A 57,671-nucleotide genomic window follows, 5' to 3' on the forward strand; every position below is an offset into this window, starting at 1 on the left:
GTCACCATTAACGGTACTGATGATAAATCCGTGATTGCGGGCACTTCAACAGCAACACTCACTGAAGATAAAGACGTTCACTCGGGATTATTAAGGGTCGATGGTGCATTGACTGTGACCGATGTTGATAGTGGTCAAAATCAATTCCAAGCGGCATCACTGCAAGGCCAGTTTGGTCAACTGAGTATCAATGAGTTGGGTCATTGGATTTATACTGCTGATAACTCCCAACTGGCTGTTCAAAGTCTTAATTCTGGTGAGTCACTCACCGATACCTTAATCGTTCACAGTATTGATGGTACATCACAACAAGTCACCGTCACCATTAACGGTACTGACGATAAAGCCGTGATTGCGGGCACTTCAACTGCAACACTCACTGAAGATAAAGACGTTCACTCAGGTTTATTAAGGGTCGATGGTGCGTTAACCATTACTGATATCGATAACGGCCAAAACCAATTTGTTGCCGATAGCTATCAAGGTAATTACGGCTACTTATCGATTAATCAGCTTGGCCATTGGGTCTACACTGCTAATAATAACAGCGCCGCCATTCAAGGCTTAAAAGCTGGAGCCACGCTAACTGAAACACTATATGTGCATGCGATTGATGGCACAGAGAAAGTTCTCAAGATAAATATTAATGGAACCGAAGATAAAGCCATCATCAGCGGTATATCAATCGTTTCGCTAGTTGAAGATAAAAACCTACACGCTGGCTTTTTACATGCAGACGGTATGTTGGCAGTAAAAGATGCTGATATTGGAGATAATCAGTTTCAGGCCAATGCTTCACAAGGTTTATTTGGCGAATTAACCATCAATAATAATGGTCACTGGACTTATACCGCTGATAATAATCAACCTGCAATTAATCAACTCAAAACAGGTGAGTCGTTAATTGATACGATAGTTGTTAAATCTATCGATGGCAGCGAACATCAAATAAGAGTCATCATCAATGGTCAAGATGATAAAGCAGTTATCTCAGGTTCTTCCACATTAGATGTCACTGAAGATAAAAACCTTTTCCAAGGACAGTTGAGAGCAGATGGTCAGCTCAATGTTTCAGATCCCGACTTAGGTGAAGCCCAATTTATCGCTGGAACTCTCACTGGTCAGTATGGCCATTTTACTATCGACCCTTCTGGCGCTTGGACATACACCTCAGACAACAAACAAACTGCAATACAATCTCTTAATGCAGGGCATGAAATTACCGATACGGTGATAATCAAAACTGCTGATGGCACTGAACAAACTCTTTGTGTTCATATTCATGGCACCAATGATAATGCTGTTATTTCAGGCATAAATAATGGAGTGATTTCAAATGCTTATGGCGCGCCAAATATTTTGTACGCTAATGGTCAACTTCACATCACTGATGTTGATACAGGAGAAGCGCATTTTCAATCACAAGTAATAGCAGGTGCTTATGGGAGCTTTTTAACGATTAAGCCAAATGGTGAATGGCAATATGCAGTCGATCATTACAATGCTAATGTGATCAAGTTACCCCATGGGCAGCAGCTAACCGAAAGCTTTACCATAAAATCCATTGACGGTACCGAGCATACTATCTCAACCACCATTGTCGGTGATAACACGCCTGCGATCATCACAGGTACTGATGTCGCGCTATTTAAAGAAGACGGCACTAAACAAACAGCGACAGGACAATTGAACATTCTCGACCCTAATACTGGCGATGAGCATTTCAAGCCTGAAACGCTACAAGGCAAATATGGCGAATTACACATCGACGACAAAGGGCTATGGCATTATGCACTCAATAATCAAGGTGTAGCAGTTCAAAGTCTTAAAAGTGGCGAAACCGTTGATGACTTGTTCTTTATTAAAGGTCACGATGGCACTCCACATGGTATTCAAATACAAATACTTGGGACCAATGACTTAGCCAATATAAATGGGGTAGATGCGGGTGTTGTCGTTGAGGACAAACTGAGTTCAGGCCTACTGATAACCAAAGGTCAATTGACCATTACCGATATAGATAGCGGCCAAGATTTATTCCCTTCAGGACTACAACAAGGGCAGTACGGTCAACTTGTTATCAGTAATAATGGCCAATGGCAGTACATTGCTAACAACAATCAACCTCAGATACAGCAACTGTCTCAAACTGAAGCGATTAAAGAAGTATTTGTAGTCCACTCAATTGATGGCACCGACCACAAAATTGAAGTCAATATACATGGCAGTAATGACATCGCTAAGATCACCGGCGATACCTCTGCAGTGCTTGAAGAAGACATTCATAGCCACCAAGGAAATCTAGTTGCACAAGGCCAGCTAGTCGCCACTGATATCGATCACGGTGAATCCCAATTTATTGTGGATGTTAATCACGCAACTTACGGTCAATTTTCAATAAATAATGACGGCCATTGGCAATACGTTGTTGATAATAATAGCCCTAATATTCAGGCGCTCACCAGCAAAGATACGCTCAAAGATACCATCATCGTCCGCACTGTAGATGGCACAGAAAAATCCATAACAGTTACTATTAATGGCAGTGATGATAAAGCGATTATTGGTGGCGTTGATACTGGTGATGTCACCGAGGGAACTGCTGGACAAGATATGTCGCCAGACTATGCTCAGCCAGGCATGAGCCTTCTCGGACGCAGTCCGCTTTATGTCAGTGGTGCACTGACCATTACCGATCTTGATGCAGGTGAAGCAACCTTTGACTCTCGCGGCCTAGGATTTAATTATACCGGTAAATTCGGTGACTTAATGCTGCGAGAAGATGGAACATGGTCATATTATGCAGATGCTGGCAACATCCGAATTAAAGGTGGACATACGACTAATAGAGGCACAGCAATTGATCAACTTGGTAAAGGAGAAGCACTCACCGACACTGTAACCATCTATTCAAAAGATGGTACAGCTCACGACATAGTGATCACCATTCATGGCAGTAATGATCGTCCTTACTGTTCATCAGAGGTGACTCTCAATGCTGGCACTGAAGACACTCGCCAAACCATCACTGCAGCGCAACTCCTGTCCAATACAATCGATGTCGATAATAATGACGCAGGACTACTGACCATTGAGAATCTGCATGCAGATCATGGCTCAATTAAACACAATAAAGACGGTAGCTTTTCATTCACACCAGAAAAAGACTATAACGGCCAAGTTCATTTCACCTATGACGTAAAAGATGGACATGGCGGCGTTACGCATACAAGCGCATCGACCACGCTTTCTGCGGTTAATGATAATCCAGACGTAACACCCATTACAGATACCCTCACTGAAGACACGGATAAGCAGTACCAAGTTAATCTACTCGGCAGTGCCACCGATGTTGATGGCGATGCGTTATCGATTAGCCAGATACTGGCTTCATTTGAAGGCAGTAGCGGAGCACTACCGCAAGGTGTAACTGTAGCCAACGATGGCCATTCGCTTATCATTGATAGTCATGCCCAAGTATTTCAGCACCTCGGCGTTGGTGAGAAGGCCGATATCGTGGTGCATTACATGATTGACGATAATCATGGTGGACAAACGCCCGCTGTCGCAACCATCACTATGGTCGGCGCAGATGATAAAGCCACGCTTGCAGCTAACGTTATTCAAATGACTGAAACACAAGCGCTTGATAGCGCGCAACACGGCTATGGTGGCAAGTTACAGTTAGTGGACCCAGATACTGGTGACAACACCCAGTTTGCATTTAGTGGGCAATATATAGGACAAGGGTATGCCCCAGGTAATCTAACTGTTTGGCCTGATGGTTCATACCAATTTAGATTAGAAGGCGCATTAAATCGTCACGCTGATGACCTTGTTGCGAGTTTACATGCTGGTGAGTCGAAACAATTTCCTTATGAGATAAAAACCAGTGACGGTCAAACACTGACCATTATGGTCAAAGTGACCGGTGAAGATAATAATGCGCAAATCCATGTGTCGATGCCGAATATGTTACCTGCCTCGCAACATATAACGGAAGAAAATTTTGTACCTGCTAGTGTGACCAATCTCTATGCTGGCGGGCGTTTGCAAGTTGTAGACCCAGACCACGACCAATCTTATCTGCAAGCTGAAACTATCAATACTGCACACCACGGCCAGTTCAAAATCAGTGCTGATGGAGGCTGGAACTACACCATTGATAATTCCATCGATGAAGTACAAAAGCTAGGCGCAGGGGAATCGTTCACAGAGACCCACACAGTCCATTCTCTCGATGGCACCGCCAGTCAATTACTTACCGTCACAGTTCACGGTACCAACGATGCACCAGTGGTTTCTGCTGCCGTTAAACTTGCCCCCGGCATTGAAGATACAGATATTCAATTAAATAAGTCTGAACTACTGGCTAATACGACAGATGTTGATCATAACGATATCGGTCAATTGGATGTTGCCAATTTAGTGGCTGATCATGGAACGGTTATCGATAATAAAGATGGAACATTCAGCTTCGTGCCGGAAAAAGACTATAACGGTGCCGTGCAATTTAACTATGACATCAAAGATGCCCATGGTGGTGTCACCCATACTCAGGCTGGGCTGACCTTAACAGCCTCACAAGATGCCGCAACATTTAGCGGTGATAGCACTGGCGATGTGCATGAAGGGCATAGTTTTACTGCTGCCGATGGAACAGTCACTAATGGTTCAGTGGGGGATCGCTCGCCCGATCATCAACATGGCAATATTGGTAAGCTTTGGAATGATCAGATCCATACCGACGGTCACCTAAATATCAACGATGCAGATAGCGGCGAAGCCCACGCTCAAACTGGCATTTACCATGGTAATTATGGCCAGATAATATTAAAAACCAATGGCGATTGGAGCTATTACGCATCAATAGGGCAAGATTCAACGGGCAGAACAATTGATAAACTCGGTCAAGGGCAAAGCTTAACCGATACTGTCACAATAAAGTCAGCAGACGGCACAACTCATGACATTGTAGTAACTATTCATGGCGATAATGACCGTCCTTACTGCTCCTCTGCGGTAACACTTCACTCAGGGACAGAAGATAACAAAATCACTCTAACCGCTACAGATTTACTGGCTAACACTATTGATGTCGATACTAATGATGCAGGCAAACTTAGCATTGAAAACCTGCAGGCTGATCATGGGGTTATAGCAATCAATGCCGATGGCGATTTTGTATTTACACCAGAGCAAGATTACAACGGCCAAGTGCAGTTTACTTATGACGTTAAAGATGGTCACGGCGGCATCACTCATACAGGTGCTACAACAACCCTCGCAGCAGTCGGCGATGCCGCCACATTCAGCGGCACTGACAGCGGCGCGATTAAAGAAGATCGACATGTGCAAGGAGATGCAGACCAGAGTGTGGCTGTGTCTGGAGTACTCAATGTCAAAGACCCTGATGCTAATGAGAGCGAGTTTGTTGCAAGCAGAAATGTACATGCAGTCAGCGATCCTTTGCATGGCCATTTAAGTATCGGCCGCGCGGGCGATTGGACCTACTCGGTGCCTAATGCCAACTTAAATCATCTTGCTGAAGGTGAAACAGTGCAAGTCACTTACCAAGTGCACTCAAGAGGTGGCGATACCCATAATATTACCGTTGATGTGGTCGGCACTAACGATGCTCCCTCCATAAATGTTCACACACTTGTTCACGGCAGTGAAGATATCAGCTATCAAATGCAAGCTAGCCAGTTTGGTTTCACTGATGTAGATAACAAAGATGCGCTACATTCAGTTTCCATAACGGACTTACCCGACCCGTTGCAGGGTAAATTTATGCTGGATGGCCAAGCGATTAGCGCCAATCAGGTGATTGCGGCAGGCGATATAAGCAAACTACAGTTTGTGCCAACACATAACTTTAATGGTGATGTGAATTTCTCTTACACCGTTAACGACGGCCATGCAGATTCAACCAAAGCAACAAACACTTTGCATATTAGCCCTGTCAATGATGCAGCCACTATTGATGGACAGACACAATCAAGCACTAGCGCTTCAATTACTGAAGATTCGGCTACCAGCGTGATATCAGGTCAGTTGACCTTGGCTGATCCCGATGCAGGCGAAGATAAATTTGCCAGTAATACTCAAATATCCGGTCAATATGGTCAGCTCACTGTCGATCAAGATGGCAGTTGGCATTATGCGCTTAATAACGCCTCGCCCCTGGTTAATATGTTGAACGCTGGGCAGCAATTAACAGACACTATAACGGTGACTTCACCCGATGGCACTGCTAGCCAAACCATAGCAATTACCATACATGGGCACAGCGATACCCCTAGTTTGCAACTGCAAGAAGCAGGAGCGACACAAGGCCTAGATCTCTTCGCTGGTATTCAAGGTAACGGCATTATTCAGCTGCAATATTCTACCGATGGCGTCACTTTTAGCAGCCAAGTTCCTGCTGGATTTAGCCTTGCCGCAGATGGGCATACTCTAGAGGTTGATCCTGCTAATGCAGCATATGATCACCTCACCAATGGTGCTCAACACAAGATTTGGGTCAACTATCAACTGCAAGAAGGTGCTGGTAGTTCTGCTCACCAGTCAAGCCAGCAAGCTGAAGTAGTTATAGTCGGAACCAGCGATAAACCCATAATTCATGGCTTTAATGCCAATTCAGCGCAGTTTAGTGGACCCGTAACGGGTAACTTACTGCAAGGTGCTACCGACGTGGATGACGGTGCGCAGTTAGTATTACAAGATCTGCAGTTTAAAGATCCAACGACCCATCAATATGTGACCGTTCATGTAGGAAAAGGGGAAGATATCAAAGGTGTTGGTCATATTTCTATAGCCAGTAATGGTGACTATACCTTTACACCCGATCCAAACTTCAGTGGCGACGCGCCGGGGTTTATCTATCGTGTTGTTGATACCCATGGCGACTATCAAGACAATAGTCAAAATATGCTAGATATCCATATCAATGCCAACCACCAGCCAAGGGTGCAAACATTCACAGCCAGCACAGCAGAAGATACTGACTTTCAATTTACTGCGGCAAGTTTTGGCTATCAAGATAGCGATAGTGATGCATTTGATCATTTAAGCATTAATCAGCTCCCCGATCCGGCTACTGGCTCATTATGGTTAAATGGTCATGCTGTAACACAAGGGCAAGCCATTAGCGCTAATGATATTGATACGCTAATTTTCAAGCCTGCGGCAAACTTCAATGGCGATGCGCATTTTAGCTACGTTGCCAGCGACGGCCATCAAGACTCCGCAGCCCATACTGCGGTGCTAACCGTAACTGCCGTTAACGATTTACCAGTGCTCACCATTAATCAAACCAGCCACACTCAAGGGAATTTAGTGGCGACCGACGTCGACAAAGGTGATGTGCTTAGCTTCTCAGCGCCGCTGGTAACCGGACAGTTCGGTAGCCTGTCTATTGACCCTGACAGCGGCGCATACATCTATACCCAAAACAACTCTGTCGCACAGATGAACTACAACCCTGCGACTTCAACCTATAGCGGTGTTGATGTTTTTGAAGTTCAAGTGAGTGATCACCATGGTGGCGTTGCGAGCAAATTTATCAGCTTTAGTGCCGAGGCCACTGTAAGTAGTACTACAGCTGGTACCCTTATCATCAGTAGTAGTGTTCCTAATCAGCCTTTAGTCAGTAACACAATACCAGCAGGGAATATTGTGGTTACACCACCAGCAAATCACGTTAGTATCGATCTCAGCTCCACTAGCGACTCTGGTAGTAGCAATCATGATGACTTAACCAATGACACCACACCAACCATCACTGGTCATACTGATATTCCGTTCTCAAAGGTCACTATTTACGACGGAAATACCCCAGTTGGCCATGCGCTCTCTAATGCTAGCGGCGACTTCAACGCAACCTTATCGAGCTTAGCTGAAGGGCTTCACAACCTCTCAGCTAAAGCCCTAGCACCATCATCAATATTACCTGCGGTATCATCAGTACTCGATATTGAAATTGATACTCAAGCCAGCGCAACTATTCAACTTGATCCTATCACTAGCGATAATGTGATTAACGCACAAGAGAGTGGCGCGGATATCAGCGTGACAGGTCAAGTCAGTGGTGATGTGCATCAAGGTGATAGTGTCAGTCTAATCGTCGGGCAACATAGCTATAGTGCAACCGTTGATGCCAGTGGCCACTTTAACGTCAACATCGCAGGCACTGAACTAGCATCGAGTTCATCGATAACAGCGAGTGTTATAACCACTGACAGCGCAGGTAACTCGGCTAGTTCTTCACAAGTGATGCACTATAGCAGCGACACACAAGTCGGTATGCCAACCATTACCTTTGAAAACCCAGGCAGTGACAACGCATACAGTAAAGCCGAAATAGCTCAAGGTCACGCAGGAACAGTGACCGCAACAGTGCACGCTGCAGCTGATGCCCAAGTCGGCGAACACCTGAGTATTAATGGCGTTGACCATGTACTCGATGCCAATAGTTTAGCTCATGGTATCGACCTTGAAGTTGCACCCAGTAGTATTGTCAGAGCGATTATGACCGATGAGCATGGCAACGTTAACTCTGCTCTCAATATTGCTGCAAGCGCTAAGCCTGAACCTATCGTCGTAACAGCCCCGCCAGGCAGCCATCAAATTGGTGCCTCCTTAGGAGTCCCGACCTTAATACCGACACAAACTCCTGTCCCTACGGCTCAGCAAGGCTGGAAAATACTGGTTAATGGTCACTATCAAACTAGCTATACCAGCCAATGGGGAACACTGACCATTAATCCCAAAACGGGACAATTGAACTATCAAGAACATGCTAATACTCATACAGGTCCTCATGGCTCAGCCACCAATGTTGGCGTACACGAGGATAAGTTTGAGGTTGCGCTGCAGGGATCACATCATGATGATGTCATCATGCATGTTCAAGTGAGCATATTAAGCCGTGGACCAGGCCATAGTGGTAAGCTGACATTAGGTTCTGAAGTGCTCGATATGACGGTGACCCCAACCTTTAGTCACCCCGCACCGCCTCCGCCTCCCCTTGCCGCCGATGCTCATGATATTCCCCAAAGTGATGCCATTGCAGAGGTCAGCATAGACTTAAACGCTGTTGTTATTGATGGAACAGATAATAATACTGAGCCAGATGCTTTTAATCAGGATAGCGCTGAACAGTTTGATACTAAACAAGAAAATACTGAGCAGCCCTCAAATGATGTCTCTGCTCACGCTGAACCTGAGCCAGTACTTACATCACAACCACCTGCTACAACGACAATGAGTGCAACAGCAAGTGCCCCCATAGATCATTACTTACAGATGGTTGGATTAAGCCATGATGAGATTAAACCCGATATAGGCATTCCAGACCTAGCGGGGTTGCCAACAACGCATGAGCTTAACACTGCTGATCCACAAGCAGACATGCTTGATACTGTTGAAGTCGATGCATTTGAAAACCCATTAGATGACGAGCATAAAGAACACCCGCAACATGCAGATCATGATGCTGCCAGCGTCATTGATGCGCCAACAGAGCAAAGTGACATTAATCAAGATAACGATGATGACATGCTACACCAAGCGTTAAACGATATGCATAATCAGTTTTAGGTGTGGTAAAACATCTAATACGGTAAACATGGACGTGACTTTAATGTATAAAAGCCTTTAACACCTTGTATTCCTGTCCATTGTGTTAAGGGCATTTATAATTGTATTTTCTTTACAACACCTTGCTATAACTAATCACGCCATAGCCGTGCCAGTCGTCCACATCAGATTTGTACTCTTTGCTGTAAAAGTCGAAGCTCCAGCGCACTGACCAAGTGGGAAAAGCCCAAATGACACCTAGGCTTGCTTGAGCCTGCTGGTTGTTAATTTCAAGCGGCGATTCATAGGGAAGATCACCTTCAATCGTTAAGTCATTAAAGCGGTATCCAGCCTGCATTCTGGCATAGGCCATCCAGCTTCCATATTGATTAGCTGAAGAAGTAAAATCGCCAAAGTGTCCTGCTTGGCTAGATAACTGACCAAATGTTTGGCTTAGTTCATCGCCCCAACGGACAGTTAACCCAAGGCTAGATTGAGAACGAAAGTTACCTGCCATGGTATGGTTAAATACACTCACATCCCATTGGCTATTTTCGAATGCTTGCTGACGAAACAACAATGCCTCCACCTCATAAGCGACTTGCAACGTCAACTGATTTTCAATCTGGTAATCCCAGCCTTCAGGCGTCGTCGATGAGGTAATTTTATGTACAAAAGATTGCATGTACTCTGCACCAGATGCAGGGCCAACAACGCCCAAACTCAGCCAGTTTTTTTGTGCAAGGCTTGAACTAAACACACCGGTATAACTTTCTAATTCTAAAAAGCCAGCATAAGGCCTTTCTTCAGGTTGAGGAAAGTCATAAGCGATTTCAGTAGGCGTCCACATTCGGCTATAAAGCTTTGCCCCACGGTGAACTTGCTGGCTTTGTTGCGGAAATAATAAAGCTGATTGCCATTGAAAAGCTGCAGAAGCAGAGGAGAAATCTTGCTCAGGTGTTGCATGCCACCCCAGTAAAATACCACTAGAGTAATCACCATCTGAGCCAATAATCACATCATTATCAAAACTAAAATAAATCTGCTCAGCTGAGGCTTGCGAGGCTACACAGATTAATGACATGACAGCCAATACTGATAGTGGAACAGGTAATCCCTTTAAGTGATGTTGACTCAAATTAACCTCTTTCAGTTCAGTATGTGAAAAGCACCAGATAATTCAGTTTAACCGAACATCAGCATCACACAACGTCCTTTGAAATAAAGACTTAATTCAAATAATAGTCATTACTTACTCGCTACCAGCAAATTACAATTAGGCACTTTTGCTTATCTCATTCGACACCAGTAACTGAACACTAGCAAACCTCTTAAAGTGTATCCCAACATTAATCACTAACGCTGGAAAACATCAGTTATCGTTTTTATCAAAAACCATCTAGCTAAAATAAAACCCAATCATCAGACATTCTGATAGGCATTAAAAAAATCTTTTGCTTCTAGTGGTTTAGAGAAAAAATAACCTTGGACTAAATCCACGCCTTGCACTTTCAAATAGCTAATTTGAGACTCAGTTTCCACCCCTTCAGCAATGACGCTCAAGCCCGACTTTTTGGCAAAAGAAATAATTGCATCTAAGGTTTTTTCATTAAAGTTATCTTTTACACCAATGGTATCGATAAAAGCTTTATCTATTTTAAGGGTACTGATACCTAGGTTTTGCACATAACTAAAACCGCCATATCCCATTCCGGCATCATCAAGCTTTAAATCAACGTCAATAGCATAAAATTTATCTAGCATAGCGCGGGCTTTAGCTAAGTCAGTAATGGGTTGCCGCTCAGTGATTTCTAGCGAAATCCGATGTTTACCTAGCTTACCAGACTCTTTAAGCGCCTTAATATACAAGTAAAGTTGATCACTTTCTAAATGCTCAGGAACAATATTAATACTGATAAATAACGGCTTAACTTGTTCACCAGCTTGTTCAATATCGTCAGCCATAACATCAAGCATCGAATAGGTCATATCTACAATTAACCCATCAGATTCAGCAAAGGGAATAAATTGGTTTGGTGGGATCAACTCTCCACTTGATTGACGCCAGCGCATTAATACTTCAACACCAACGATTTCATTTGTTTGCGTATCAATAACAGGCTGATAAAAAGGGATAAACTCTTTATGTTTGATAGCACTTTTTATGTGAGCTCGAGTTGAACCATAAGACTGTTTCCAAGACCAATAGCCAATTGATAACGCCAACGCCACTACAAAACTAACCAACGCACTATACAGCCAATTTAACGATTTATACTGAGCAAAAAAGTCGTCATTGCCAGACAGGCTAAACTTGGCAATGTAATATTCATTTTTATGAACCACTTCTTCTAAAATGACATGGTCACCTTCAAACTGTTCAAAGCCAAACTCCATTACAGGCACTGCTGCTAACGAGTCATAAATGCCATCAATAGTGATGGTGTACTCTAGGCAATCTTCACAATTTACAGGGATAAAATAACGAGGATTCATTGGCACAATGCTCGCCACATACTGCTTTTGACCTGATTCGTATGATAAGAATAACTCGTGCACATCTGAGTCTGGCTGATTCAGTACAGCCAGTTTTACATCAGGGCCAATTCGGTGTCTGACTAACTTCTCTACGTGGCGGGGAATAATCTGCGAACGACAAATCACTTTTAATTGATCCATCACAGCTAGCCAACGAATAAACGTGGAGTTAAATACCGACTTAGTCAGCAAGTCTTCATTTTGGCTGTCACAAACATAGGTATCATTAATTGCCGGTAAACTTTTGAGTTCTATTGCAGTATCTTCAATATACATGGTCAATTTTTCAGACAGTATTTGAGCGTCACGCTTAATAAGCATTTCAGCAACTAGCTCATCTAACGCTTTAAAACCAAAAATTAAAACGAAAAAACTCACTATAAATATTGCGCAACATTTCACTCTTTCCATGTGCAATTAGTCCTTTGTAAACGAGCCACGCTTGTCAATTCATCAACAAACCATTTATCAATTTTTACCTAAGCCGAATTCAGCATCATAGCCTTCACAATTGACAGACATCATTTGTTGACTGAATGGATCTTCAAATGTCAGTGACTTGGCGATTAAGCGCAGCGGCTTAGTAAAATCGTCAGCAGATTTGGGTTGTAGCCTTGGGTAATTGGTATCGTTTTCTAATGGCATACCCAATGACATCATGTGCACTCTAAGTTGATGCATTTTTCCCGTTATAGGACTCAGCTCAAACAAGCCTCTTGAACCATTAACAGCGATTAATCTGATTTCAGAATGCGTATTAGCTTCCCCTTCGGTGATTTTCATCAAAAAGCTCGGTGTTGAACGCACCATACGATTTTTCACAGTCCATTTAAGGGGTAAACTTAACTTCCCTTGCTCATGTCGCGTTAAAAGCTCGGGGGTGAGTTTTGCAATTGCTTGGTACTGTTTATTAATTTTTCCATCAGTAAACAGAGCATGGTAAGCATGTCGAGATTCTGGATTGACAGTCATTAATATTACCCCAGCTGTTGGCCTATCAAGCCGATGAGCAGGAGAAATCGTATCAATACCCGTTGCAATTCTTAAGCGATGGATTAGACACTCATTGACAAAATTACCGCTGGGCGTGACAGGCAAAAAATGAGGCTTAAAGACTAAAATACAGTGCTCATCTTGATGCAATATCTGCTGCTGAAACGGTATTTTTGTTTCGCTCTCAACCTCGCGGTAGTAATACACTCGAGTCGCTGGGCGGTACTTTGTTGTTTGCGTTACAGGTTCGCCATCTGCCCAGTGAACCTTTCCTTCAACAACACGTTTTATCCACACTGATTCTGGAATTTGCTTAAAATGAGAAACTAAAAAAGCCAGCACAGTTTCCGGCGTTGTTTGAGATTGCGGTAAAACAATATATGAAGGTTGTGCGGCTTTGGCAGCATGTTCAGCAGACATGTAAAATACTATATAGCTACATTTTGATACAGTATACCCAACAAAGCCTTATCAGCTAAAGAAAAAACATGTTTTAGCTTATCCGCATTACACATCCACATGAGATTTTAATAATTGCAGTACAAAATCCATGGTCTTATGACAATCTGGCTGCTCAACTAACAGCAGCTTATCTTTATTGTACATAGGTAAGACTTCTAACCAACGCTGACTGACCCATGCAGCATCTTCAAGATGAGTTTGACTGTATAACTCCAGTAAATCTGGATTCACTTCATAAAATTGCTCAAGTGCAGCACTGATGATTTCGAACTCTTCAGCAATGGGTTCATGCTGCCAATTTTGACAAGGTAAGGTTCTAGCTATCCAACTTTGATCGCGTAATTGCGCTCCCGAAAGCACTTTTACTCGTTGACGTCCCTCGACAACAATACTGAGAGAATTGTCTTCAAGTTGATGAAAATCGATGATTTCACATTCGGTTGCAGTTTCGTAGCATGGAGGAAAACTGTTGCTCTTTGACGCAGCTAGCGCTAATCGATAATGGCCTTTGAGCACATTGGCCACCATCAATAATTGATTAGGTGTGACCATCCGTAGCTCTTGACGACCACCAGGCAGAAGCACAGTATCTTGGATGAGTAACGCCATTTCTATCGTTTGCATTGCAACCTCCAAACTACAGCGTTTCACCAATTCCCTATAAGGCTATTTAAGCCACAGAATGCTGCAGATTCGATAGCTTTCTGCTATCAAGGACCAATAAAAATCAACAAGTTGTCATTCATATCGTGATAATAAAGTGTAGCAGGCAAAATGGAGTTTTCCAGCCAGCTAAGTGGTTATCACACTTTATGATTAGTTGTAATACCGCCTTGTATTGCTTGAGGTTACTGTTTAAATACTACCATCAAGGCAATCGCAAAACTCATCACAAGACTCACAACTTGGTCAATAATTAGACAGGAGATTTTACGAAATAGTTTCATTAGATGATCACAATTTAATGATCGGGATCGTAATGGAAAGTTTAACAAGTTAACACGCACTAAAGCGGCTCAATCACATCCATTATTGATTGCTTATCTACAATTGAGGCAAAGATCTCTCCCAGCTGCTCACTGCGTTTCAATGCTTCACGCCAATAGGCAATTCGACTATCACTGCTTAGCTGCTTAAAATCTTCACGGTCTGGGATCTTTGAATAAGGTAGCGACGAGATAAACTCCTGAGAAGGCGTTAATACCAACGCATTGTGATAATGCTGACGTGCTCTTCGCCATTTAAGGGATTTATCGAACCACCCAGGACTCATATGAGGATAAAAATGTGGGTATAAACTTAATCCTTCCGGCTCATTGGTTGGCATATCAAAATGATAGTCGGTAATGCCACCATCATAATATGCTCCATCTGACACACCATTAATTTTATTCACTGGTGCTAATAGCATAGGTATAGAGCCTGTTGCTAACAGTACTTGATTAATATTATTGCGTGTCAGCTGCGCATGCTCGGTAGGGAGATCTGACAACTGAGAAAAAGGCGATTTTACCTGCTGATGGCTGAAAACCACCCGTTCAAAATGCCAACCTAAACTGCGACGGCTCACTGCATTACTTAGCGCTGTCGCCGCCAAACCTAATGCTAACTTCCCCTTTGAACGACTGGCATTTAAGTGCTTGGCTTTACACACCACAAAGTGACTTTGAATCATTCTATTATTAACAATATCAAGGGCACCATGTTCCCCCAAAATACCACCAATAATACGTTCAACTTGCTCGGTCACTTCTTGTCGGCTAGGAACATGATCATATCGCTGACCAATGTAATGATCTTCGAGGCGTGCATAGGCTGCTAATGGATCTTGCTGTGCTAAACAAGCCAGCCGCCAAGCCCCAGAGGAAGCTCCCATGGTATAAAGTGGCGCTTGTCTATTAGCAAAAAACTCACCGAATAAATATTTATCAAGCCCAGCAACCCCAATCCATTTGGGGCCACCTGATGCAGCAAATAGCTGGCTAAACATAGATGCAGACAAACCATTTTGTTCAATTTGTTGGTAAGCTGTTTTACCGGCGAGTAATCGTAATGCAGTCACGTAGCGTCCTATGAGTCAATCCATTTTCCATCGGTTTTTAAGGATGAAACCCATGCAGAGTTTCACGCTCCATTGCATCTTAACTAAGTTTGTCAGCAGGTTAAACCACCTCATGGTTGAATTTATTTCCGTAACCCTACTGGTTGTAGATAAATCATAGCGCCGACAAAATGAATGAGCGATAATCATGACTCATTCATTTTCAGAGAGTTCACTATGGTTGTCGACAGCCTTGCTCATCACTCGCTATATCACGGCTTAAGTCCAAGATTAGCAAAAGCCTTAACCCATTTAGCAGAAACAGACTTTACTCAAGTTGAAGTCGGCACATACCCGCTTGATGGAAAAGATATTTTTGTGATTGTTAACGACTACCATACTCAACCGAAAGAAACAGAACCTTTTGAAGTTCATCAACAATATATTGATGTGCAGTTTGTTGTGAGTGGTGAAGAAGAGTTCGGCTATTTGCCCCTTGCCAATCAAACACCGTTGGCGCCTTACCATCAAGAGCATGACTTTACTGAATTTGATTATGAATCAAATAAAGAAGATGCCGCTTTCATTCCCTTAAAAGCTGGCATGTTTGCCTTATTCTTTCCTGGTGATATGCATATGCCAGGCACTCTGGACACAGAAGTACCAGTAAGAAAAGTCGTCATTAAAGTTAAAATATAAACGGACTTTCTCAAACAAAAAGGCCACATCATCGTGGCCTTATATGTTTAAGGGTAAATCATTCTGATTACGACACTCACGCCCTTCACTAAGCGTGCTTACCTTTTATCCCTGCATTTGCTCTAATTCTCGACCTTTTGTTTCGTATACATACTTCGCAACAAACACAATCGATAGCACAGCACAAATACAGTAGAAACCATAAGCGCCCACTAAGCCCACTGATGCCAGCATAATCGGGAAGGTCATGGTAATAGCAAAGTTAGTGCCCCACTGCGCAAGCCCAGCAACCGCAAGGCTCGAGCCTCGGATTTGATTTGGGAACATTTCCCCTAACATCACCCACATTACAGGGCCCCAAGACAAGTTGAAAAAGAACACGTAACCATTTGCGGCAATTAACGCCAATGTGCCTAATTCACCGAGGTCCAAATCGCCATTGATATCGACCTGTGCCGATGCGAAAGCAAAGACCATCAAGGCTAAAGTCACAGCCATTCCAATAGAACCAATCATTAAAAATGGTTTACGACCCACTTTATCGATCAAACTTATCGTTATCACGCAGGCTGCAATACTGACCGCACCGCTAATAATATTAATCAACAGCGCATCAGATTCCGAAAAACCAACCGCTTGCCACAACACGGCGCCATAATAAAACACCACATTAATGCCCACTAACTGTTGAAAAGTGGCTAATCCAATCCCTACCCAAACAATACTTCGCACTTTGCCAGAGTGCTTATCAATAAGGTCTGCCAGTTTAGGTTGATGATCAGAGTCTAAAGATTGTTGAATCTCCATGAATTTGGTTTTAGCGACAGTGCTACCGTATAGCTTAGTTAAGACCGTCATCGCTTGATCTTTACATCCAACTGTCACTAAAAAACGTGGGCTTTCAGGAATAAAAAATAATGCCACAAAAAACACACCTGCTGGCACCAACTCTATCCAAAACATCCATCGCCACGCATCATATCCCAGCCAAAAACTGTCCGTCGACGAACCAGCGGTTTGTGCTAAAAAGTAATTACTAACAAACGCAGCAAATAACCCTGTGATGATGGCAATTTGTTGCACAGTCGCCAGTGCCCCACGATAACGTGCAGGGGCAACTTCAGCAATATATGCAGGTGTCATAACCGAGGCTGCGCCAACAGCTAAACCACCCAAGATACGGTAGACAATAAATGCCATTGAGCTGTCAGCAATACCTGATCCCCAAGCGCTCACAATAAATAAGATTGCTGCTGTAATCAGTGTGGCTCGTCGTCCATATTTATCCGCTAAACGCGCGGCAAAAAATGCCCCTACCGCACAGCCCAATAGCATTGACGCCACATTAAAGCCTGTTCCCATACTGTCTGAGTCAAACGCCGACCTTAACCCATCAACAGTGCCATTAATCACGCCACTATCAAATCCAAACAGGAAACCACCTATGGTAGCCACACAACTGACTAGAATCACAAACAGGGTATTTTCTTCTTGTTGTTCTGCTGTTTTCAATGACTTTCTCCCTCTCGCATAACGCCATGTCTTTCTGATTTTTATCACCTTACTAGAAAATACTGTTATCGGTAACATTTAGAAATAAGAATGTCTTTTTGTACCAGCAGACAATATCAGCGTGGATTTTTCAGCAAATAAAAATGTGATCTTGATCAATAATCACAAACTGCTAATATAACCTCATGAAATTAGTTATAACCAAAAGCTATATAACAACTAATCAACAGATGAGCCGCTACCCATGAAAAATCATTCGCCGCTAAGCCAGATCTACCTTGATGCCAATGCAACTACCCCTGTATTACCCCAAGCTGCTGAAGCCGCTTTAAATAGCATGAGAGTGTTATTTGGTAATCCAAGCAGTAGCCATATCACTGGCTTAAAAGCCAAAGATGTCATGGAAACAACGCGCAACAACGCTAAAAAAGTTATCGGTGCAGACGACGGCAAAGTCATCTTTACTAGTGGTGCAACAGAAGGGATTCAAACAGCAATTATTTCAGCATTAGTGGAAGCCAAAAAACGACTCAATATTGAAAAGCAGGATGAGCCAAGCAAAAAGTACAGTTTATTGTATGGCGCAACCGAGCATAAAGCCGTGCCAGAATCCTTAAAACACTGGAATGAAATATTAGGTATTAATGCAGAATTAAAAGCCATTCCAGTTGATCGTTTAGGTCATTTGGACTGCCAATTTATTGCAGCTGAAGCGCCCAATGCACTCATGATATGCACGATGGCAGTCAATAATGAAACCGGAGTCTATCAGGACTTAGGCAAACTTGAGCAGATCATACGCACTGCAAATAACGATATTTTCTGGATGGTGGATTGCGTACAAGCCTTAGGTAAGACCCCATTAAAGCTTGCCCAAACGACAATCGATTACGCCCCATTTAGTGGTCATAAACTCTATGCACCTAAAGGCATTGGTTTTGTTTATATTCGTCAATCGGCGCCCTTTACATCGATTATTGCCGGAGGTGGCCAAGAAAGCGGCCTTCGTTCAGGCACCGAGAACCTACCAGGCATGGCTGCTATTAATGTCATCTTTGAGATGCTATTGAATCAGCAGCACAGTGAATTTGCCGATATCAATACATTAAGAGAGTACCAAACACAATTAATAGATACGCTTAAAAGCGCCTTCCCTGAGGTTGTGTTTAATCACAGTATTGAAAACAGTGTCCCAACCACAATTAATTTTGCTATTGCTGGATTTAGCAGCAAAGAGATCATGGACTTATTTGACGCCGCCAATATCCGCGTAAGCTCTGGCTCAGCTTGCTCATCTAAAGTCACTCGCAGCTTTGTTCTTGATGCGATGGGGTTACCAGCTTGGCAAAGTGAGTCGGCTATTCGAATGTCATTTGGCCCTGCAATGACACAAGAGCAAGTGAATGCAGCTTGCTCACGTATCCAATCAGCAGCAAAAGCACTTACCCACAGCTGCATGATATTAGACACTGGTGAGATTGATGAAAAGCAGCCAGTTAACGGCTTAGTTCAGCTTCGTTCAGGCTCAAATTGCACTTGGGTTTATGCCGATCAGCAGAGTAAACAAGCCTTTATCATCGATCCTCTGCCAGAGCTTAACGATCGTTTAGATACCCTATTACAATGCCAACAGTTAGAATTGGTCGCCATCATCGACACCCACGGTCATGCAGACCACCAATCAGGGCGTACTTTTCTTGCTGACAAACACTTACCCACTCAGCAAACAAACCTGCTAGGCTGGCCGCAAGATTGCCAGACACATAGCTCCCCAAATAGTCCAAAACATAGCCCCAAACATAGCCCAAAAGACACGAATTCAGTTGATGATGTCCAATTACAATACATAAAAATTGGTCAGCAATGGCTGGTAAATGTGCCAACGCCAGGCCATACCGCTGACAGTATGTCATTACTACTGTGTCAGCCATTTACCAACATTAATCAAATAAAGCACCAATGCCAGTTCGCATTTTGCGGCGACACGATTTTAATGGGCAGTTTAGGGCGAACTAACTTTGCCTCGAGCAGTGCAAGCGACATGTTTTCAAGCTTAAAACGACTACACAGCTTGATTGGCAGTAATAACTTAATTTGCGCAAGTCATGACTACAACAATGAATTCACCACTCACCTATCTGCAGAATGTGGGCGTAACCCACTATTAAGAAACACTTTAAATGGCCAGTTACATGTCACCGAGTTTGAGCGCCTTAAAGCCGAATTAGATAGCAACTTATGCGATCAAAACGGCAGCGAAATCATGTGCGGAGCACTAACTGACGATCAATTAAATGGGCAATCAATTATTGAATACAACCATCAGAGTTTGAACGCTGCATTACAGCAAGAAAATGTCACTTTAATCGATATTCGTGAACCCCATGAATATGCTCTGCAACATACCGACGACTCTAACGAAAACGTCCCGCTCACTCGCTTAGTGCAATTTATTCAACAGCAGCAAGATCAAAAACAACATAAATGGGTATTGGTATGCCGCAGTGGCAGCCGCTCATTTATCGCGGCACAGGCAATGAAACGCTTAGGATTTGATAATGTCGCTCATTTAAAAGGGGGTTATGCATTAAGCAGTTGATAGCTTTAGTTTAAAACCTAGATATTAAGGGAAACCTGCTTTCCCTTAATGTATATTCACTCAGCGTAGTTACCGTTTAACCCTTTTCAAGCTTGAACACCTATTAACGTCATGTTCAATATCAAGCAGTGATACCACCCACTTTTGCAAAGGGTCTTCGTTGTACCTTGGGTGCCAAGCTGCGATAACATCAAAACTCTCAGGTGTCTCTGTTAACGGAATTTCAACTAAATCTAAGCTGTTAATGGCTCTAGAAGGCAAAAAAGCGATGGAGTCAGTTGTGTTTAAGTACATTGGTACAATCGAAAAACACGGCGCTGAAATGACCACATTGCGTTTTAAACCAAACTGCGCAAACCAAGTATCAATTGAACCTTTGAAGTTAGGGCGAGAAGGTGAAGCAATAATGGTTGGATAGCTCGCAACCTCTGCCAAAGTAGGCTGAGATTGAGTGATAGCAGCATGCGACGAAGCAACGCAAACATGAAACTCTTTAAATAATCTCACCACTGGGTAGCTATCAGGAATATAATCTGGAAAAGCAATGGCTAAATTCACTTTACCGCTCTCCATCCAATCATGCAGTTTATCAATCTCAAAATCACGCACAATCACTTTAAGATAAGGTGATTCTCGCCTTAACTTCGCAATGAGTTTTGGTAGCACAACTTGTTGAGCATAATCCGTTGCAGCGATAACAAACGTGCCTTTCACAGTGCTTGGCTCAAAACTGGTAGTTGCAATTAATGAATTAAAATCAACAAGAAGTTTATCCACGCCAACTGACAAGGTTTGTGCAAAAGGCGTGGGGACAAAGCCATTCGTTTTACGCACAAACAACCTATCATCGAATACATCTCTAAGCTTTTTTAAGTGCTCACTTACAGCCTGTTGAGTTAAGCCAAGTTGATGTGCCGCCTTTGATGCATTCTCCTCTCGAATCAATGCCTGAAAAACCCGTAACTGCTTTATGTCTAATCGATCTAATTTACTCACACCTAGTTACTCTTCGTTTTCATTCTTTGTCGTAAATTGCGTGTATCAAGCATAAATTATATCGACCAATTTTTCTTGTATCACTTACAAATAATGATTGTTTCTGTTTGTTTTATTAATCAACTAAAGTACTTCCAACAAATTAACTCAATCAATGGTAAGTAAAATGAAAACAGTAATATTAATTGGTGCGCTAGGCAAAATGGGACAAGCAGCTTTAACAGGCTTGGGAAATCATAAAGTGATTACAGCAGGCCGTTCTGGCAATGTTGACCATATTGTTGATATCACTGATGAACAATCAATCAAGAGTTTATATGAAGCAGTCGGCCACTTTGATGCTGTCGTGAATACGGTAGGTTTATGTGAATATGCAAGCTTTACTGATATGACAGAAGCCCAATGGATGACTACTGTTATGAGCAAAATGATGGGACAAATTAACCTTGTTCGCATTGGACAAAAATACATTGCTGATGGTGGTTCATTTACCCTAATTAGTGGGATTTTAAATGTAAAACCTATCCCATATGCGATTGCAGATGCAACAACTAGCGGCGCTATCGACACCTTCGTAAAATGTGTTGCATTTGAGATGCCAAGAAACACACGCATTAACGTGGTCAACCCTACTGTACTTAAAGAAGCATGGGATGTTTACGGCGAAATGATGCCAGGTTTTGAGCCTGTACCAAGTAAGTTAGTCGGCAAGGCATTTGAGCGCTCAGTTGATGGATTTATTACAGGCGAAGTTATATTTGTCGATGCTTAATTTGCCAAATTAACACTGACTCTAGGGCGCTCATCATTGAGATATAGCTGGTGTTTATTCGCCAGCGATACCTAAACCTTCTAAATATCATGCACAACTCTTATCTACGGTCTCAAGATGTTCAATGTTGGCCAATCACAAGAGCCTAATTACTGACTCATCACTCAATCGAATTCCGTTTAATATCTGCCCAAATACCGTGTTCACCTTCAAATATCTCCCAAGGTGTATACTTCCAGCTTTTTAGTTATTGGTCACTTGGTTATTTCTTGTTAAAATCGCTGCAAATTTATAGGAGCGTTTCAAATGGCAATGTATGTAGTGGGTCACAAGATCCCAGATTCAGATTCAATCTGCGGTGCAATCGCACTAGCTTACTTAAAAAATCAAATCGATGAGCCTGCAATTGCAGCCCGTCTTGGTGAGCTTTCACCTGAAACGGCTTACATCCTTGATAGATTTGGCTTTGAAGCGCCAGAGTTCAAAGAAAGCTATGCAGGTGAAGAAGTTTACATCGTTGATCACTCTGAGCTTACCCAAGCACCAGATGATATCGCCGAAGCGACCATTGTCGGTATTGTTGATCATCACAAATTAGGTGACTTAACCACATCAACACCGCTTGAATGTTGGATCCGCCCAGTGGGCTGTTCAAACACGGTCATCAAGATGATGTATGACTTCTATCAAGTTGAGATTCCAGCCAATATCGCTGGCATCATGATGTGCGCAATTTTAAGCGACACTGTTATCTTTAAATCACCAACTTGCACCACGGCAGACATCCGCTGTGTTGAAGCATTAGCGGAAATCGCGGGCATTGAAGATTACAAAGCTGTGGGCATGGAAATGTTCAAAGTGAAATCAGCAGTCGATGGTACTCCAGCGCGCGACCTTGTTATGCGTGACTTTAAAGACTTCAACATGAACGGTAATCTTGTTGGTATTGGCCAATTAGAAGTCATCGATTTATCAGTATTTGATGATATCAAAGCCGAGTTAGAAGCCGATATTGCTGCACTTAAAGCTGAAGGCAACCGTCATAGCGTATTACTACTGCTAACCGATATCATGAAAGAAGGCTCTGAAATGTTAGTCGTGTCAGATGACACTAGCATTGTTGAAAAAGCTTACGGTAAAACTTTAGCAGACAACAAAGTTTGGTTAGATGGCGTACTAAGCCGTAAAAAGCAAGTTGTACCGCCGTTACAAGATGCATTTGCTTAATTGATATGATGCCTTAAGCAGGTAAAACAAAAAAGCTGAATCCTAGATTCAGCTTTTTTATTGCCTATTTCGCAATGAATTCAATCGCAAACAATACAGTCCACTTTTCTACTTAGGCAATAACAAGTTTATCCAGGCTTCTGAGTCTGCCACCATGAATTTGTAATGTTTATCATTGTTAAGCTCTATTTTAATGGCATCAGCAGTCACGGGTAATACACCGCCACCAGTGCCCCAGCACTTTTCAACTTTATGAATGTCGGCTAAGTCGATTTCGTAAGGGCCCATTTCAAAAATCTTATTCGACGCTTCGAAACACAAACGTGTTGCAGTCAGTGATAGCTGGCCATCACCGCTAAAAGCACCACTTTGCACTGTCGCAAATGTGGATTTGATAATTGTTTCATGACCAAAATCTATCGCGCTCATTTGCCACTCCATATTATTTAGCTATTATCACCACTAAACCAACTTGAATAATTTAATCAGTGCGTTAACGTTATAAGTATAGCTTCCTCCAGCTGAACAGCCATTGAATGAGAAAATAATGAAATATATCCCGTCGTTTAGCTATACAAAATCGCTATTACTGGTAATGATTATCGGACTAACAGGCTGTATAACGACCCCAACCCCTCAAACTGAAGCTATTGCGATTTTATGGTCTGAACAAGGGGATATGGACGTTTGCGAATTAAAAGGAACCTTAGTGGGATCCCAAGGCCATTGGTATGATTACTTATTTATTTCAAATAAAGATCTCACCCAAGGTGCGCTTAATCAGTTACGAAATGAAGCCATCACACTCGGTGCGAATACTGTTTATCTATATAAGCCAAAAGCATTTGCCACATCAGTGACTTTTGTAGCAAATGCTTATGACTGTCCTAATTAGTTTTCGTTAACAAATACAGACCTTACTAAGCCCTAATTTAGCCGCTATGGTTAAGCGTCATATTTACAGCTCCATGCAGTTAGCATAGTAAGTCACTGTCGCAGGCCAATCAGAGAACACACCAATCACACCAACGTCTTTGGCTAACACGTCCAGTAGTTCAAATGCATCGCCTTCATTATCAATCGCATCCGTGATTGACTGATAATACCAACCACCAGCACCGTCAGATAACACGCCTGAACGCTCAAGTGTCCAAGTGATGATATCTAATCCAGCAGCTTTAGCGGCTAATGCATAGGCAGATGGCACAATGTTATTGTCAGCATCTAATGACACCAAAACCCATAATGGCGGAGCAACAATCTTGACTCCATCATTAGCAAGCTCATCCATAGTCGGTGACCAAGTCATGTTATTTTGCGGGTCAAAATCAGCAAGGTCATAGCGATCATCAAGATATACTGCTTGATCGGCAAAATCTGGCGTATTCGCAATCCAATATTTCACATCTTCAAGGTTAAATGATTGCGGATACACTAATGCAGGGCTAACTCCAGCGGCAACGTACTCATCTAGCATTTTTTGAGCATAATCTTGCTGGCTAAAACCATCAAACGGCATGGTTACACTTGCAGATTTAAGTTCAGGCGTCATCTGCACGCCTGCTGTTTTAAATAGCTCAATGCTTTCTGCATGAGTCATTAATGTGCCATGGTACGAGTATAAGTCTGTTCGCCAATTCGCAGTGCCATCCATAAACGCTTCCACTGTTGTTGCTGCTGGATTGGCACCATCCATTTTCCCTTTTAAGGTTTTAAACTCCGCCAAGGTAATATCACTGGTACAACATTGGGCTGTTGCCATCACACCATTTACCAGATCGGCAGGACTGAAAGGAACGGAGCATTTTGCGGCCAGTTCTGGAATCGCTAAGATATTAGTTGTAGTGGCTAAATCACATTGCGAATGACGACAGACTAGCTCTTTATCTTGTGTAAAAGTGACATCACATTCTACGATACCAGCGCCAGAATCAATTGCCGCTTGATATGACTCTTTAGTATGTTCAGGAAATTGCATCGCAGCGCCGCGATGACCGATAGAAAAATCATGACGATACATGGTTTTATTCGAGCATTGAGCAAGCTGTGTTTTTAAATCGCTGTCTTGCATTTGTCCGACTAGATATGACGGCCTAGGTCCAACGCTGACGACAATGGGTTCCGCTATGACTTGCTGTTCGTCTGTAGCAGACGTATTCGTATCATTATCATCATTACAACCTGTTATAAGTAGCAGGCTTATCAACAAACTTGTTAGCACATGCAAGTGCATCCCTTCCTTAATCATTTTTAGCTCCATCTTCTGACAACTTAATATCGATATGAATGACAAACTCAGTCGATGACTGAATCAACAATCGCTTAAGCTAAAGATGAAGTGTGACCATAAAATCAATGAAATATGACAATATTAGTTTTTATCAATATAAACATTTTTGTTTAAGGTGACGTTTTAGACTAACTGTAATAATGTATTAGCTTAAAAATAATACTGCTGCTCCATTTCATTTGTAGGAAGAGAAATGATTACTCACGAACCTAACCCACTCTACGTTGCTGCGCCAGAGCGCTATAGCAAGATGACATACTCAGCTTGTGGTCGTAGCGGTATCCGCTTGCCACAATTGTCGTTAGGGTTATGGCAAAACTTCGGCGCTAATGACTCACAAAGTAACGCCCGTCATATGCTTAATACTGCATTTGATCATGGTATAACTCACTTTGATCTTGCCAATAACTATGGCCCTCATTATGGTGCTGCCGAGTCATGTTTTGGCAGCATTTACCAACAAGATTTTAAGCATTATCGTGATGAATTATTAATATCGAGTAAAGCAGGATATGACATGTGGCCAGGGCCATATGGTGTAGGAGGATCTCGTAAGTATTTAATTTCCAGCTGTGATCAAAGCCTTAAACGCACAGGATTAGATTACTTTGACATCTTTTATCACCACTGTATGGATCCTGACACCCCCTTAGAAGAAACCATGCAAGCGCTTGACTATATCGTCCGTTCAGGGCGTGCTTTGTATGTGGGGATATCTAACTACCAACCCCAACAAACTCAACAAGCAATTGAGATATTAAGGCAACTTGGCACGCCATTATTAATCCACCAGCCTCGATATAACCTGTTTGATCGTTGGATTGAAAATGGTCTGACTGACGTACTTAAAAGTGAAGGCGTCGGTTCAATCGTATTCTCACCATTAGCTCAGGGCGTATTAACCAATAAGTATTTAAATGGGATCCCTAAAAACTCAAGAGCAGCACTTGAGCATCAAGTTTACTTGGCAGATAAAGACCTTACACCGGCTAAATTATCCAAAGTATCGGCATTAAATACATTGGCAGAAAATCGTCAGCAATCGTTAGCCCAAATGGCCATAGCTTGGACCTTACATAATGATGCGGTAACAAGCTGTCTTATTGGCGCGAGTCGTCCAGCACAAATTGTTGACTCGGTAAATGCACTCAACAACCTCCATTTTACCCCACAAGAAATCACCACCATCAACCACATCCTAAAGGAATAGGAATCACTATGTATCAGTTTATATCGCAAGCTACACTCAACAAATTAGGAGTTAATGCCTTAAAAATGACAACGCTAATAGCTATGGTTTCGCTGGCATTAATTAATCCCGTTGCGGCTGAGATAGATCCAACCCAGCTAGATGATATTAAAGCAATTAAAATTAATAATACGCAAGTTATCACTGCCGGATTACCTAAGGCTGAGGAATTTGAAACCTTGCAACAAGCGGGAGTAGAAGTTGTCATCAATTTGATCCCTAAGAATAATCCCAATTATTTAGCGCAAGAATCTCAATTGGTCACAGATCTAGGAATGAAGTACGAAAATATTGAAGTAGACTGGCAACAGCCCACCATCGAGGATGTTGAACAATTCTTTACGGTGATGGACAGTCATAACGATAAATCTATTTTAGTGCACTGTGCAGCAAATTACCGCGCATCAGCATTCTATTACTTGTATCTTGCCACACAAGGTATCGATGTATCAGGGCAAGTGTTAGACGACACCCTATCTCCTTGGGGAGACTTACAACAAAGCTTTGTCAAATACCCTCAGTGGCAACAACTGATTGAAGATGTAAAACACAAGTACAGCCCACAATAACCCGTACTCGAACACAAAGTGGCTAGATGTAGTATTAACAGCCGTTACAGCCACTTTGTTTTGCATTCAATGACATCGATAATGCTTTACATGAACTGCAACTAAGATGCTTTTTAAAATTTGCTTCAAAAAAATCTGCCGTGCGAGTTTCAAGACAAGTAAATAGCTCATGATTCAGTGGCGTTTTCCATTGATATTGCGCCATTAATCTCGATAAATGTCGATAACAGGTTGTGGATTGATCGGACAGAAACTCAGGTGAAATCAGTTTACTTTCAAATTGTGTCAATGACCCCGTCAAATAAAATGCAATGCCTTGAACCAACTCTTTGGCTTGCAAAGGAGTAGCAACTAACTCGCCATTATCAATCGCCAGTTGAACCGCATCAGCCATCCATTGCCAAAATGAATTAATCCGTTGTTTAAACAATTTAACCTTTTCATCACTGGCCAGTTTCCAAATCATCGCATTAACCGACACAGAGCGTAAGGTAAAAAAGCTGCGGCTTCTTTTAATGGTCTCGAAGGTAAATAATATCGGCATGAGCAATCTTTCTTGCCCCGTCAGTTCTGGGTTCTTCTGTACAAATAATGGCATATAATTGGATGTTGCACTGCGCAAAAACAAGCACACTAATACATCTTCTTTACGCTCAAATAACTTATACAGTGTCCCTGTTGAGCAGCCTACGTCCTTAGCAATTTGTGAAAACTTAAATGACACTATACCTTGAGATTCGATCAATAATTCTGCGACATCTAAAATTTGATCACATCGTAATTGAGTCAAGGTTTCTGAAGGACATTTCATAATAAATACCTAATATTTGAATATCGCAATTATCATCTTTACTACACTTTATAGGTATAAACTCAGTAGATAATCGGGATTCACTTCACGCTGATGGGCCGGTTTTATTAGGCTTTGTGATTCAGTTCATAACTTAACTGACTTTTGATATCTCCCTCTAAAGTTCGCCCGCTAAATAGGGCTGATAAGCCAGCAGCTCATGAACAATGTTCTTGAGCCAGTTCACGAATAATATTGCCCCCCCAAAAAAAGCGTGATGCCATTCAAATTTGGCCTAGTTCAATTTGTTTATCTTAATCGCATCTAAATGCGAGGAAAGATAAATGCACAACAGACGTAACTTTTTGAAATTAAGTGCAGGCGCAGCAATCGGCAGCCTGACAGCAGCGATGCCAGCAAGTGCACAGCAACGCCAATGCAATGAAATTAACTGGGATGAGTCAGTAGATGTACTCGTCGTCGGCTCTGGTTTTGCTGGTCTATCAGCAGCGATTAATGCAAAAAGACAACAAGTCGGCAGCGTACTTGTACTCGAAAAAATGCAAGTTATTGGTGGTAACTCAGCCATTAATGGTGGCTGGTTAGCAATTCCTAAAAACCCAATCCAATTAGCACAAGGCATTAACGATGACTCACCAGAAGAGTTAGTCAACGACCAAATCATCTCAGGTCGCGGCATGCAAAACGTTGAAATGCTAAAAGTGATCGCCGATCGTGCTCTTGATTCTTACGATTTATGTATCGAAACGGGCGTTAAATTCCGTGAAGGATTTAATATCCAAGTGGGCGGACATAACAAAGCCCGTGCGATTAGAACCCAGCATGGTACAGGCGGTGATATCACCACTAAGTTGTTTGAGGCAGGTAAAAAAGAAGGCGTTGAATACCGCTTACAACACTACATCGAAGATTTCATTATGGACGATCAAGAAATTGTAGGCGTTAAGGTAAGAAAAAATTATCGCTTCCCAGATCTCAATACTGGAACAACAATCTATATCAAAGCCAACAAAGCCGTTATTCTCGCGCACGGTGGATTTGCCCAAAACATGAAACTGCGTGAAGCAGTCGATCCTTCACTTGATCCAACACTCGATTGTACTAATGCCCATGGCGCGACAGGCGAAGTCACGTTAACCGCTATGGCCAATGGTGCGCTACCCGTGCATATGAATCTTATTCAAACAGGTCATTGGGGTTCTCCTGATGAGGGGGGGTTCGGCTGGTCAAATGCCCTGTTGTCGATTGGTTGGCATCAAGGCGCAGCAATCAGTGTGCTAAATGGTAAACGCTTTATGGACGAGCGTGCTGACCGTAAAACGTGTTCAGAAGCCATTATGAAAAATCGTTATGCAGACAACAGTCCAGCCTACCCGATTGTATTGTTTAACTACGAAAACTACGCCGAAGATGACCGTGTAGTGCGTTCACTACGCGACAAAATGGCATGGAAACTCGACACACTTGATGACGTTGCTAAGCAATTTAATATTCCTGCAGCGGAATTGAAAAAGACAATAAAAGAATACAACCAGCATGTTACTGACAGAAAAGATCCTTTGTTTAACCGCAAAATGGATACCGCTGAAGTACTGACTGGTCCATTTGTTGTCTCACGAATTTGGCCAAAAGTGCATTACTGCATGGGCGGATTAAAAACAGATTTAGGTGGCCGCGTGATAGATGGCCGCACTATGGAACCTATCAGAAAAATGTATGCCATCGGTGAAGCCACTGGCGGTATTCATGGTGAAGCCCGCTTGAGCTCAACGTCATGTCTTGAGTGCTTAGCGATGGGCATCATCGTTTCTGAAACCATTAAATCTGATCTGTAGGCTGAATCACCATGAAAAAATTATTATTACTCGCTTTTGTATCGTCAGCGTTTTTAGCCACCGCCCATGCGGGAGAGCTTTATACCGTCAAAGGGAAAACCCAAGGCAGAGTGAACCATGAAATGTTGTACCAAGATGGCTGTAATACCTGTCATCAAGGTTCACCAAAAGCGAATACCACAGATGCGGCCTGTGTGGATTGCCACGGCACTGTTGAAACAATTGAAATTGATGAGTCAATTTTGGCAGTACCTGAAGCGCATCCGCATAAATCTTTACATTACAACGAAGGGGCAAGCTGTTTAGCCTGCCATAGCGAGCACACTAAAAAAGCACCGATTTGTGCTGATTGTCATCGCACTTGGTTTGAAGAAATGTAAATAAAAAATATAAAAAATTTACGTATATAAAGGGAAATGAGAATGAAAAAAACCGCCAAGTTTATGTTGTCGATGGTGGCCACAGCAGTAGCAATGTCTTCTGTAAATGTCATGGCTGAAGAGCAAGAAGACGGTATTAACATCGGAGGTGCTGTGCGCGTTAATTACGCTTACAGAGACTACGATGAATCAAATAAAGACAAGTTAGGTGAACTTGATTTTGATATGGCTGCAATTAAGTTTGATGGTAAAAAAGGGGATTGGGGCTTAGCCGCTGAATACCGTTTTACATCAGGTAGCAACTACATCAAATACGGTTACGGCTTTTATGATATTGACCCAAATTGGCAACTGCAGTTTGGTATCAACAAAGTGCCTTTTGGTAACCCAGAGTTTATCTCTAACAGCTGGTGGTTTGGCCTACCATACTACCTAGGTTTTGAAGACAACCATGATGTGGGTATTAAAGCGTCTTACGACAATAATGGCTGGAATACTGATATCGCGTTCTACAAAAACCCAGTTTATAGCGCAACTGAAAACAAACGTTATTCAGCTTCGTTATTCAGTGGCGAAATTAATGGCACTGAATACCATAACGAAGAAACTAACGGTTTTAACTTCAGACAAACCTATACCGCAGAGTACGAAGGTGGTTCGACAACATTTGGCGGTTCAGCTCAATATGGTCAAATCTATAACAGTGAAACAGGCAACATGGGCGACCGTTATGCTGTAGCACTGCATTTAGACAGCACCTATAAAGGATGGAACCTACAGTTACAAGCCATGCAATACGAGTATGACGCTGCCGATTCGGCTGATGACAATAAAATCGGTATCGCAGTGGTTAGCTGGCAATACGAAATTGCCTCAAAAGGCCAAGCATACAGCGCTAACATAGCTAAAACTTTCGCCACTGACTTTGGTAGCGTGAAGTGTTACAACGACTTCGGTTTAATGACCCCTGACGTTGCTGACGACAGCTATGACAACAGCATGCAAAACGTGACAGGTTGTGCTATCGCAGCTGGAGCCACCTACACTATGGTTGACTTCATCTTAGGTAAAAACATGACCTTCTCAACGGCAAATAATGACCATGTTGGTTTACCAGAAATCGGAGATGACTGGGACAAACGTATCAACATTAACTTTGGTTATTACTTCTAAGTCATGACTTCTGGCCATTAACGCCAGCGTAACGACAATATACTGAGTATCAGCAAAACACTTTCATACTCCCACGTTTTGCTGGTGCTCTTTCTATTAACCAACCGTTTTGAGTGACCACTTGTTGTCATCACTTTTTACTGGGCTCATTTCGTTCCAACACGCTAACTATGAATAAACGGATTATTGTCACACCTTTGTGTGCCTGTTTAGCTTTTTGCGCACCATTTTCAGAGGCAATGGAAGTTGAACTGGGTGGTTTTCTTAAAATGAATGCACGCCATGTTAACGGTGATATTGCGTTCCAAGACAGCTGGACCGGAGGCGGCTCGGTATCTGAATCAACTCAACGCACACAATTTAGCGCCCAAGAAAGTCGCTTAAACCTTGGCGTGTCGTCTAATGATGTTCGTGGCTTTATTGAGATTGACTTCGTAGGCTCATCTCAAGGTAATGCCATTATCTCTAACTCATACAGCCCGAGATTAAGGCATGCTTTTATTGAATACCAAGATGTCGTTGCAGGACAAACTTGGTCGACACTAGTCAATACGACAGCTTTTGCAGAAACCGCAGATCTTGGTGGCCCACTCGTTGGTCAAGCCATGGTGCGCCAGGCTTTAGTACGTTATACCTTTAATAATTGGCAGTTTGCACTTGAAAACCCTTATACCTATGGCACTAATCCAGGTTCATCGCTTAATGAACAGCCAGACTGGATTGACACTCGCAATGATTATGTACCTGATTTTATTGTGCGTTATAACACGAAAGGCGATTGGGGTAATGTTTCAGCCTCTGGTGTTATTCGCTACTTAGACCCAGATCAGACCCAGCAAGTCAGCACTGGAATGTCAGTTGCAGGCAAACTGCGTACATTCGGCAAAAACGATTTACGTATTCAATTGCACTATGGCAACTTAGGCCGCTATGTGGGTACCGATGCTGCAAAAGACATAATCGAAGGCGAATTAGAAACCACCTTGTCAGCCATGGCAGCTTATCGTCACTTTTGGGATCACAACTGGCGCACTAGCCTGTTTATCGGTCATACCGCTACCGAAGTACAACGCAGCAGACGGACCCATGTGGGCGTGAATTTATTCACTAACCTAACACCCGAACTCAGTGTCGGTGTCGAGGTGGGCCAATATGCCATCAATGACAAAGCTAGGTTAGAAAGCACTGAGCTTGTTGAAAACGGTCAATCGCAATACTTGCAGCTCAGTATGCAATTTTCTTTTCAATAATGATTAAGTCTTGCTGCAATTAACAAAATAATAAAAGCATTAACGTGTGTTTTTATTATTTGTAAACATAAAACCCAATTAAATAGATTATTTGAAGATATTCTCAATTAATAAAAAATCGCGATAGCTGTCACGAATAAAATTGTCACTGAAAAAGGTACGTGATCTATTTCACCTTTAATTTACCTTTTTGTATTTATAGTAAAAACATATTAATAAAAAACGAATTTAACATTCAAATATCACAGTTCTAAATAGGATTAACAATGAAATTAAAGATGATTTTTGGTATTGCTGCGCTAGCATCAACAGCTGCTGTTGCACAAGGTCCTCAATGTAACCATGCACAGCTCCCTTACCAACAAATGACACCAGTCCCATTTGACAGCAGTGTGCATGCACCACAAGACACGATGCCAGTGCAATGTAGTAACCCAGAAATTGAAGCATACATTGCCGATTGGGAAGCGGGTAAAATTGACTTTAATACTATTCAAGCAAATGACAGCATCGCTAAAGATCAACGTTTTTGTAAAACATTGGATGATGAAGGTAACGTACTTGAAGCAAAAAACTGCGACGTAGCGAACTCTCCAGTGGGTTACATCTGGAAAGATCTAGCAGACTCGCCAATGGTTATTGGTATTACTAATGGTGGTAAATCTGATCATGAGCCTCACTTCCACGGACAACCTGAATGTTACTACGTGGTCAACGGCGGCAGTAAAACATTAGCTCAAAATACGTTCCAACCATTAAAGAAAGGACAGTACTTTTATATTCCGGGTAATGCCATCCATAACACTCCAATCCTTGATGATGAAGGGCTTGGTGTATTCTACTGGTACCCAAACAATGCTAACTTTAATGGTTTCAAATATTACTGGCGTCGTGATGTGAAAAACCTTCACGCTGCAGAGGAAGCATTTGATCGTGTTGATGAAATTCGTAAGCGCGATCTTAACTTAGGCCCATATGGCACTAACGAAGCATTCTTTAAAAAATAATTAAATCGTCAATATAAAATAGGCCAGCTTATATATCCTAAGTTGGTCTATTATTTATATTTGGCCGTTACATTCTCTTATATAAAACTCGTTCAACAACTTGTCCCCAAAATAATATCTCACAGTCTTAAAACCAAGCGCCTTAAATATAAATTCAACAAGGATTAACTTTACCCCTTGTTATTAAATAAAAGCATTCAGCTCTAAAATTCAAGTCGCTGTAATCACTATTAATAATATACTCACTAGCAATTGGTTATATCAGCTAATCCATTTTTTTAATCAGTAAACTCCCATTGACTCGCCACCACTTTCATCTTGAAGTAGAACCCCTTTAGCGCATTTGCTAGAATCCCTCGATTATTGATGGCAACTGTATCGGCTGCCTGACTTTGCGGCTATGTATAACTCAAAAGCTTACTAAGGGCTAGTGTTATGACTATGCTAGAAAAGCAGCAAAGTTTTATTATTCAAAGGCAGGCTATGACCGTACTTCTAATGACCCCACCCATGACTCAGCTAAATACGCCTTATCCAGCGACGGCCTATTTAACCGGGTTCCTTCGCTCTCAGGGCTATGAAGCGGTGCAACGAGATCCTGCCATTGAGCTGTTTTTAGAAATGATGACCGCCCCTGCGCTGGAAATTATTCGTCAACATGTAGAAGCAAATTTCGAGCATTTTGAAGACGATGAACTCCCACCTGCAGTACATGCATTTTTAGCAGAATTTGAACGTTATCATCAGTGTGTTGAAGCTGCGATCCGTTTTTTACAAGGCAAAGATCCTAGTTTAGCGCTACGGATCAACTCACGACGATTTTTACCTGAAGGCCCAGCTTTTGATGCCATTGCGCAGATGGAAGCCGTTTCTGGCGATGTTCTCCAAGCAGCCTTCGGTAACTTAGGCGTACAAGATAAAGCCAAGTATTTAGCCACGTTATTTATAAATGATCTTTCCAATGTCATTACTCAAGGGGTTGATCCTTACTTTGAAGTCAGCCGCTATGGCGAGCAACTTGCTGCAGCGAATCCAAGCTTTGATAACCTCTACGACACCTTAATGGATGAGCCCACTTTCAGCTCAGAGATTCTAGAACAACTGGTTGAGCATTATCTTGAAGATACTCAGCCAAGTGTGGTTGCATTAACGGTGCCTTTTCCAGGCAATATGCTTGGCGCACTGCGTATTGCGCAAACCTGTAAAGCCATTAACCCTGAGTTACCAGTCGTACTTGGTGGCGGCTTTATTAATACAGAGCTACGTGCTCTGAAAGATCCTCGTGTATTTGAATTTGTAGATTTTATTTGTCTTGATGATGGCGAGCGCCCTTTTCTGACCTTACTTGAATATTTTCAAGGTCAGCGAGAAGTCGACGATTTAGTCCGAACGTATTTTCTCGCAGAAGATGAGCATGGTCATCCGTATGTGCATTTTAACGAAAATACTGCCTTGCACGATATTCCACAAGTCGATGTGGGCGCGCCAATTTATGATGGCCTCCCCTTAGATGAATACTTGTCATTGTGCGAAATGCTTAATCCGATGCACCGAATTTGGAGTGATGGACGTTGGAACAAGTTAACCATTGCCCACGGTTGCTACTGGCGTAAATGTAGTTTTTGCGATGTTAGTCTCGACTACATCGATCGCTACGATACTGCAGGCGCTGATATTTTAGTGGATCGCATCGAACAGTTAATTGAAGAAACAGGCCAAACAGGATTTCACTTTGTTGATGAAGCCCTGCCACCAAAAACCTTATTTGCATTTGCCAAACGCCTTATTGAGCGAAATGTAGTGATCAGTTGGTGGGGTAATATTCGTTTTGAAAGAACCTTTAGCCAAGCTCGCTGCCAATTACTTGCCGACTCTGGTTGTATTGCTGTGAGCGGCGGCTTAGAGGTAGCATCAGACAGACTACTAAAACTCATGAAGAAAGGTGTCAGTGTTGAACGAGTTGCACAAGTCACGAAAGCATTTAGCGATGCAGGCATTATGGTGCACGCCTATCTCATGTATGGCTTTCCTACACAAACCGAACAAGAAACCGTTGATTCGCTCGAAATGGTTCGTCAAATGATGGCTCAAGGTTGTTTTCAATCGGCGTACTGGCATCGTTTTGTCGCAACAGTCCACAGCCCTATAGGTATGAACCCAGACCAATTTGGAATTACATTGGCCGAACGGCCTGAAATTTTGTTTGCCGAAAATGATGTCGAGTTTACAGACCCAACCAATACCGATCATGAAATGCTAGGTGAAGGCTTACGAAAGGCTATTTACAACTACATGCATGGTATTGGTTTTGATCAGCCAATGAGTTTTTGGTTTGATCAACCTGTGGCAAAAACTCAAATGAAAAAAGATTTAATATCAAAGGCTATCAGTAACTTTATTGACAGCAACCAAGCTTAACTGCTGCTAAAGCGCAGTTAATTTACCAAAGCTAACAATAAAAATGGCCACTTTCTTGTTCCAGAAGAAAGTGGCCTCGCGCATTGATAAAAGTAAAAGGATGAAGTAATACCGTTAACAATTGCACTGGTCTTACATTTGTCTTAAATAAACGTGTTCGGCATAACCAATTTAACTTGTTCCAGAAGTCATATTGCACCTCACACTATGTACACAGCTATTGGCATTTAAAGGATGAGTAAAAATGCCAATAGCCCGTACTTGGTTTACCTTGCTAATTACCCATTAATACTCGTAATTAAACTGTAAGGTAAATTCTGTTCCTGGCTCTTTTGCATATACCACCACATCTTGCTGGTCGTACTCTGTTGTTTCACCAAGGATATTCTTCACTTTAAATTTCACTCCAAAACTTTCTGTAGGTAAGAAGCTGTAAGTAAAATCTAAGCTGTGGAAAGGTTGCTCGTAGACATCATCTAATCCACCACGACCACCGTAGGCAATACGCTCTCCAAATACGTTATAAACCAGTGTGGCACTGTGAGATTCATCAGGAGAATCAAAGCTTAATTGCATGTTAGCAACCCACTCTGAATGGCCTGTCATACGGCGCTTATTGTTGGTTGGGTCAATTTCACCATTACCTAGAATTTCAATTTCTGAATCACTTAAGGTCACGTTACCAGCCACAAAGAAGTCTTCCCAGAATCCACCTTCACGACCAATAAAGCCAAGGTCATGTAAGAACTCTGTTTCAATACCGTATATGACACCCGATTCTGCGTTATAAAACTTAAGCTGACGACCCGCTTCTGAAATGCGTTGAATCGCTTCAATCGGCGCATCAACGTCTTTATAGAAACCACCAACACTTAAGTTAGCACCGTCATCTGAGTAGTATTCCCAACGTAAATCTAAGTTGTAGATATCTGAACTTTCTAGCTCTGGGTTACCAAAGAAATCGAATCCAGTCACTGGATCTTGGAATCGAACTGGCGCCACTTCACGTAAATCAGGACGAACTAATGTTTTACTCGCCCCGAGACGCCACTGGCTTTGATCTGATGACTTCCACGTTAACGACATCGACGGGAACCATCCATCTTCTGCTATCGCATAATCTTCAATGTCATAACGACCGCTTTCATCAGAGATTTCGCCATCTGGAGTTAATGGTAGAGTGACACGACGGAAGTCTTCATAACGCACACCCGCAACAAAGCGCCATACATCATCAAAATCAAAATCAAAGTTAACGAAACCAGCATCAATCATTTCTGCTGCTACGTAGTCTTCGGTATCGGTCGATGCGTCTTTTAATTCTAAATCTAATGCATCGTTAGCGATGTTTTCATCTGAGAAAATCTTGTCAAAATCACTCGATAAAATGTCGCCATTAGGATCTGTTGGGCTTAAGCCCACATCGAAACCTAAACGGGTCGCATAGCTTTCACGAGTACGTTCAAAGTATTCGTAACCACCGCTAATTTTAAGGATATTTGCATCACCAAATTCAATCGGCAATGCTAAGTCGATTTTGTAATTTTCAGTATTATCATCAAGACGACTATAGACATACTTTGGCGCATCTTGTGTATTCAAGTTACGACTTGTCATGTTGTTAGCATCGTCAAAAACAACGTTGTAAGTGTAAGACAGCTCGTTAGGTGCATAACGCTTTGAGCTGGCATTGGAATACATCCAATTGGCTTCTAAATCCCACAGGTACTCAAAGAAGTGCGTCCCTTTAATTTGATTACTGATAAGGTTACGCTCTTCATAAGACACATCATAAACCTGCAGTGCGTTAGGCTCTGAAATGGTATCGATGGTTTCTTCGATGGCCACTGACACGTCATCTGAGGTATCACGTAAGTAAGTTGAGAAGGTTTCAATTTTATGGTCGTAGCCAATTTCTAAACCTAAATTCAACATGCCTGACATCTGCACAATTGAGTCAGTTCCCATCACATCTTTAGCGTTTTCGATTTGAACGTTATCAGCATCACCCGCTAGTTCAACTTCGGTTTTGGTGTAGTTTTCTGCTTGTTCTTTATAAGACACAGCTGTCATGGCACCAAAAATAATATCGTCAGTGATATCCCAGCGATCACCAATGGCGATGTTTCCGCGTAACCCAGGATCTGTACCTTCGGTGTATACCGTCATATCACGGTACATATCACTGGCTAAACCACGGTTAATCGCTTGCGCTTCAGGAAAGGTAACGGTGCCATTTGAGCCGGTCACGATATCAATTGGACTAATGCCGCCATACATATTAGTGACATCATTAATGCTATTTGGCATGGCGCGTGTGCCGTCGTCTTGACCCAACCAATCATCGCCGCCACCGTTATAGGTATATGTGTCATCTGAATCATTAGTGTTGTAACGACCACCGATTGATGCTTTGAAGAAAAAGTCAGCCGGGATAGATTTAGTTCGAATATCAACATGTCCACCACCAAAAGCAGCTGGCGTACTTGCGGTACTCGCTTTTTGAACCGACAGTGATTCAATAATCGACGCTGGGAACATATCCAGCGGAACTACGTTACGAGTAGGGTCTGGTGATGGTACAACCGCACCATTTAAAGAAGTACTTGAATAGCGTTCACCTAAACCACGTACATAAATAAACTTGCCATCTTTTAGGGTTAATCCTGTTACACGACGAAGCGCCGCTGCGGCGTCACTGTCACCAGTACGGGAAATTTGTTCAGATCCCATGATGTCCACAACCGTTGGCTGTTCACGGCGTTCTTCAACAGCAGCTGACGCAGAGGTACGTAAACGACCAGTAACAGCAATAACTTCAATTGGGAAATCTTCACCTGCATCAACTTCAGGTGTTTCTTCCGAGTAAGCAGGCAATGTTGTAAAAAGTGAAGCTGCTGAAATAGCAGTTACAACAGCTAGGCTTAGCTTGTTAGCGATAAAACTCGGCTTGGTTTTCATAGCGTTTTTCAATCCTGTCCACAGTTCAGGTAGCGCCATCTCGATATCGCTTTGACTCTTATGTCTACGGTATCAATGGCAGATAAGAAACTTATTAATTCATTGGTCAAACTTTAAAAAGCGCTCAGTAATTGAGTCTTACTGAGCGCTTATGCAACATCAGGGAGGTGCTCCCTGATGTTTAGGGCTTAGCAAGTAACCTCTTTAGTTACTTGATAAATGCCCAACCTTCACGCCAGTCAGTTTGACCGTCGAATGCACCGATGTAGTCAGTTGATTCGAAGAAGCTGTCTTCAGTACTCATATCCAAACCAGTACCCAGTAATACAGTGTCAGTACCTGCTGGCATGCCATCTGTTAATGTTACTGCTTGTGCTGAGTTACCCGTTTGAGCAAGGAACCATGCTTCTGTATCAACAGCATCCGTTGTGGCTGCATTATCAGAGCTGTACTTGAATGGCTCGTTACAATCGATAACTGAGTGAGAAATCATTAATGACCCATCGTTAACATTGTCCACAAGACCTGCATAAGTCCCATCTAGCTCTAGACACTCTCCCGACTCAGTATCAGAGGTTGACCCTTTACGACCTTGAATCAATAAGTTGTGAATTGAAGCTGCCGTTGCAACACGAAGGATAATGCCTTCACCTTTGTCGCCACTGGCATTTTCAATATCGGTACCAGGCAGAATCGTCACGTTAGAAATAGTAGGATTTGAAACTGGCGTATCGTCAGCGCCTTTGTGGCTATCGCCTTCAAAACCACGGTTAGCTTGACCATCTTCATGAGTGATATACACGTATTGTGCTTTACCCTGCCAGCCATTAGTCCAATCTAAGCTGTCATCGAAGTTGTCGGTTAGGTAAACATATTTAAGATTGACCGCACCACCCCAGAACTCGACACCATCATCGCCATTCGCATGAACTTGAATGTGGTCTACTTGCGTGCCACTGCCCACTGCTGCGAACGAGATGCCGTTCATTTCTTGGGTATCATTTACTTTAAAGCCAGCATACTTAACAACCACATAGCTAATTTGACCACTGTTATCTGTGTTGTCGTTACCGCCGTATGGGAAATCGCCAACTTCGAATGAAGCATCACAAGCATTTTTATCAGGACAAGTATTGGTTTCGCCGTTACCCAGTAACACTAAACCACCCCATTGACCACGCTCACCTTCAGCACCAGCAATCACATCTTGCTGTGAAGTCATCACGATTGGGTGTTCTGCACTGCCTTGCGCCATGATTTTTGAGCCACGGCTAATCGCAATGTAGCTGTTATCTGTAGCAAAAATTTGCGTACCAGCTTGAATGGCTAATGTTGCAGAATCAGTGTTATCACCACCTACAACGACCGCGCCACCATCCACTTTGTACATCACGTTTTGACCAGCAAGTAGCGTGGTATTTGAAGTGATATTGCCTTGAATTGAACACACTAAAGTGACACTAGCATCTTTATAAAGCCCAGCTACCACTTCTTCTGACGTTGTGCCAACAGGACAAGATGTTAATACTGGCAGTTCAGTCGGTGCAGGCGCAGCATCTTCGTGAATAGCTGTCGTCCAACCTGTAGTCCAGTCAGTTGTGCCATCGAAAGCACCAATGTACTGCGCATCAACTAAACGGTCATCCATATTAGCTAAATCTGCAGCGCCACCAGTCAGTGCGACTGATGATGAATTAGGCATATAACCTGATAAATCAGATGCACCAGCTAAGTTACCATCTTGCTCTAGGAACCATTGCTCAACATCAAGTGCTAACTCACGACCTTCATCCGCATCAGGTTTGGCATCTTTAAACGGCTCAACACAATCAATTAAGCTGTGTTGCATGTTTAAGTTACCCGCTTCAGCAGTGGTTACTGTGTTGTCATCGTTAACTTCTAAACATTCACCAGAATCAACATCACCTTTTACAAGCATGTTGTAAGCATCTACTGCTGTACCTTTACGGAATAAAATACCTTCAGCATCGTCACCGCCACTGTTAGTGCCGTTAGCCACTTGAATAGTAAAGTTAGCTAACGCAGGACGAGATTGTGGTTCTGCTTCTGCACTGCTGTTACTGTCAGCTTCAATACCACGGTTAGAGCCATTATCTTCTTGGCGAATATAAACGTGTTGTGCACTACCTTGCCAACCGTTAGTCCAATCCAACGAGTCATCAAAGTTTTCAGTTAACACTACGTGTGAAAGCGAAACGTTACCGCCCCAAAATTCAACACCATCATCGTTATTTTTATGAATTTGAATATGGTCAACTGTGGTGCCCGCACCGACTGCGGCAAAGCTGATACCATTCATTTCTTGTGTGTCGTTGATTTTAAAGCCACCAAACTCAACACGAACATACTGAATAACACCCGAGTTATCTTCTGTGTCATCGCCACCGTAACTGTGACTGCCAACTTCAAAAGCGGCATCACAACTTGTTAAATCAGGACAAGAGTTAACCGGTGCGTTACCAAGTAATACTAAACCGCCCCACTGACCCGCTTGGCCTTCTTGACCCAGTGCTGATTCCAATGATGTAAACACGATAGGCGCTTCAGCAGTACCTTCTGCCATAATTTTAGAGTCACGGCTAATCACTAGGTAAGACTCGCTTCCACCTACAATTTTAGTGCCCGCCATGACAGATAGCTCAACTGAATCAGCTTTATCACCACCAGCGATAACTGCGCCATCAAGCATCCAAACAACATCATTGCCTAGGATAATCTTGTCACCGTCTTGACCACCAACGTTAACCGTTGACGCCCCTGTTGAAGGAGCAAGTGTGCCAGATAATACCCAAACTTCTTTACCGTCGATTGCAGCAATTGTTGCACTCTTCTCAGCAAATCCACCGTAAGCCGCTTCTTGATCTGATACGTCAGGAGTCGTTGGCGTATCTGGAGTTGTTGGCGTTTCAGTGTCTGAACCTGTATCGATATTGATATCGCCACCACAACCTGCAAGTAATAAGGTTGCAGAAAGTGCAGCAGATACAGCGTTAAGTTTAAAAATGTTTTTCAGTTCCATTGTCATCTCCGAGGACGGAATTAAGCGTGTTAAGTAATTTGGCTGGTCGACAAATTAACCTGCAAAAATGACAAAAAGACTTCGCCTAAGTGACAACAAGATTTCAGAATAATGAAGGGAATATTAAAATTATTAAAAAACAATAACTTACACGGAGAAACATTTAATATTAATTAGTCACATATTTAACAAATATTTCACCAAGGTCACCAAAAGTAATTATTTAGGAGGGGGTGAGCAAACTATAATTGGACCAAAAAACCGAAAAACAGCAGGCTTTTTTAACTCTATTTACACGAAATATTGAAGCAATATGACAATAAAAAGTCACAGATTAGCAATCAAAATAGGGGAGGATTTACTATCCTAAATAGGTTAATTTAAGTTTTTCTTATGCATATTAGTCAATGTGTTTTACCATACAAGACATAAGTAAACCCTAATAAACAAGCTGTTAATTCACTTTAAAGGACAAAAGATGGCGATTAACTCAACCTCAGGCTCAATTAAACTCACAAGCACTAAAGGCTTTACGTTAATTGAATTAGTGATTGTTATCATTATTTTAGGGGTCCTCGCTGTTATTGCTGCACCTAAATTTATTAACCTTCAAAGTGATGCAAAAATCGCGACCGTACAAGGGGTAAAAGCCGCGATTCAGTCTTCACTTGATTTAGCCTATTCACGCGCTACTATTGATGGCGTCGAAAAAGATGACCGCAGTTTGATTGATTACAACGGCGAAGTAATAGAGATGAAACTGGGCTACCCAGAAGCCTTTGGCGAAAATGATGGCGGCGGGTTACCGCAAATGCTCGAAATCGGCTCTGAGATAGACTTTTGTTTTGGTAGTGGAAGTTGTACACCAAACGTAGAAGTAGGCTCGTCAAATGTGCGCTACGGCTATGATTTAGATGATGAGACAATTAACTGCCATGTACGTTATATTGAACCGACTGGCACTGGTGGCTCAGCAACGACCTACACATTAACGGTCGATATCACTGGCTGTTAACCATCAATGTGCTTATTAGGTATAAAAAATAGGTTTAGCCGTTCAAGCTAAACCTATTTTTTGTTAACTCACCCTATTAAACCGTAGCTTTACCTTGCGTTTTCCACTGCACAGCCAATAACCCCAGTACAACCGCCACACCAATAACGCCTGTGCCAAATGGATTAAACAACACCCAAGGGACAGTGGCGATTGCAACCAAGCGCTCAACCGTTGAAAGCGGACGTAAAAGGTAACCTTCAATTGATATCGCAATCGCGACAATAATGCTGGCAGTTTGAATGATCGCAAAAGTGAATGCCATCATGCCCGCATCAGGATTCAGTAAATCGGTATAGGCCATCATAATTGGGATAATGAACAAACCACCTGCCAACTTAAATGCCTCAACGGATGACTTCATAGGATTAGCATTGGCAACCCCTGCACCTGCAAATGCAGCCAGCGCAATCGGCGGAGTGACATTGGAGGTTTGCGATAACCAGAACACAATTAAGTGCGCAGTTAATAATGGCAAACCAAAGTCACCCAGCATAGGCACAGCCATGACTGCGAGGACAATATAAGCTGCAGTAACCGGTAAGCCCATCCCTAAAACCAGTGCCACAATACTGATAAGTCCCAGCGCGACCAACATATAACCGCCAGAAAAATCCATCACAAATTGGGTAAACTGTAAGCCAATCCCCGTCTGCCCTACCACACCAACAATGATGCCAGCAGCGCCACAAGCAACAGAAATGGGTAACGCTAATAGCGCACCATTTTTCATGCCTTCGATAAACTTCTTAATCCCAATACGGCTATGTTTTCGCAGTGCAGCAGTCACTAAAATCGCCGCACAACCCGCTACGCCAACCAGTAATGGTGAGAAGGCCATCATCAATAACACGGTGATAATCACCAATGGAATAAGATGATGAGCACCGTGTTTCATCACTTCAATCACTGCTTCTGTACGACTCGCCGCTTGAAGGTTTAACTTACATGCCATTAAGTGCACATAAAGTAAGGTGCAAAAGAAGTACAAAATTGCAGGCGCAATAGAGGCCAACATGATGTCGCTATAAGGCACCCCCGTAAACTGCGCCATGACAAAGGCACCTGCGCCCATAATCGGTGGCATTATTTGCCCACCGGTTGAAGCTGAGGCTTCAATCCCTGCCGACTGCTCTGGGGTATAACCTAACTTCTTCATCATCGGAATCGTCACAGCGCCCGTGGTCACCGTGTTTGCAATTGCCGATCCTGAAATAGAGCCAAGCCCAGCAGATGCCAATACTGCAGCTTTGGCTGGGCCGCCACGATACTTACCCGCAATTGAAAAGGCTAAGTCGATAAAGAATTTACCTGCGCCAGTGACTTCTAAAAAAGCACCAAACAATACAAAAATAAACACTGTTGTGGCCGCAATACCCAAGGCAGAGCCAAATACACCATTGGCTGAATATATTTGGAACTGAATCAACTCTTGCAGTGAATAAGCTTTGGTGGCCATTGCGCCAGGGAGTAAGTCGCCAAATGCGCTATAGGCTAAAAACATTCCTGCAATCAGCACCATCACCCACCCCACGGTACGCCGACAGCCTTCCAACAATAAAACCAGCAATGCACTGCCTGCTACTAAATCCACATTACCTAAACCATAAAGCATATGGTCGATATCGTTGTAGTCAAAAATGGACATTCTATAGCCAGCAAAGAGGGTGATACCACACAATGCAAGATCGAACACACGCCCCGCTAAATAGCCTTTTTTGCGGCGATTTTTAATCAGCGGATAATGTAAAAAAATCAGAATTAATACCCAGCACAAATGCACTGGTCGAAAATAAGTGGCCGATATGGTGGAGGTAATACCTTGCCAAATTTGAAATGAAGACAATAACACTGCGATGATAAGTGTTGTGTAGCCTATAACTTTAATGGTTTTTTCATAAGGAAGTGTGTTGGCAACATCAGGGTTATGGCCTGTTTGATGCGCATTATCCCCACTCACATATTGCTCGGCTTTTTTGCCTTGTTCTTGGGTCATATTTTTTCCTCTATGCCAAAGATTGCACCTAAGCACAATAAGTGACCTAAATATACAAAGGCAACCTTACGTTGCCTTTGTGTTCTTGCATTCACCTACAGGTGTTTTGTCGTGTAGAAAATCCAGCGTTCTACTTAATACTATCTAAATACTTTTGCGCACCAGGGTGTAATGGCACACCTTGTAAGCGGTCAGCATTTTCAGGGGTAGTCGCTTCAGCAACTTTAACCACTTTTTGTACTTCTGACATATTCTCAAAAGCAGCTTTAGTTAAGTTAAACGCCATCTCATCACTCATTTTGGCGCTAACCACAATCACATTCCATACACTTAATGTCGGCACAGCGCCCACATTGTTGTATACATCGGCAGGAATGGTGTAATTGCTATAAGCAGGGTTTTGCTTAATAAACGCTGCACTTTCTTCAGCAGAAACAGGAATAATATTAACCTTATGGGTTAATGCCACTTGAGTCACCGCACCAACACCTTGACCACCCACAATAAAGCCAGCATCAATTTGACCATTAGCTAATGCATTGGTTGTTTCTGAATAATTTAGGTACACAGCAGTGATGTCTTTTTTCACATCAATACCAATAGACTCAAGTAATGCAGCAGACGTTACCGCTGTGCCACTGGCAGGAGCGCCTAATGAAATACGTTTTCCTTTAAGATCGGCAAGCGAAGTGATGCCTGACTTTTCAAGACTAATGGCATGCACAAGGTTTGGATATAAGGCAAACAGTGTATTCACTGGCATTGCACTTCTGAACTTACCTTCGCCTTTATAAGCATCAAGGACAACATTGCCCATCGCGATACCGGCAATCATATCGCCACGTACCACTTTAATTGTGTTCTCAACTGATGCAGCTGTCACTTCAGCCTTAACGTTTACTTGTGGGACTTCATCTGACCACACTTTGGCTAACGCACCGCCAAATGGATAATAAATACCGCTTTGACCACCAGTACCAATTGAATAGTTCTCGGCTTTAACCGCAGTTGGCAATACTAGTAACAAAGACAGTATCAACGCACGATAAAACATAGCCTTCTCCTTCATTTTTATTAGACTTTACTTAACAAAGCCTTTAAATATTTATACATTTTTTTCGACTCGATAGTCTCTAAAGGGGTAGATAATGTCAAGGTATCGGAAGGTCGTAGAAATCAGAGTGTGACGGCACTAGAAGATATGAACAGTAACCCAACTAAAAAGTTGGGTTACTTTTTGAAGTCTAGAATCAAGAAACTACTTTTTGTGTTTTGCCTTATACAACCACAAATACATAGTCGGCAATACCAATAGCGTTAATGCTGTCGAGCTAAATAAACCGCCAATAATCACTATCGCTAACGGTTGCTGGATTTCACTGCCGACACCCGTTGACAGTAATATTGGGATGACTCCTAATGCTGAAGTTAATGCCGTCATCAACACTGGGCGCAATCGGCCGATAGTGCCTTCAAACACGCTGGTTTGCAGTGATTCAGATTGATTGTGTTCTTCTCGCCGCTGATTAATGGCATCCACCAGCACCACACCGTTAAGCACCGCCACGCCAAATAAAGTGATAAAGCCAATAGCGCTTGGCACTGACAAGTATGTCCCTGTAACGTAAAGCGCGACTACTCCGCCGATTAACGCTAAGGGCACATTCGCCATAATGAGTCCCACTTGTTTAAGTGAGCCGAATGAGAAAAACAATAACAAGGCGATTAATCCAATTGAAACCGGCACCACTAGCATCAGCTTGTGCTGCGCTCGTTGCTGGTTTTCATATTGCCCTCCCACAACCACGGTATAACCTGCTGGCAGCTGCGCCTTTGGCACAATGGCATAAATGTCATTTACAACCGAGCCCATATCACGGCCTGATACATTAGCTTGTACCACAACGCGGCGCTGCACATCATCACGACGAATATTCGGCGGCGCCATTTCTATACCGACCTTGGCCACATCACCTAAACGAACTTGAGCACCATTAGCGCCGAGCAAAATCAAATCTCGCAGCACATCTGGCGAACTGCGGAACTGCTCAGCTAATCGCACGTTAATATCATAGCGGGCATTACCATCAATCACTTGCCCTGCACTGACACCGCCAATACCTTGGCTTACCAAGCTCATCACTTGATCGACACTCAAGCCATATCGAGCCAGTTGATCGCGCATTGGCCTAATGACCAATTGTGCTTCGCCGCTGACTTGTTCAAGCGACACATCAACAGCGCCTTCAACCTCGCTAACCAACTCCGTTAATCGCTGACCTTTTTCAGATAATACCGCTAAGTCTGGGCCGAAGATTTTAATGGCTAATTGTGCTTTAACCCCTGAAAGTAATTCATCTACACGGGTGGCGATAGGCTGTGAAAAAGTGAATAACAAGCCAGGAAGTATGTTCAATTCATCTTCCATTAAATGCTGTAATTCATACCGATTATCAGCGCTTTGCCATTCATCAACTGGTTTTAAACCAATGTAGATTTCAATGTTACTCACAGGCTCAGGATCGCCACCAAGCTCTGGGGCGCCAATGCGGCTTAATGCATATTCCACCTCTGGAAAATCCATCAGTATTGCTTCGATTTTTGGGGCGATATCTAATGAGGTTTGTAAGCTTGCGGTTGGCGCTAAAGTCACTCGTAAGTTAATCGTGCCTTCTTCAAGTTCTGGCACAAACTCTGTGCCTAGCTTGGGCACTAGCATCATACTGACTATGAATAACGTCACAGCACTCACCATCACGATTGCGGGTTGCTTTATGGTGCTTGCAAGCAGCTGACGATAGACCCGCTCAATAGGCGCAAGTATTGGGCTGTGTTTGAGGCTGACGCCACGATTAAATAAAAACACAGCCATAGCAGGCACAGCAATCAGCGCGACGAATAAAGCTGACATCATCGCCAGAATAATACTCACCGCCATCGGCTGAAACATTTTTCCCTCAACGCCTTCTAAAGCAAATAAAGGCGCAAATACCACAATGATGATTGCGGTCGCAAAGAAGATGGGGCTACATACTTCTTTAGCCGCGATAATGACTTGGGTAACCGTCAGCGCTGTTTGTTGGGTAACAACAGCTTGGTTTCCATTTTCATGATGCTTTGCGTGTTGATCTTGAGTCTGCTTATTAGGAAAATGCTCAGTTAAACGCTTGAAAATGTTTTCAACCATCACCACTGAGCCATCAACTAACATCCCTATAGCCACCGCCAAGCCTCCCAGTGACATTAGGTTTGCTGACATACCGTAATAGGACATCACCATCAATGCCAACCCTATTGAAATAGGGATTGATAACAACACCAGTAATGTCGCCCGCAAATTCACCAAGAATAAAGCGAGAATAATGACGATGAACACAAATGCCATTAGTAAGGCATCGACAACCGTTGTGACAGCTTGCTTAACCAAGTCTGATTGATCGTAAAACACCTCAAATGAGACGCCTGTGGGCAGTGACTGCTCAATCAAACTCACCCGCTCGTTAATGTCATCAATCGTGGCCTTAGTATTTGCTCCCATTCGTTTTAAAATGACCCCGGCAACCACTTCGCCCATGGCATTAACTTCTGTTTTGCCATTCACAGGATTTAGTTCTTTACGGGTAAAGGTTACTGCGCCCACTCGAATTTCACGGCCATATTCAACTTGCGCAATATCAGCAACTCTAACTGGGGTGCCTGCCACCTCTGTTAATGGAATTTGTGCTATTGCCCTTAATCCCGCATCACCTGAAGGCAGTAACCCATAACCACGAACAACAAGCTGCTCCTGTCCTTGGGGCATAAACCAGCCACCAGCATTACGATTATTACTCTCCAGAGCCTCTGTCACTTGTGCCATTGTTAGGCGGTAACTGAGTAGCTTCTTGGGGTCGATGTTCACTTGGTATTGACGTACATCACCGCCAAATGACAACACATCGGTAACGCCGCCAACAGGCATTAAAATCAACTTCACTAAGTAATCATTGAAGCTACGAAGCTCTGCGGCATCAACGCCTGATTCAGGTGTTGCCCGCAAGATATATTGATAAATCTGCCCTAGCCCTGAGGTATTCGGCCCAATCTCAGGCACACCGACACCATCTGGGATCATCTCTTTAGCGGCTTGCAGCTGCTCAAACACTTGCTGGCGAGCAAAGTAAATATCTGTACCTTCAGCAAAAACCACTGTCACAATCGACAAGCCAGTACGTGACAACGAGCGAACTTCTGTGACGTCAGGCAAAGCATACATGGCAGATTCAACAGGGTAACTAATGAGCTTTTCTACCTCTTCTGCTGCTAAGCCTTCCGCCTCAGTATTCACAGTAACTTGCACATTCGTCACGTCAGGAAAAGCATCTAAATTCAGCTTTGGCAACATGAATACACTAGTAATAACAATAGCGAGCAACGCCAAACCCACTACAAATCGGTGTTTAACCGCTGTTTCGATTAATTTATATAACATGCTCAGCTCCTAGTGGTTGTGAATATCAAAACCTGCTTTTGCAAGTTCAGACGCCAACAAAAACGCACCACTGATCACCACACGAACGCGAGGCTCAATGCCCTTGACCATATTCATTCCACGCTGACTTTCAATCACTTCAACTTCAACTGCCTCAAACCCATCATCATCTTGAATAAACACTTGCCAATGACCATCGCTACTGCGGGTTAACGCTGAATCAGGCAACACGACACCCCCATCGAGACTATTTGGTAGATACAACTCCGCAAATTGTCCTGCATGTAAACCGTATTCACTATTATCGATGCTCACTAATACTTGCTCTGTGCGCGTCACCAAGTCCAATTCATGGGAACGGCCAATAATCGTCCCCTCAATGGATATCTCATTGACTCTGACTAATGCTTTATCGCCATTATTTATCCCCGCAGCCTGATGAGCAGAAAGCTGAGCTTCGACCCATAAGTGTGACTCGTCCGTTAACTGCATTAACGGGCTTCCACCAGCAGAAACCTGACCTATCATGGCCACATCTTGCTGCACCCGGCCATTGATCGGTGCCAATAATTGATAACGACCAATGGACTCAGGCTTGGTAATCAATTGATTGATTTGCAATGCCGTCATACTGAGCGCTTCTAGGTTGGCACGAGTCAGCTCAGCTTGTACTTTTGCCACTAATCGTCGACTTTCACTGACGGTGTTTTTACTCATCTGTTTCACTCTATTCCACTCAGCTGCTGCGGTAATATAATCCGCTTGCGCTTGAGCCACTGCCGCGCCGCCCAAGGTCAGTAAAACTTGATTTTTATTGACTAACTGGCCTGGCACCACATGACGTTTTAGCACTCTGACATCCAACTGTGGCGCTAGGGTGACGGTATGATCTCGATCGACAATGAGGGTTGCTGTAGCCACATCATCTAAGTTAAATGTGCTACTTGATAAGCTCATCACTTCGATACCAGCCATTTGCTGCTGACGGTCAGTAAGCACTAACGCATTGCTATGCTCATCAGTGATTTCATTCTGCAGAGTAATGCGATCGTTTTGTTGTGGTTTCTCGGCATGGTTATGCCCAGGCCCCGCTAATACTTGGGGGATATAGCAAATTGACACCAGTATCGCGATAACAGTTAGCGAGCGTTTGCTCAGTTTTTTATCAAGATGTTGAATATTCATAATGTTCCTTTTAAGCCGTTATTCGCTTTATAAACTCAACAAATAACCACTCAATATTGTTGTTAGTTAATCAGCTAAAGCATCGGTAGTTGCTGACTTATTGGTCATAAAATGCTGCTGTAGCACTTGTTCAAGCTGCCCGCTGTCGCCCATCCACGTGAGCCAGTGTTGATACAAATTGGCTTCTAAGTTGACGCCAGCAACAAAGCTAGTGCTCATTTGCCGCTGACTTTGCAGATAATCACTGGTGCTAATATCACCTGTTTGCCATTGGCCTGAAATCAAAGCTGTCGCCTCTTGACCTGATTGCTCAACTAATTGCTGCCAGTCTTGATAGCGTGTTAATAATCTTGGGATTGCACGAGTAAATAGCTGCCACTGTTGATGCAGTGCCTTTTCTGTCGCTAAATAAGATTGTTCAGCAATGGCAATGCTTTCGTTCGCTGCAGCAAAGGAGTCGTGGTAGTTGTTTCGGACGGTTAATGGAATCGACACACCTAGCCCCCATTTATTATCACTACCTTCACGCTCTGCGCTGAGGCTAATACTGGGATCTGCAGATAAGTCAGCCTTCAACTGATTCACCTGCAATCTGGCTAGCATGACTTGTTGATAGGCCGTTTTTAATGCGGGTAACTCTGGAGTGACTCGTTGGCTTAATGTCAGCTCTATTAAACTGTTTAGCGTTATATTAGGTACACTCTCATGGCCTAATAAGGTGTAGACTTCTGTTTCTGCAACAAGTAATGCTTGCTCTGCTAAAGCCAAAGCTGCTGCATTGTTGGCGACATCAAGACGCATGAGTTGCAGTTCAACCATAGCAATATCGCCTACTTCGACACGCTGCTCAGCCAATGCAAGTTGCGCCCTTGCTAAATCAAACTGCTGTTGATTAAAAGCGAACAAGGTTTGATTTTGTTGCAGCGCCACTATTGCCAACAATTGTTTTGACAGTATCTGACTGCGCTCAACAGCCACTTCCGACAAGGTGATTTCTGACTCCAATTGCGCTAATCGAATTGCTGCGCCTCGCTTATCACTCCAATCAATGGTTTGACTTAAGGCGATAGTGAAGGTGTCGTCCTCCGGTGCATGTTGATAATCCACGCCAAGCTCTGGGTTATAAATCGCATTATCTGCGGCTGATAACTTCAATAAAGCTTGGCGTTTTAACGACATTTGAGCCTGTATTTGTGGCAGCTGTTCAAAGCTGAGCATCAAGGTGTCAAACCACGATTGAGTACTTGTAGTTACATTAGTGCGCTCAAATGCTGAGTGAGCAGTGTTATGTATTGGCCGATTAAAGGCGCTCGCTAACGCCCCTTCGGCATGCACAGTTTGTATAAACGCAATACTCGCCCCCATCATGCTTAAATGCACAATAAGCGCTGAAGAAATAATAGATTTATTCATCATTTATTCTCGTTTCGACCTAAGTCAAAATCTAAAATTAATTGATGATTAATCGTGCAAAGCTGTTATCACCCTGAAATTATCTGGATGCAAAAATAGTTAAATTCTAAGCGAGTTAACCTTTTGACGACTTATAACTAGCCTCAATACAGGCTGCCTCAAACCCAATAGGATTAGACAGAACCAGTCGGTTAAAACGATAACTATGCAAGATTAATCAGTTAAGTCATTAACTGATTAATAAAATAGGAGGGCGGTAACTTAAGCGTGCTTCTGGGGGAATGTAAGTTTGAATAACAGTTTTTGGCGCTTCAGAAATTATTGCCACAGGCATAAGCTGAGCGACAAAATCAATTGTTGCGCTATGACCACCGTGACACTGACAATCTAAACACAGTTCATAATCTTGGTTGTCAGCCATTAACGTATGGTTATGGATTTCAGATGCTGTCGAGGTTGCATTAAATAAGTGAGTAAAATCATCAGCTTTATCGCAAACATCAGCTGGTGCTGAAAATACGATGTGGGAATGGTTCACTTGCTCGTTTTCGCCATCACCAAGATGCAACTGATGCTCGCCTAAGTTAGTGCTGATAAATTGCAGCAACATAACGGCGACCATTAATTTTGCACATGTTTTAATGGCTGACAATGACACAAATGACCTCTGATAAATATCTCCTAGCCAAGCACTTAACAAGCAAGTTAAATAGCTTAATGAAAGTACTGGCTAGTCATAAGACAATGAGTTTACCTAAAAGTGCTAAACCCGCTAGCCTTGAATGTCATAATAAATAACGCGATCACGGTTTATGATCATTTAGAATACACAATGCTTGGCATAATCAGCCGCTTCATTAGCAGTCCAATCACCACTAGGCTTATCTTTCATTTGTTTACACCAAGCTTCACTTCCTACTTCAGGTGAGCAAGCACTCAACCCTAGGACCAATGCTGCTGCAGCAAAAATAATCGTTAGTTTAGCCGCTAAACGGTTGGTTTTATTATTGAACATTTAATTTTACTTCCTTGAATTTATAACAAAAATATATCTAAACTGGTTTTATGGCGCAACACGACACTGACATCACTGCTTAAGCCATGCTATGGCTTGTTGTTTTTGCTCTAACGGAAACCACGCTACTTCACCTTGCATGAATGGCGCAAGTAAATTAACCGAGTTACCAACCCAGTCAGGGCCTCCTACAAACACCAAAGCATCAAATGGCGGTAATTGAACTTTATCTCCGCCCATTAATGAGCTGACATCCCACCCTTCTAGCAACACATCAGCTTCGATGTATAATTTTACTTGGCCACTATTGTCACGATACTGAGTAATCAATGGTTGCAAGTGCGTTTGGTAATCATGGGTCGATAAACGTCCACTAACAAACAAGCTAATGACACCTGGGGAAATATCAGGGATTTGGCACAACATAACGCAACTCCAAACTGTCTATGCGGCTGCATAACGATGTATCAACATCTGTTTCAGCCTATATTATTGTTGATAGTAGCAAATCTTATCCGCTGTACTAAACAAAAGTTTGTTAAGCTAACCACAGTTATGATTTAAAAAAGTGAAGCGTTTTAGCACAATGATCAATATTACCAACCGTGTCAGCATTGAAGATAATGAAATTGAATGGCAATTTATCCGTTCAAGTGGTGCAGGTGGCCAGCATATCAATAAAGTGTCAACTGCGGCGCAGATCATTTTTGATATTAGGCAGTCTTCACTCCCTGAGTTTTATCAGCAAAAGTTACTAGCCAAAGCCGATCACCGCATTACTAAAAGTGGCAAAATTATTATTAAGTGTCAGCAAAGTCGTAGCCAAGATTTTAATCGACAACTGGCACTAGAGCAGTTTATTGAATTAGTGAAAAGCGTCGGGATTGTTCAAAAAGCCCGAATTGCTACTAAAGCAACTAAGGCTAGTCAGCGTCGCCGTGTTGACGCAAAAAAACAGCGCGGAGCGACTAAAGCGCTACGAAGAAGCAAATCTGATTATTAGCCATTACCGCGGGTTATCATGAAAATAATTCCCGATTTGGCTATCATTATCATGATAAATTACACTCACTTAAGTCCAATCATTTGATCAGTAACATCGCAATTGACTTAACGCAGCGAGCTGCAACACTTTTAGCAAGGAATGAACATGTCAACGCAAGCAAAAGTTTTATTGGTTAACGGCCCGAACCTTAACTTATTGGGCCGCCGAGAGCCTGGATTATACGGTAGTGATAACTTAGACACCGTGGTTGAAAATGCTCGCCAATTAGCTCAGCAGTCTGGCTTAGCGTTTGATCATATTCAATCTAATGCCGAATATCAGCTTATCGATGCGATTCATGCAACTGACGCTCAATTCATTATTATTAACCCTGCAGCGTTCACTCATACAAGTGTCGCACTAAGAGATGCGATCTTAGGCGTTAACATTCCCTTTATTGAGGTTCACATTTCAAATGTGCACGCCAGAGAGCCCTTTAGAAGTCATTCTTATTTTTCAGATAAAGCACAAGGGGTTATTTGCGGGTTAGGCATTCAGGGTTATGAATTTGCAATGCAAGCAGCGATTAAGCACATTAAGGCGAAATAATCGCTGCCCAAGTCAATTGAATTTAGACGTTTATGAGTAAATTAAAAGCAGATATCAAGATTATCCAATCAGGCATCTTCAGTAAGTGGGACTCTGAAAGTGATGAGCTCCCTCGCTTTTTAGAAGCAACAGTCCATGTGCCAGCTGTAATAGACATGGAGTTCGGCTTTGTCACTCGCATTAAAAAAGCGAAAAACCAAGTGCTTAAATATTGTATCTATCATCCAAATATCCCTGATGCAGAAGGTAATATTGAAGCGCCTTACGATGGCGAAGTGTATATAAAAGAAAATGATTGGAAGTTTTATTTAGGCGATTGTATTTGGGCACCTGTGAGTAACAAAGTGGGAAACTGGCGCATGACACTAGAACTCAATGGCAAACTGATTGCCGATAAAACCTTTAAGATTCATTCTGTACCTTCAAATTCCTAAGCAAACCTTGGCAATGTACGAGCTTTGTAAACTATGAAGCTTCAATAATTGCCCCATCGATAAAAGCACAGTTTCGTCCATGTGATTTAGCCTGATACAACGCACTATCGGCTAAAGTGAGATAATGCTGCCAATGTTGCACAAGTTCAGACGATAAAATAGGCTTAGTTGCCCCAATAGAAATCGTCACCTTGAGTGAATGTCCAGAATATTCTACCGGGGTATCTGCTATCACCTGATTAAATCGTTCCAAGATATGCTGTTGCAATTCATCAGACTCAAGCGCTAATAATATCAGGAACTCTTCACCGCCCCAGCGAGCTAGCACATCGTTTGCTCTGATTCTGTTTTGCAAACGAGTGGCGCATGCCATTAACACTTCATCGCCAGCGTCATGACCATGGGTATCATTGATTTTCTTGAACAAATCACAATCCAAAATGAGCACACTGTAATACTCTACGCCTGTTTTAGTGATTTTATGCTCAACAAAGTTATTTACAAACCGGCGATTGTATAAACCCGTCAATGGGTCTTTATTCGATTGCATATAGAGATTTTTGTTGGTTGAACGTAATGTTGAGATACGTTTTTTATTAGACGTATAGCGATGAATGAGAAGCGCGATTCCGATAGTTAATCCACTAAACACTAAAATCCACAACTTTTCTTGGAGCTCTTTTTTCTCTAACGTGGCAGCTTTTAAATTATTCTCAGCAGTCAATAACGCAATTTTTTCATCTTGTAATTGCGCATCGAATTTCACTTGTAACTCATAGATTTGTTTTTCACGTTTATCGAACAGTTGCCGTTGAGTGCCTTCATAATAAGTGGTCAAATGTGCGAGTGCTTCAGGGTACTGAGCCGTTTCTTGGTAAATTTGGGCAAGTAATTGATGTGTTTTTAAGAGCCAATCTTGATTATTAATATCTTCAAAATCTAGCAATAATTGGTTTGCATACTCTGTTGCTTGCTCATAGTTTTTTTGACTAAATCTTACCTCACTTAAACCATATAAACATTGCTTTGATGCTAGGGGATCTAAGGCTTCGTGAGCAAGGGATAGACATTCCAATATAATCGGCTCTGCTTGGCTCATTTGTTGTTGCTGCAACAATAATTCTGCTTCAGTCCATAATGCATTTACAATTAACTGCACATTGTCTGACTGACGTGCTGCAACTGTACTCTTATGGCTAAAATCTGTCGCGGCGGCGATATCGTTAACCTGCAACATCAAATTACTGGCATTACTATATAAAACAACCAGTAGTTCATAACTGATATTGTCGTCCTTCAACAACAATTCGGCGGCTTTCTGATTGTATTCAATGGCATTTCGCCAATCTTTCAATCTCGAATAAACTACTGAAATATTTGAATATATTCGCCCTAAAAAATGATGTTGGTTACTCTCATCTAACAATGAAATGGCTTTTTGATAATCACTTAAAGATGCTTCGTAGTCTAAATTGCGTGAGTGTAATATACCTCGAGTATTGAGTGCTCTTGCTAATAGTCGCTCATAATGAATTGATTCACAGATTACAATCGCTTGCTCAATATAGTCAAAAGCCTGTTTGCTTTCACCTTGGCGGGCAGCGAGGATCCCTTTTAAGGTCAAGCCTTCTGCAAGGATCCAATCCAGCTGTTGCGATTGACCATACTCAAATAATTTCTCAGCGGACTGGGACGCAGCATCGAGATCCGATTTTGCAACAGCAATATTATGGAGAATGCGATAATAAACAGCGGTATAAAACACATTATTATCCAACACGCCTGAAGTGTTCATGCTTGTTATGGTATTAAATGTGTTATCTGGTGAATTTTCTGCTTGAAAATAAAGCTCAACCAACTGTCGCCCTTGCTGACTATCATTAATCGTGAGCAAAGGGTCAAAAACCAGTTCATTGGCAGATAAAGTCAAACTAAAACCACATAGGCCCAGGATACAAAACAACATTTTTTTAGCGGAAATACAAAATAGCTGCTTCAAATAAACCTCTAAATCCCAACCAATCAACCTACGGGCTCAGTAATATATGCCCTATTCAATAGCTGAAATACTATTAACATCTGAAAACTGAGCCTCCATCACTAAA

At 42.6% G+C, this 57,671-nt stretch carries 39 protein-coding genes; 18 read left to right on the top strand and 21 right to left on the bottom strand.

The window, feature by feature from the left end; translation table 11 throughout:
• Positions 1-6 precede the first annotated feature (6 nt).
• Positions 7-9,603 (top strand): VCBS domain-containing protein, encoded by a 9,597-nt coding sequence (locus AB4128_RS01125; protein ID WP_372036600.1) that lies wholly within the window; start codon positions 7-9, stop codon positions 9,601-9,603.
• Positions 9,604-9,715: 112 nt separating this feature from the next.
• Here the strand turns inward: AB4128_RS01125 and AB4128_RS01130 are convergent, their stop codons facing one another.
• From AB4128_RS01130 to AB4128_RS01150, 5 genes are all read right to left on the bottom strand, one after another.
• Positions 9,716-10,720, bottom strand: coding sequence for a lipid A deacylase LpxR family protein (locus AB4128_RS01130; protein ID WP_372036394.1), 1,005 nt, complete (start codon positions 10,718-10,720; stop codon positions 9,716-9,718).
• A gap of 284 nt (positions 10,721-11,004) precedes the next feature.
• Positions 11,005-12,531 carry an EAL domain-containing protein gene (locus tag AB4128_RS01135; protein ID WP_192022058.1) on the bottom strand — a complete coding sequence of 509 codons (1,527 nt, stop codon included), beginning with the start codon at positions 12,529-12,531 and terminating at the stop codon, positions 11,005-11,007.
• A gap of 57 nt (positions 12,532-12,588) precedes the next feature.
• The gene (locus AB4128_RS01140) at positions 12,589-13,533 is read right to left on the bottom strand and encodes a pseudouridine synthase (RefSeq protein WP_055022759.1); all 945 of its coding nucleotides are present in this window, start codon (positions 13,531-13,533) and stop codon (positions 12,589-12,591) included.
• Between the two features lie 87 nt (positions 13,534-13,620).
• Positions 13,621-14,199, bottom strand: coding sequence for an LON peptidase substrate-binding domain-containing protein (locus AB4128_RS01145; protein WP_055022760.1), 579 nt, complete (start codon positions 14,197-14,199; stop codon positions 13,621-13,623).
• Positions 14,200-14,581: 382 nt separating this feature from the next.
• On the bottom strand, positions 14,582-15,637 hold the full coding sequence (locus tag AB4128_RS01150) for an alpha/beta hydrolase (protein ID WP_192022056.1): 1,056 nt from the start codon (positions 15,635-15,637) through the stop codon (positions 14,582-14,584).
• A 216-nt stretch (positions 15,638-15,853) separates the two neighbouring features.
• Between AB4128_RS01150 and AB4128_RS01155 the strand changes: the two genes are divergently transcribed.
• Entirely contained in the window at positions 15,854-16,315 is a 462-nt protein-coding gene (locus AB4128_RS01155; RefSeq protein ID WP_372036602.1) for a YhcH/YjgK/YiaL family protein, read from the top strand.
• A gap of 105 nt (positions 16,316-16,420) precedes the next feature.
• Here the strand turns inward: AB4128_RS01155 and AB4128_RS01160 are convergent, their stop codons facing one another.
• Positions 16,421-17,827: a sugar porter family MFS transporter gene (locus AB4128_RS01160; RefSeq protein WP_372036398.1), complete on the bottom strand. Its 1,407-nt coding sequence runs from the start codon at positions 17,825-17,827 to the stop codon at positions 16,421-16,423.
• Positions 17,828-18,071: 244 nt separating this feature from the next.
• Here AB4128_RS01160 and AB4128_RS01165 point away from each other — a divergent pair, with 244 nt between their 5' ends.
• Complete coding sequence (locus AB4128_RS01165) at positions 18,072-20,426, top strand: aminotransferase class V-fold PLP-dependent enzyme (protein WP_372036401.1); 2,355 nt, start codon at positions 18,072-18,074, stop codon at positions 20,424-20,426.
• A 69-nt stretch (positions 20,427-20,495) separates the two neighbouring features.
• On the opposite strand, the gene AB4128_RS01170 is transcribed toward AB4128_RS01165, so the two are convergent.
• Complete coding sequence (locus tag AB4128_RS01170; RefSeq protein ID WP_372036403.1) at positions 20,496-21,422, bottom strand: LysR family transcriptional regulator; 927 nt, start codon at positions 21,420-21,422, stop codon at positions 20,496-20,498.
• Between the two features lie 166 nt (positions 21,423-21,588).
• On the opposite strand from AB4128_RS01170, the gene AB4128_RS01175 reads away from it, so the two are divergent.
• Together AB4128_RS01175 and AB4128_RS01180 are read left to right on the top strand one after the other, a co-directional pair.
• Positions 21,589-22,194 carry a short chain dehydrogenase gene (locus AB4128_RS01175; protein ID WP_055022766.1) on the top strand — a complete coding sequence of 202 codons (606 nt, stop codon included), beginning with the start codon at positions 21,589-21,591 and terminating at the stop codon, positions 22,192-22,194.
• A gap of 306 nt (positions 22,195-22,500) precedes the next feature.
• Positions 22,501-23,421 carry a manganese-dependent inorganic pyrophosphatase gene (locus tag AB4128_RS01180; protein ID WP_055022767.1) on the top strand — a complete coding sequence of 307 codons (921 nt, stop codon included), beginning with the start codon at positions 22,501-22,503 and terminating at the stop codon, positions 23,419-23,421.
• A 108-nt stretch (positions 23,422-23,529) separates the two neighbouring features.
• Here the strand turns inward: AB4128_RS01180 and AB4128_RS01185 are convergent, their stop codons facing one another.
• The gene (locus AB4128_RS01185; RefSeq protein WP_055022768.1) at positions 23,530-23,850 is read right to left on the bottom strand and encodes a hypothetical protein; all 321 of its coding nucleotides are present in this window, start codon (positions 23,848-23,850) and stop codon (positions 23,530-23,532) included.
• Positions 23,851-23,968: 118 nt separating this feature from the next.
• Between AB4128_RS01185 and AB4128_RS01190 the strand changes: the two genes are divergently transcribed.
• Positions 23,969-24,316, top strand: coding sequence for a DUF4156 domain-containing protein (locus AB4128_RS01190; protein ID WP_372036406.1), 348 nt, complete (start codon positions 23,969-23,971; stop codon positions 24,314-24,316).
• Between the two features lie 63 nt (positions 24,317-24,379).
• Here the strand turns inward: AB4128_RS01190 and AB4128_RS01195 are convergent, their stop codons facing one another.
• On the bottom strand, positions 24,380-25,654 hold the full coding sequence (locus AB4128_RS01195) for a glycerophosphodiester phosphodiesterase family protein (protein ID WP_372036604.1): 1,275 nt from the start codon (positions 25,652-25,654) through the stop codon (positions 24,380-24,382).
• Between the two features lie 250 nt (positions 25,655-25,904).
• Between AB4128_RS01195 and AB4128_RS01200 the strand changes: the two genes are divergently transcribed.
• Together AB4128_RS01200 and AB4128_RS01205 are read left to right on the top strand one after the other, a co-directional pair.
• Positions 25,905-26,921: an aldo/keto reductase gene (locus AB4128_RS01200; RefSeq protein ID WP_372036408.1), complete on the top strand. Its 1,017-nt coding sequence runs from the start codon at positions 25,905-25,907 to the stop codon at positions 26,919-26,921.
• An 8-nt stretch (positions 26,922-26,929) separates the two neighbouring features.
• The gene (locus tag AB4128_RS01205) at positions 26,930-27,529 is read left to right on the top strand and encodes a protein tyrosine phosphatase family protein (RefSeq protein ID WP_372036410.1); all 600 of its coding nucleotides are present in this window, start codon (positions 26,930-26,932) and stop codon (positions 27,527-27,529) included.
• Positions 27,530-27,563: 34 nt separating this feature from the next.
• Here the strand turns inward: AB4128_RS01205 and AB4128_RS01210 are convergent, their stop codons facing one another.
• A complete protein-coding gene (locus AB4128_RS01210) occupies positions 27,564-28,340 on the bottom strand; it encodes a TetR/AcrR family transcriptional regulator (RefSeq protein WP_372036412.1) in 777 nt (258 codons plus the stop codon).
• 323 nt (positions 28,341-28,663) lie between these two features.
• Here AB4128_RS01210 and AB4128_RS01215 point away from each other — a divergent pair, with 323 nt between their 5' ends.
• The 6 genes from AB4128_RS01215 (at position 28,664) to AB4128_RS01240 (ending at position 36,403) form a co-directional block, all read left to right on the top strand.
• Complete coding sequence (locus AB4128_RS01215; RefSeq protein WP_372036413.1) at positions 28,664-30,175, top strand: flavocytochrome c; 1,512 nt, start codon at positions 28,664-28,666, stop codon at positions 30,173-30,175.
• An 11-nt stretch (positions 30,176-30,186) separates the two neighbouring features.
• On the top strand, positions 30,187-30,555 hold the full coding sequence (locus tag AB4128_RS01220) for a cytochrome c3 family protein (protein WP_055022773.1): 369 nt from the start codon (positions 30,187-30,189) through the stop codon (positions 30,553-30,555).
• Between the two features lie 42 nt (positions 30,556-30,597).
• The gene (locus AB4128_RS01225; protein WP_119967721.1) at positions 30,598-31,728 is read left to right on the top strand and encodes a hypothetical protein; all 1,131 of its coding nucleotides are present in this window, start codon (positions 30,598-30,600) and stop codon (positions 31,726-31,728) included.
• Between the two features lie 170 nt (positions 31,729-31,898).
• Positions 31,899-32,978, top strand: coding sequence for a hypothetical protein (locus AB4128_RS01230; RefSeq protein WP_372036416.1), 1,080 nt, complete (start codon positions 31,899-31,901; stop codon positions 32,976-32,978).
• A 266-nt stretch (positions 32,979-33,244) separates the two neighbouring features.
• The gene (locus AB4128_RS01235) at positions 33,245-33,985 is read left to right on the top strand and encodes a cupin domain-containing protein (protein WP_065109738.1); all 741 of its coding nucleotides are present in this window, start codon (positions 33,245-33,247) and stop codon (positions 33,983-33,985) included.
• Between the two features lie 483 nt (positions 33,986-34,468).
• Positions 34,469-36,403 carry a radical SAM protein gene (locus AB4128_RS01240; RefSeq protein WP_055022958.1) on the top strand — a complete coding sequence of 645 codons (1,935 nt, stop codon included), beginning with the start codon at positions 34,469-34,471 and terminating at the stop codon, positions 36,401-36,403.
• A 285-nt stretch (positions 36,404-36,688) separates the two neighbouring features.
• On the opposite strand, the gene AB4128_RS01245 is transcribed toward AB4128_RS01240, so the two are convergent.
• Together AB4128_RS01245 and AB4128_RS01250 are read right to left on the bottom strand one after the other, a co-directional pair.
• On the bottom strand, positions 36,689-39,364 hold the full coding sequence (locus AB4128_RS01245; protein WP_372036419.1) for a TonB-dependent receptor domain-containing protein: 2,676 nt from the start codon (positions 39,362-39,364) through the stop codon (positions 36,689-36,691).
• A gap of 208 nt (positions 39,365-39,572) precedes the next feature.
• The gene (locus AB4128_RS01250) at positions 39,573-42,404 is read right to left on the bottom strand and encodes a hypothetical protein (protein ID WP_119967723.1); all 2,832 of its coding nucleotides are present in this window, start codon (positions 42,402-42,404) and stop codon (positions 39,573-39,575) included.
• A gap of 478 nt (positions 42,405-42,882) precedes the next feature.
• Here AB4128_RS01250 and AB4128_RS01255 point away from each other — a divergent pair, with 478 nt between their 5' ends.
• Complete coding sequence (locus AB4128_RS01255; RefSeq protein WP_372036421.1) at positions 42,883-43,419, top strand: prepilin-type N-terminal cleavage/methylation domain-containing protein; 537 nt, start codon at positions 42,883-42,885, stop codon at positions 43,417-43,419.
• Between the two features lie 76 nt (positions 43,420-43,495).
• Here the strand turns inward: AB4128_RS01255 and AB4128_RS01260 are convergent, their stop codons facing one another.
• The 8 genes from AB4128_RS01260 to AB4128_RS01295 form a co-directional block, all read right to left on the bottom strand.
• A complete protein-coding gene (locus AB4128_RS01260; protein ID WP_372036424.1) occupies positions 43,496-45,454 on the bottom strand; it encodes a TRAP transporter permease in 1,959 nt (652 codons plus the stop codon).
• Between the two features lie 130 nt (positions 45,455-45,584).
• Positions 45,585-46,523, bottom strand: coding sequence for a TAXI family TRAP transporter solute-binding subunit (locus tag AB4128_RS01265; protein ID WP_259651253.1), 939 nt, complete (start codon positions 46,521-46,523; stop codon positions 45,585-45,587).
• Between the two features lie 189 nt (positions 46,524-46,712).
• Entirely contained in the window at positions 46,713-49,925 is a 3,213-nt protein-coding gene (locus AB4128_RS01270; protein WP_372036427.1) for an efflux RND transporter permease subunit, read from the bottom strand.
• A 9-nt stretch (positions 49,926-49,934) separates the two neighbouring features.
• On the bottom strand, positions 49,935-51,110 hold the full coding sequence (locus AB4128_RS01275) for an efflux RND transporter periplasmic adaptor subunit (RefSeq protein WP_372036429.1): 1,176 nt from the start codon (positions 51,108-51,110) through the stop codon (positions 49,935-49,937).
• 66 nt (positions 51,111-51,176) lie between these two features.
• Complete coding sequence (locus AB4128_RS01280) at positions 51,177-52,526, bottom strand: TolC family protein (protein ID WP_372036431.1); 1,350 nt, start codon at positions 52,524-52,526, stop codon at positions 51,177-51,179.
• Positions 52,527-52,752: 226 nt separating this feature from the next.
• Positions 52,753-53,181, bottom strand: a complete 429-nt coding sequence (locus tag AB4128_RS01285) for a hypothetical protein (protein WP_055022799.1) — start codon at positions 53,179-53,181, stop codon at positions 52,753-52,755.
• 162 nt (positions 53,182-53,343) lie between these two features.
• On the bottom strand, positions 53,344-53,538 hold the full coding sequence (locus tag AB4128_RS01290; protein ID WP_055022800.1) for a DUF3012 domain-containing protein: 195 nt from the start codon (positions 53,536-53,538) through the stop codon (positions 53,344-53,346).
• 72 nt (positions 53,539-53,610) lie between these two features.
• On the bottom strand, positions 53,611-53,964 hold the full coding sequence (locus tag AB4128_RS01295; RefSeq protein ID WP_055022801.1) for an STAS/SEC14 domain-containing protein: 354 nt from the start codon (positions 53,962-53,964) through the stop codon (positions 53,611-53,613).
• 160 nt (positions 53,965-54,124) lie between these two features.
• Here AB4128_RS01295 and arfB point away from each other — a divergent pair, with 160 nt between their 5' ends.
• The 3 genes from arfB (at position 54,125) to AB4128_RS01310 (ending at position 55,566) form a co-directional block, all read left to right on the top strand.
• Entirely contained in the window at positions 54,125-54,541 is a 417-nt protein-coding gene (gene arfB, locus AB4128_RS01300; RefSeq protein WP_055022802.1) for an alternative ribosome rescue aminoacyl-tRNA hydrolase ArfB, read from the top strand.
• Positions 54,542-54,688: 147 nt separating this feature from the next.
• Positions 54,689-55,132 (top strand): type II 3-dehydroquinate dehydratase, encoded by a 444-nt coding sequence (aroQ, locus tag AB4128_RS01305; protein WP_372036434.1) that lies wholly within the window; start codon positions 54,689-54,691, stop codon positions 55,130-55,132.
• A 32-nt stretch (positions 55,133-55,164) separates the two neighbouring features.
• Entirely contained in the window at positions 55,165-55,566 is a 402-nt protein-coding gene (locus AB4128_RS01310; RefSeq protein WP_372036435.1) for a DUF3859 domain-containing protein, read from the top strand.
• Positions 55,567-55,597: 31 nt separating this feature from the next.
• On the opposite strand, the gene AB4128_RS01315 is transcribed toward AB4128_RS01310, so the two are convergent.
• On the bottom strand, positions 55,598-57,496 hold the full coding sequence (locus AB4128_RS01315) for a diguanylate cyclase (protein WP_372036437.1): 1,899 nt from the start codon (positions 57,494-57,496) through the stop codon (positions 55,598-55,600).
• Positions 57,497-57,671 lie beyond the last annotated feature (175 nt).

The sequence above is a fragment of the Shewanella sp. 10N.286.52.A9 genome (assembly GCF_041468985.1).
Taxonomy (GTDB): Bacteria; Pseudomonadota; Gammaproteobacteria; order Enterobacterales; family Shewanellaceae; genus Shewanella; species Shewanella japonica.

Coding starts and splice junctions, on each gene's coding strand:
- AB4128_RS01135 (WP_192022058.1), bottom strand. CDS start 12,531: ATGGAAAGAGTGAAATGTTGCGCAATATTTATAGTGAGTTTTTTCGTT.
- AB4128_RS01140 (WP_055022759.1), bottom strand. CDS start 13,533: ATGTCTGCTGAACATGCTGCCAAAGCCGCACAACCTTCATATATTGTT.
- AB4128_RS01145 (WP_055022760.1), bottom strand. CDS start 14,199: ATGCAAACGATAGAAATGGCGTTACTCATCCAAGATACTGTGCTTCTG.
- AB4128_RS01155 (WP_372036602.1), top strand. CDS start 15,854: ATGGTTGTCGACAGCCTTGCTCATCACTCGCTATATCACGGCTTAAGT.
- AB4128_RS01165 (WP_372036401.1), top strand. CDS start 18,072: ATGAAAAATCATTCGCCGCTAAGCCAGATCTACCTTGATGCCAATGCA.
- AB4128_RS01175 (WP_055022766.1), top strand. CDS start 21,589: ATGAAAACAGTAATATTAATTGGTGCGCTAGGCAAAATGGGACAAGCA.
- AB4128_RS01180 (WP_055022767.1), top strand. CDS start 22,501: ATGGCAATGTATGTAGTGGGTCACAAGATCCCAGATTCAGATTCAATC.
- AB4128_RS01185 (WP_055022768.1), bottom strand. CDS start 23,850: ATGAGCGCGATAGATTTTGGTCATGAAACAATTATCAAATCCACATTT.
- AB4128_RS01190 (WP_372036406.1), top strand. CDS start 23,969: ATGAAATATATCCCGTCGTTTAGCTATACAAAATCGCTATTACTGGTA.
- AB4128_RS01195 (WP_372036604.1), bottom strand. CDS start 25,654: ATGCACTTGCATGTGCTAACAAGTTTGTTGATAAGCCTGCTACTTATA.
- AB4128_RS01200 (WP_372036408.1), top strand. CDS start 25,905: ATGATTACTCACGAACCTAACCCACTCTACGTTGCTGCGCCAGAGCGC.
- AB4128_RS01205 (WP_372036410.1), top strand. CDS start 26,930: ATGTATCAGTTTATATCGCAAGCTACACTCAACAAATTAGGAGTTAAT.
- AB4128_RS01210 (WP_372036412.1), bottom strand. CDS start 28,340: ATGAAATGTCCTTCAGAAACCTTGACTCAATTACGATGTGATCAAATT.
- AB4128_RS01215 (WP_372036413.1), top strand. CDS start 28,664: ATGCACAACAGACGTAACTTTTTGAAATTAAGTGCAGGCGCAGCAATC.
- AB4128_RS01220 (WP_055022773.1), top strand. CDS start 30,187: ATGAAAAAATTATTATTACTCGCTTTTGTATCGTCAGCGTTTTTAGCC.
- AB4128_RS01225 (WP_119967721.1), top strand. CDS start 30,598: ATGAAAAAAACCGCCAAGTTTATGTTGTCGATGGTGGCCACAGCAGTA.
- AB4128_RS01230 (WP_372036416.1), top strand. CDS start 31,899: ATGAATAAACGGATTATTGTCACACCTTTGTGTGCCTGTTTAGCTTTT.
- AB4128_RS01235 (WP_065109738.1), top strand. CDS start 33,245: ATGAAATTAAAGATGATTTTTGGTATTGCTGCGCTAGCATCAACAGCT.
- AB4128_RS01240 (WP_055022958.1), top strand. CDS start 34,469: ATGACCGTACTTCTAATGACCCCACCCATGACTCAGCTAAATACGCCT.
- AB4128_RS01245 (WP_372036419.1), bottom strand. CDS start 39,364: ATGAAAACCAAGCCGAGTTTTATCGCTAACAAGCTAAGCCTAGCTGTT.
- AB4128_RS01250 (WP_119967723.1), bottom strand. CDS start 42,404: ATGGAACTGAAAAACATTTTTAAACTTAACGCTGTATCTGCTGCACTT.
- AB4128_RS01255 (WP_372036421.1), top strand. CDS start 42,883: ATGGCGATTAACTCAACCTCAGGCTCAATTAAACTCACAAGCACTAAA.
- AB4128_RS01260 (WP_372036424.1), bottom strand. CDS start 45,454: ATGACCCAAGAACAAGGCAAAAAAGCCGAGCAATATGTGAGTGGGGAT.
- AB4128_RS01265 (WP_259651253.1), bottom strand. CDS start 46,523: ATGAAGGAGAAGGCTATGTTTTATCGTGCGTTGATACTGTCTTTGTTA.
- AB4128_RS01270 (WP_372036427.1), bottom strand. CDS start 49,925: ATGTTATATAAATTAATCGAAACAGCGGTTAAACACCGATTTGTAGTG.
- AB4128_RS01275 (WP_372036429.1), bottom strand. CDS start 51,110: ATGAATATTCAACATCTTGATAAAAAACTGAGCAAACGCTCGCTAACT.
- AB4128_RS01280 (WP_372036431.1), bottom strand. CDS start 52,526: ATGATGAATAAATCTATTATTTCTTCAGCGCTTATTGTGCATTTAAGC.
- AB4128_RS01290 (WP_055022800.1), bottom strand. CDS start 53,538: ATGTTCAATAATAAAACCAACCGTTTAGCGGCTAAACTAACGATTATT.
- AB4128_RS01295 (WP_055022801.1), bottom strand. CDS start 53,964: ATGTTGTGCCAAATCCCTGATATTTCCCCAGGTGTCATTAGCTTGTTT.
- arfB (WP_055022802.1), top strand. CDS start 54,125: ATGATCAATATTACCAACCGTGTCAGCATTGAAGATAATGAAATTGAA.
- aroQ (WP_372036434.1), top strand. CDS start 54,689: ATGTCAACGCAAGCAAAAGTTTTATTGGTTAACGGCCCGAACCTTAAC.
- AB4128_RS01310 (WP_372036435.1), top strand. CDS start 55,165: ATGAGTAAATTAAAAGCAGATATCAAGATTATCCAATCAGGCATCTTC.